Source organism: Actinoplanes sp. NPDC051851, from assembly GCF_040681165.1.
In the GTDB taxonomy this organism is placed as follows: Bacteria; Actinomycetota; Actinomycetes; order Mycobacteriales; family Micromonosporaceae; genus Actinoplanes.
On record NZ_JBFAYF010000060.1, the window covers coordinates 1 to 49,259 of the forward strand.

The following is a 49,259-nucleotide window of genomic DNA, read 5'->3' on the forward strand; positions in this document are numbered from 1 at the left end:
TATCCGATCTAGACACTCAGATGATCACTGATGAGCTGCGAGCCCTCACACTCGGACCGGACTCAGCCGCGAACCCCGCTCAACTTCGAAGAGCCTCGATACCTCGGTCTTCCTGATAGCACAGGAATACCTCTGCGGAGACTGCTGGGACTGCGCAAGGCAACTGAAGGGGAAGCGCCCCTCCCCATCGATCACAAGACATCATGGGTCAGAAAAGACCTACCGAAGTACCTTCGAAAAGACCGGCAAAACTGGCGTTAAAACCCTAGAAAACCGTGAAGCTGATCGATTTACGCTGAGTTTTTCGCGACGATCTTCTTGATGTTGCGGTGGATCCTCGGGAGGTTGAGAATGGTCGATCGCATCGACTGCTTGCAAGCCCGCCTGCGCCTGCTGGAGAGCGCGGGCACAGCCGAGGATATCGGCGAGTGCCTTTCCTTCCTCGAATCTCTGCCTGAAAATCATCCTGAGCAAGGCGACCTGGCGCAGACAATTGTTACTGTGATAATCTGGAAGTTCTTCACTGGAGGCCAGTTTCACTGGCGCGAACTCGACCGTCTGATCGACATCGGCGACAGGTGTCCCGAGAATGAAGAATGGGAATCACTGCGCAGTTCTGCCCGCCTGATCATTGAGGGCGGAGGGACCCTACCGGCTTCACAGAAGGCATTGCAGCCATTGATGGACCACATTCTGGATCATTTTCCGGACGCTGCGGACGATCCGAATGCCCAGGTGAGTCGGCTGTTCCAGGAGTTACAGCAGGCTGATCAGAGCGACGCCGCAATGCTTCTCGGCATCGAAGCACGGATGACAGAAATCGAACGAGAATCCGGGGATGCTCTGAGCGACGCCACAATAAACCTGATCGCTGCGGCGCGGAACTGGTTGTCGACCCGCTTCACTCTGCCGGAATCCGCGTCGGCCATGGAGGCGTTCCGGGACACCATGGGGCGGGCGTTGTCTTCGGCCGGAGCTCCGGAGCAGGTTCGAGAGAGCCTGAACCGAATCCTCGACGAGCCCGGATCCCCGGAATCGCTCGAGCTACTGGGCACGCTGGGTGTTGCGAGCTCGGAACAGGCCGCTGAACTGTTCGGCCCCGAGGATTACACGCATATCGGGCCCGGCTTGGCGGCACTGCGGCTCCACCTCCAGGGTGGTAGCCCGGTCGAGGCCCTCGATGCGGAGATCGACCATCTACGGACGGCGCTGGCGACCGCGGCGGCCAAGCCCGCGTGGCATGCCTCTGAGGATCATGTCTTCGCCCTGCTGAACATGGGCAACCTGTATTGGGAACGATATCGGGTCAGCGGTGAGCGGCGGGATCTCCGAGGAGCGGAGCGGATCCTCCTCGATGCCCGGCGGATGGCCGGCCGGGCTGAGAGCCGGCACTGGCCGGACATCTGCATCGGGCTTTCCCTGGTGCAGTATGCCCTCGGCGCCCGGAGACAGGCGTACCAGTCCCACCTGGACGCGCTACTGCACTACCCGTTGGGCGCACTGCTGCAGTCGGGCGCCCGCGCGATCAGGGCGACGACTCGATCGGCCGCCGAGCATGCGCTGGATGCCGTCCGATGGATTCTGTCCGGAGACGAGGAGAGCGACTCGGTCGCCGCTGAGCGCGCTGTCGCGGCGCTCGAAGCCGGTCGTGCGCTGGTCCTCTTCGAGGCCGTCGCTCTCGGGGACGCCGAGGCTCGGCTCCGCGCGGCCGGGCGGCCGGACCTCGCGGACCAGTGGCACCGGGCCCAGACCGAGAACCCCGACGTGATTCCGACCAGCCTCCGCCGGGAGATCGTCTCCGTCCTTCACCCGGAAGTCGGCGAGGCCCACAGTGGGCACGCCGGCGTGCCGGACGTGCCCGCCATCCAAGCCGCGCTCCGTCGACTGGACATCGACGCGCTGGTCTACCTGATCCCGGCCGGCGACGGGATGCCGGGGAAAGCGGTGACGGTACCGGCACAGGGATCCTGTCACCACATCGACCTGCCTGAACTTGTCATGGAGGAGCCGGCCGGCGCATGGCGCCACCTGTCAGCATGGCAGGCCCGGGGTGAGCGTCCCGCCGATCCGGGCCGGGACCTGGCGGCGGTGAGGGCCGCAACCGACGTCGATCAGATCTGCGGCTGGGCCTGGCGGGCCGCGGTGGGACCACTGCTCGACCAAGCCGTCACGGACCTGCCGCCGCATCCGCCCGGCCGGGTACCGCGGCTGGTTCTGATCCCGACCGGTGCACTGGCGCTGGTGCCGTGGTCCGCCGCGCGGCGGGCCGACGGAGTTCACGCGGTACAGCTTGCCTGTTTCACGCAGATTCCCTCAGCACGGATGCTCTGCCGATCGGCGGAGGCGAGCCGGATGCCCGTACGGCGTACCGGACCCGTTGCCGGCGGTCCAGGATCGGGTGACCCGGGCCTCTCCGCCCTCGTGGTCGGCGATCCGGATACCGGTGAATCCGGCATCGGCCCGCTCGGATTCGCCGGTATCGAGGCGTCGGCCATCGAGTCGGTCTTCTATCCCGGTGCGAGAATCCTCGGCCGGGTTCCCGGATCGGCAGGGCCCGGCACGGCAGCGGACGTTCTCGACTGGATCGATGACCCGGCCCGCAAAGGCGGTGAGACCCTGCACCTGGCCTGCCATGCGATGGTGGGCGGCCCCGACGGGGGTTTGTCCCACCTGGTGCTCGCCGAGCGGCAACGGTTGACCGCCGGTCAGCTGACCACCCACATGATGCGGACCGCCGACCGGCCGCTCGAGTTGGTAGTCCTGGCCGCCTGCAACAGTGGGGTGTCGATCCACGGCTATGACGAGGCTTACAGCCTGGGCACCGCGTTCCTGGCCGGCGGTGTCCGGTCGGTGCTGTCCGCTCAGTGGAGCATCTCCGACCGCTCCACCTCAGTTCTCATGTTCATGTTCCACTACTTCCGGCGCGCCGGAGAAAATCACCCGGGACGAGCGTTACGGCAGGCACAGATGTGGATGCTGGACCCGCTTCGCCGTGTACCGGAGTCGATGCCTCCGGAGCTGAGGAGACCGGCTTCGGACGGTGGCCTCGAACGCGTGGAGGCCTGGGCCGGGTTCACCGCGTGGGGATGTTGACCGGGCGGCAAGGCCCGCGCTCGAACGTCGTCGCGACTCGATGATCCGGTGTTGTGGAAACGGAGAGAGTAGCGTCGATGTCGTGGAGGGATTCTCCCGCGACGGTATGCGGTTCGAGGTGTCGGACGAGGGGCCGGTGGGCGCGGAGACGGTCGTGCTCCTGCACGGGTTCCCGCAGAGCGCACGATCGTGGACCGGCGTCTCCCGGCGGCTGCTCGCGGCGGGTTACCGGGTCATCGCACCGGACCAGCGGGGTTACACCCCGCAGGCCCGGCCCCGGTCCCGGCGGGCGTACCGGCTCCACGAGCTCGTGGCCGACGTCGCGGCCCTCGTCGACGCCACCGGGGCCGAACGGGTTCACCTGGTCGGGCACGACTGGGGCGGTGGGGTCGCGTGGATGGTCGCCGCCACGAGACCGGATCTCCTGCACACCCTCACCGCCGTCTCCGCGCCGCACCCGCGTGCGGTGGTGAGGGCCATGCTGACCAGCCGGCAGTCCTGGCAGGCGTGGCACGTCGGGGCCTTCCAGATACCGTGGTTCCCCGAGGCCGCCATCCGGTCCCGGGACGGCCGGCTCGCGGTGGCGATGCTCGAACGGTCCGGTCTCAGCGCCGACCTGGCGAGGGCGTACACCGACCGGCTCATCAACGACCCCGGCCGCCTCGCCGCCGCGCTGCGCTGGTACCGCGCCATGCCACTCGACACCCTCACCGGACTCCGGACCCCGGCGGTCACCGTCCCGACCACCTACGCCTGGAGCACCGGCGACATCGCCATCGGCCGCCGCGCCGCGGAGCTGACCAGCCGATGGGTGACCGGCCCGTACGACTTCAAGGTCCTCGACGGCGTCTCACACTGGATCCCCGAACAGGCCCCGGAAGAACTGGCCACGTACATCCTGGAACGGATCAAAAGCAACGGTGACGGGCAGCGATGAGAGTTCCGTCCTCGGCAATTTTAACGTACGAATCGGCCAGTAAAGTTGGTATCGTGAGGGCGTGAGCGAGAGGGTTCCGGCGAGCAGCAGGTCCGCGGCGATCGGGGCGCAGATCAGCCTCCGGCGGTCGCAGCGAGGGATGTCGGGGTCGGAGCTGGCGCGGCGGGCGGGGATCAGCAAGACCACGCTCTCCAACCTCGAGGCCGGGATCGGGAACCCCACCGTGGCGACGCTCGACGCGCTCGCGGTCGCGCTGCTCATCCCGATGACCGATCTGCTCGCCGGGGAGACCGGGACCGGGCCGGTCTACGTGCCCGGCACCGAGGGCGACCCCGGGGAGATCACCCGGGAGTTGCTGCGGCGGATGAGCGGCGGGCACTCGCTGGAGATGTGGCGGATGCGGATGCCGGCCGGGCAGACCAGCACCGGGCTGCCGCACGCGACCGGGACCGTCGAGCACCTCTACGTCACGGCCGGGCATGTCACGGCCGGGCCGGCCGACGCTCCCCGGCTGATCGGGCCCGGGGACCTGTTCGCGTTCGCCGGTGATGTGCCGCATCTCTACCGCACCGATGACGAGCCGGTGGATCTGCTCGTCACGTTCGCGGCGCCCGTACCGAATTAGAAGGATCTTGATGGAGACAGTGCTCCGCAGCTATCTCAGTGACAACACGGCAGGCGCCTCGACGGAGATCCTCGACGCTGTCGTGCGCGCCGCCGACGGGCTTGCCGCGCCGTACGGGAACGATGGTCTTTCGAAAGAGATGACCGAGCAGTTCGGGGCGGTGTTCGAGCACGCGGTCGACGTCTTCCCGGTGACGACCGGGTCGGCGGCGAACGGGCTGGCGCTGGCGGCGCTCACCCCACCCTGGGGCAGCATTCTGTGCCATCCGGACGGGCACATCACCACCGACGAGGCCGGCGCGCCGGAGTTCTTCACCGACGGAGCCAAGATCACGCTGGTGGACGGGCCGGGGTCGAAGATCGATCCGGAGCTGCTGCGGGCGGCCGTCGGGCGGCGGCGCGGGGACGTGCACAGCGTGCAGCCGGCGGTGCTGAGCCTGACCCAGGTGACCGAGACGGGCAGCGTGTACACCCTCGATGAGCTGCGAGAACTGTCCGCGATCGCGCACGGCGCCGGACTGCGGGTGCACATGGACGGGGCCCGCTTCGCGAACGCGCTGGTCGCGCTCGGCGTCACGCCCGCGGAGCTGACGTGGCGGCTCGGCGTGGACGTACTGTCGTTCGGGGCGACGAAGAACGGGGCGATGACCGCGGACGCGATCGTCTCGTTCGATCCGGGACTCCGGACCGAGCTCGCCTACCGGCACAAGCGCGGCGGGCAACTCACCGCCAAGATGCGGTTCCAGTCGGCGCAGCTCGCCGCGTACCTGCGGGACGACCTGTGGCTGCGTAACGCCCGGCAGGCGAACGCGATGGCACGGCGGCTGGCCGACGGGTTGCCGGAGAGGGCCGACGCGGCCGCGAACATCCTCTTCTGCCGGTTCCCGGTGGAGCTCTCCCGGGCGCTGAAGGAGCGGGGATTCGCGTTCTACGACGACCGGTGGGAGCCGGGCACGGTCCGGCTGGTCACGTCGTTCGCCCACCGCACCGAGGACATCGACGCCTTCCTGACTGCGGTCCACGAGCTCGCGCCGGTCGTCGCCTGAGGAGCAGGCGGCGAAGCGCCGGTCGGCGTCTGAGGAGCAGGCGGCGAAGCGCCGGTCGTCGCTTGAGGAGCAGGTTCCGCCGGGCGGCGCTTCGCCGCCCGGCGGAATCCGCTGTCAGCTCGCCACGTGGGCCTGGGCGAAGGTCCAGAAGCCCGTGCCGTCGTACCCGGTGTCGAACGGCTCGCCGGCGCCGTAGTCGTCACCCCGGCCGAAGTAGGTGTTCTCCAGCCAGCTGAAACGGTCGCCGGTCTGGCCGCCGTACGCCTGGGCCAGCCGGTAGTGGGCGCCGTCGTATTCCGCATCGGTCGCGTGCCGGTCGGCGAGCGCGGCCTGCGCGTCGGTGACCGCCCGGGTGAAGATGTCGTGGTAGGCCGGGGTGGCCCACATCCGGCCGGCGGCCACGTCGGAGCCGTCGGGGGAGATCGCGACGGTGCCGAGCGCGTGCCGGGCCGTGGTGATCGCCGCGGCGAGCGTGGCCTTGGCGCCGCCGCCGCGGGAGAAGCCGACGGTGACGCCGGGCGTGCCGAACCACTGGACGGCGCGCAGGTTGTTCTCGCCCATCCAGCTCATCGCCCGGAACGGCTGGGTCGGCCGGTTCCAGGGCTCCGAATACTGCAGCGTCAGGCGCGAGTCGGTGTAGGCCGCCCCGTTCACCGTCCCGGTCGCGCCCAGGGTCACCGTCCGGCTCTCCGCCCGCCGCAGGTGCCAGCCCCGGGCGTCCTTCCAGTACAGCAGGATGTCCTGGCCCTGCGGACGGCCGGCGACGTTGGCGTTCGGGAACGCGATCGTGGACGGGTTCGGCTTGTCGGTGCTGCCGTCGCCGTGCCCGACGACGGTGAACGTGGTGGACCGGTGCCCCCTGGTCACCCGGTTCGCGAGGGCGACGTCCGTGATGGTCGCGCGGATCGCGCTGACCAGTCCGCCGGTGAGGGTGAGTTCGTAGTCGATCCCGCGCATCAGCGTCACGGCGTTGACGAAGTCGACCACCGCGGTGGCGTAGGGCAGGTTCGTGCCCTGGAGCAGCACCTGGACGTTGTACGACCAGGTGCCGTCCGCGTTCCTCCACAGGCCGCTGCCGCCGTTGATGTCGAGCCGGTCGCCGGTCGGCGGGGGCACCGGCACGTCGTTGATCCGTACGGCGCCCGCGGCGATCAGGTCCGCCACCCCCTGCGCGGCGTCCCCGCCGGGGAAGAGGTCGCCATGGGAGAGGATGCCGTTCACCCCGTCGGCGTCGATGATCTTCGACTTGAAGAGGGTCTGGGGCGCGCCGAGCACCACGGCCGCTGAGGCCACGACGAAACCACGGCGTGATCGATTCATGGGTGAGACTCCTTCGATAGCGCCTGACGGCGTGCCGACCGGCGCAGGCGCTGCTGCTCCGGGTCGGGCACCGGGGCCGCGGCGATCAGGGCGCGCGTGTACGGATGGCTCGGCTCGACGGCGACCGTCTCGGCCGGACCGTGCTCGACGACCCGGCCGGCGCGCAGGACGACGATCCGGTCGCTGAGGTGGCGCACGACGGCGAGGTCGTGCGAGATGAACAGGTAGCTGAGGCCACGGGATTGCTGCAGCCCGGCCAGCAGGTTGAGCACCTGTGCCTGGACGGAGAGGTCGAGCGCGCTGGTCGGCTCGTCGCAGACGATGAACTCGGGCTCCATCACCAGCGCACGGGCGATCGCCAGGCGCTGCCGTTGCCCGCCGGAGAACTGTGCCGGGTACCGGCCGGCGGTCTCCGGTGGCAGTCCGACGTCGTCCAGCGCCCGGTCGAGGCGTTCCCGGATCTCGTGCCGGTTCAGGCCGAGGTTGTAGCGCAGCGCCTCGGTGACGGTGTCGCCGACGGTCCGTGCGGGGTTCATCGAACCGTACGGATCCTGGAAGACGACCTGCATCCGGCGGGCGAGCTCACGGCGCTCGGCCCGGGAGCAGTGGGTGATGTCCCGCCCGTCGAACTCGACGAGGCCCGCGTGCGGCCGGATGAGCCCGAGCACGGCGGCGCCGATGCTGGACTTGCCGGACCCGGACTCGCCGACCACGCCGACCGTCTCGCCCCGGTGGACGGTGAGGTCGACGCCGTGCACGGCGGTCACCGGGCCGCTCCGGCGACCGGGCCGGCGGTAGCAGACCTCCAGGTCACGGACTCTGAGGAGCACGTCGCCGGTCATATCGCTCCGATCCGGGCGCAGCGGGCGGTCCGGTCGCCCTCGGGCAGCGGCCGGATCGCGATCGGCCGGTCCCGGCACCCGTCGGTCACGCGGGGACAGCGGTTCTGGAAGTGGCAGCCGGTCGGCCGGTCCGCGGGTGCGGGCACGGCACCGGCGAGCACCGGGAGCGGTTCGCCCCGGACGGCGTGGTGCGGGTCGGAGCGGAGCAGCGCCCCGGTGTACGGGTGCACCGGCGCGGCCACCATCGCGGCGACCGGGGCGCGCTCCACGACCTGCCCGGCGTACATGACGACGGCGGTGTCGCACAGGTCGGCGAGCACACCCCAGTCGTGGGTGATCAGCACGATCGCGGTGCCGGCCCGGCGCAGTTCGCGCAGCAGGTCGAGGATCTCGGCCTGCACGGTGACGTCCAGCGCGGTGGTCGGCTCGTCCGCGATGAGCAGCGCGGGGTCGCCGGCGAGCGCCGCGGCGATGCCGACCCGCTGGGCCATGCCCCCGGAGAGCTGGTGCGGGTAGCTGCGGTAGACCCGGGGCGGATCCGTGAGGCGTACCCGTTCGAGCAGGTCGAGGGCCTTGCGCCGGGCCTCGCGCCGGCCGCATCCGGTGTGCAGCCGGACCGCCTCGGCGACCTGCGCTCCGGCGGTGAACGAGGGGTCGAGGCCGGCGATCGGGTCCTGGGAGATCCAGCCGATCGCGCCGCCCCGGATCCGCCGTGCCTGCGCCGCCGAGGCGCGGGTCAGGTCGGTGTCGCGGAAGCGGACGCCGCCCCGGGTGATCGCCGCGCCGGGCGGGAGCAGGCCGAGCAGCGCCGAGGCGGTGACCGTCTTGCCGCAGCCGCTCTCCCCCACGATGCCGAGCGCCTCGCCGGGCCGCAGGTCGAACGAGACGCCGCCGATCACCTCGGTGGGTACGCCGTCGATCGGCAGGGTCACCGTCAGGTCGCGGACCTCGAGCAGGGCGTCCGGCGCCGGCGGGGTGTCGTCCGGGGTGGACGCGGCCGGTGGGGTCCGGGCGGGCCGCCGGGTCCCGGTGGTCACGCCGTTCTGCCGTTCGGCGAGCGCGTCCCGCAGGCCGTCGCCGACCAGGTTGATCGCCAGGATGACGGTGATGATCAGGACGCCGGAGGGGATCAGCAGCCAGGGCAGGGTGCCGAGGTTGCGCGACGCCTCGCCGACGAGGTTGCCCCAGCTCGCCGCGGTGGTGCCGAGTCCGAGGAAGCCGAGCCCGGTCTCCAGCAGCACCGCACCGGCCCCGAACATCGACACCTGCACCAGGATCGTGCCGGTGACCCGGGGCAGCACGTGACGGCGCAGGATGACCGTGTCGCGCAGCCCGGACGCGACCGCGGCCCGGACGTACAGCTCCTCGCGGACGCCGAGGGTCGCCGAGCGGACCACCCGGGCGAGACCGGGCGCGCCGAGCAGCCCGCTCACCGCCATCGCCGCGACCTCGTTGTTCGGGAAGATCGCCAGCACCACCAGCAGCACGATCATGACGGGGATCGCGAACATCAGGTCGGCGCTGGTGAGCACGAACCGGTCGAACCGACCGCCGCGGTAGCCGGCCAGGATCCCGGCCGGCACCCCGGCGAGCGTGAACACCACCATGGTGACCAGGACCGCGAGCAGGGTGGCCCGGCCGCCGTAGATCATCCGGCTGAGCACGTCCCGGCCGAGTTCCCCGGCGCCGAGCAGGTGGGCCCGGCTCGGCCCGGTCAGCGCGGCGCCGAGGTCCTGCCGGTCCGGCGGGTACGGCGCGATCCGGCCGGCGAACAGGGTGACCGCGACGACGAGCAGGAGGTAGCCGAGCGAGACGACCGCGAGCGGTCTGCGGGCGAACCGGGCCGCGACGCCGTTCATGTGCGCACCTTGGGGTTGACCATCGCGTACACCATTTCGATCAGCAGGTTGACGACCATCACGATGACCGTGAAGAGCACGGCGATCGCCTGGATCGTGGGGATGTCGTGAGCCGCGGTGGCGCTGACCGCGAGCCCGCCGAGGCCGGGCACCACGAAGACACTCTCGGCGAGGACCGTGCCGCCGAGCAGGACGACGACCACGATGCCGAGGACCGTGACGACCGGCGCGGCGGCGTTGCGCAGCACGTGTTTCAGGATCACCAGGCGCTCGGGTACGCCCCGGGCCCGGAGCACGTGCACGTAGGGCCGGCCCAGTTCGGTGAGCACGCCGTCGCGGGTCTGCTTGGCGACCGGGGCGGCTGCCGGAATGCCGAGGGTGAGCACCGGCAGGACGAGGGACTCGAACCAGCCGACCGGCGAGTCGGTGAACGGGGTGTAGCCGGTCGCCGGGAAGAGCGGCAGGCGGACCGCGAAGAGCGTGACCAGCACCAGAGCGAACCAGAAGCCGGGTACCGCCATCCCGAGCAGCGCGATCACGTCGACCGCCCGGCCCAGCCAGCCGCCGCGCAGCGCGCTGGCGATGCCGAGCCCGGCGCCGAGCAGACCGGCGAGAAGCACCGCGCCGGCGATCAGCGAGACGGTCGCCGGGAACCGGTCGAGCATCGCCCGGCTGACCGGCTCGCCGGTGAAGATCGAGGTGCCGAGGTCGCCGTGCAGCGCGGCGGCCAGCCAGGAGCCGTACCGCACCGGGAGCGGCCGGTTCAGCCCGAGTTGCTCGGTGAGCGCGGTCACCTGGGCGTCGGTGGCGTTCGCGCCGAGGATCGAGCGGGCCGCGTCGCCGGGGACCAGGTCGGCGAGGACGAAGGTGATCAGGGAGACCAGCAGCAGCACCGGGATCGCCACCGCCAGCCGGCGGAGCACGATTCTGATCATGCGGCGGACCAGTCGGTGGGGCTGGCGAACGGAGCGCCGACGCTGGTGGCGACGCCGCTCACGGTGGTCCGGGCGAAGTACATCACCGGCGTGTACGAGACCGGCGCGTACCAGGCGTTCTCCACCAGGTACTCCTCGATCTGCACGTCCAGGGCGGCCCGCTCGGTGTCGGGAGCGGCGGCGGCCTTCGCCCAGAGCGCGTCGAGCTTCGCGTCCGCCGTACCGAAGCCGTTGAAGGACTTTGATCCGGGGAGGAAGAGGTCCTTACCCTGCAGGTAGATCGGGTACGAGGGGTATCCGAAGACGACGGCCGGGTATTTCCCGTTCGTGGAGTTGTCGATGTAGGACGGCAGGTCGGTCATGGTGTCGACCTTGAGGACGATGCCGACCTGGGCGAGCTGTCCGGCGATCGCCTCGCCCATGTCCTTGAAGCCGGCGAAGACCGCGGCGAGCACCGGCAGTTCGAAGCCGTCCGGGTAGCCGGCCTCGGCGAGCAACTGCTTGGCCTTCGCGGGGTCGTAGGGGTAGCGGTCGGCCAGCTTCGCGGAGTAACCGTCGGCGCCTTCGACCACGGTCTGTTGCGTCGCGGTCCCGTACTCTCCGAGCAGGGCCTTGGTGACCGCGTCCCGGTCGATCGCATAGTTGATCGCCTGGCGGACGCGCAGGTCGGCGAGGGGCTCGGCGATGGTGCCGTCCCGGTCGATCAGGTTGAGACCGTTCATGATCGCCGGGTTGGCGACCACCTGGAGACCGGCGGACCTGGCCTGGGCCGCGAAACTGTAGTCGCCCTTGAAGACGTCGAGCTGGCCGGTCTGCGCGGCGTTCACCGCGGCCTGCTGGTTCTGGATGATCCGGATGACGACCTTCCGGTAGTGCTGCCGGTCCCTGGCGTAGTAGGCCGGGTTCGCGGTGTACGTGTAGTGGTCGCCGGAGACGCTCTGCGCCGGGTCGAAGACGTACGGCCCCGCGCCGTGCGTGGCGTTGGCGAGCGTCAGGTCGGCCGGTTTCGCCAGGCCCTTCGGGCTGATGATCTGGCCGATGCCGTACGCCTGGGTGAGGATCGTCGGCAGCACCGGATCGGGCGTCGCCAGCTTGATCGAGAACGTCGTGTCGCCGGTCTTGACGAACGTCGCCCCGGCCAGCAGGTGCGACTGGTTGCCCTGGCTGTCCCGGCTGTACTCGAGCGAGGCGATCACCGCGTCGGCGTCGACCGGGTCGCCGTCGGAGAAGGTCACCCCGCCGCGCAGCACCACGTCGAGCTGCTTGTTGCCCTCGCCGGCGTACTTCCACGACTCGGCGAGCGCGGGACCGACCGTACCGTCCGGGTTCTGATAGAAGAGCGGCTCGTAGGAGAGCATCGTGAAGTCCACGAAGCCGACGTCGATGCTGCCGGGGTTCAGCGACGGCGGCGCCTGCTGCTCGCCGAAGGTCAGCGTGGTGCTCGTGGCGCTGTCGGCCTTGCGCGTCGCGCCGGTGCAGGCGGAGAGCGCGAGGGCGACGGCGGAGAGGACGCAGGCCACCGTGAACCAGGACCTGCGTGGTGCCATATCAGCAGAATTCATTCGAATCTCCATGAATGACGGAAACTTCGGGCACAGGCGGGTAGGGCTCCGCCCGGAAAGGTCGAAGAAGGGTTTTCGGTACGGGATCGGGCCGCACCGGGACCCGCCGCGCCGCGTCCGGCGGGCAGGTGTCGGCAGAGGTTTCCGGCGCGTTACGCCGAAGAGCCGTGGCGCCCAGGATAGGCACGCCGTGAAGAGGCTCACCCTTACCGCTTCTGCACCCTAAGGTTTCGCGGGGCGCTCGTGAAGCACCCTCAGTGCAGGATGCCGAAGAGCGCCTCCGCCGTCATCCGGACCTGATCGACACGGGCCAGGAACTCCTCCCGGGACTCCAGGAACGTCACGGTCGAGATGCTGACGCCGCCGACGACGGCCCCTCGCGAGTCGCGCACCGGAGCGGCCAGACAGCGCACGTTCTGCTCGTTCTCCTCGTCATCAAGGGCGAAACCCTTCTCCCGTACGCCCGTCAGGTCACCTCGCAGGGCATCGAGATCGGTGATCGTGTTCGCGGTCCGCGCCGGCAGCCCGAGGCGGGTGGTGAGCCCGACCAGCTCGTCGTCGCCGAGCCCTGCGAGCACGCATTTGCCGATCGCGGTGGCGTGCAGCGGCAGGTGTGTCCCGTCGTGCACGGCCAGCCGTACCGCGTGCGACCCCGGGGCGCTGATCAGGCAGGTCACGAAGTCCCCGGTGCGCACGCCGAGCTGGGCGGCGTGCCCGGTGCGCGCGCTGAGCCCCTCGATCTCGTCGCGCATGACCTGGTCCTCGGGGCAGCCGCGGGTCACCTGGGCGGCCAGGGCGCGCAGACGCGGGCCCGGCCCGTAACCGGTGTTGCCGTCGCCGGCCAGGAACGAGTTCTCCACCAGGTTCTGCAGGATGCGGTGCGCGCTGGCCTTGGGCACCGCCGCGTCCTTGACGATCGCGGCGAGCCGGTGCGGGTACCCGGGGGCGGCCGCGGCCTCCAGCAGACGCAGGGCCTTCTCGGTGGCGTTACCCGCGTCCGAGGTTCGTCCCGTCATTGACATCGTCCTTCCACGCTGCTCCACTTGTTCCACTACAACGTACGTCGTTCCACGTAATGGAACAAGCCTAGAGGGCGAGAGATCGTGGCCCAGAAACAGCACGTGGTGAGCACGACCCCCGAGCAGATGGCCGAGATCGAACAGCAGTGGATCGACCCGGTCCGCGACGACCAGGAACTCACCACCTTCGAGCTCTACCCGCAGCCGTCCCGCCGGACCCCCGGCGCCCAGGGCAGCCTGCAGCTCTACCTGCCCCCGCAGTACGCGACCGAGCCGGACCGCCGGTTCCCGGTCGTCTACTGGCTGCACGGCGGCTTCGGCGACTCCCGGCAGGGACATCAGATGGTCGAGCGCATCCACGCGGCGATCACCGCCGAGCGGATGCCGCCGGCGATCGTCGTCCTGCCGCACATCCTGCCGATCGGCTGGTACGTCGACTCCAAGGACGGCGCCCGCCCGCTCGCCCAGATCACCGCGTTCGACCTGGTCGGCCACATCGACGCGACCTACCGGACCATCCCCACCGCCGCCGCGCGTACCGTCGAGGGCTTCTCGATGGGCGGCTTCGGCGCCCTGCACCTGGGCCTGAAGTACCCGAAGATCTTCGGCAGGGTCTCCGCGGTCGGCCCGGCGATCCTGCGCGACCTGAAGGACGAGCCGGAGGACCGGATCGCCAACACCTTCTTCGGCGACCAGGCGTACTACGACGCCCTCGGACCGTGGGGCCTGGTCCTGGCCAACGCCCCCGAGCTGCGGGTGTCCAGCCGGGTCCGGCTGCTCTCCGGCTCCCTCGACACCCGGCTCGCGCCCACCATCCGCGACCTGGACCGGGTCTTCACCGAACTCGGCGTCGACCACGACTTCCACGAGGTCCCGGGCGCCGACCACGAGTACCCGGACATCATGGACGGCTACGGCGACGCGTACTACGCCTGGTGGCGGTGACCGCGGTGTACGAGCTGCCCGACATCCACAAGGTCCTGCGCGACGGCTGCCACCTGATCGACGGCGCGTGGGCACCGGCCCGCTCGGGGGCGACGATCGACGTGCTCGACCCGTCGAACGGCACGCTGCTCGCCCGGGTCGCCCGCGGTGACGCGCCGGACGTGGCCGACGCGGTCACCGCCGCCCAGGCCGCGCTCCCGGCCTGGCGCGACACCAGCCCCGCCGAACGCGGCGAACTGCTCTACCGCTGGGCCGAGCTCACCCTCGAATACGACGAGGTCATCAACGTCCTGCAGGCCGCCGAGGTCGGGCACCCCGTCGGCCCTTCCCCGATCGCGGCCCGGCTCAAGTACCTCGCGGGCAAGGCCGACAAGGTCCTCGGGCGTACGCTGCCCACCCGCTCTCCCGACCTGCTCGGCCTCACCCTGCGGGAACCGTACGGCGTGGTCGGCGCGATCATCCCGTGGAACGTGCCCGGCCCGTTCACCGTCTTCAACACCGCCCCCGCGATGGCGGCCGGCAACACCGTGATCCTCAAACCCGCCGAGGACGCGCCGCTGACCGCGCTCTTCCTCGCCTGGCTCGCCCTCGAGGCCGGGATCCCACCCGGGGTGCTCAACGTGGTCACCGGCTACGGCGCCGAGGCGGGCGCCGCGCTTCCGGCGCATCCGGGCGTCCGCAAGATGGCCTTCACCGGATCGCCGGCCACCGGCGCCGCCGTGATGGCGGCCTGCGCCCGCAACCTGATCCCCCTGCAGTTGGAGCTCGGCGGGAAGTCGCCGCAGATCCTCTTCCCGGATGCCGACCTGAACCGGGCGCTGCCCGCGATCGTCGCGAGCATCACCGCGAACGCCGGGCAGGTCTGCGCCGCCGGATCCCGGCTGCTGGTCCCGGATTCCCTGCACGAGACCGTGGTCGCCGAGATCGCCCGGCGCTTCGCCGCCCTGCGGATCGGCGCCTGGACCACGCCCGCCGACATGGGCCCTCTGATCAACGCCGTCCAGGAACGCCGGGTGCTCGACTACATCGCTGCAGGATCGGCCGAGGGCGCCGACCTGGTCCACGGCGGCCACAAGCTGGAAGGAGACGCGTACGACAGGGGATTCTTCGTCGAGCCCACCCTCTTCGACGGCGTCCGGCCCGGCATGCGGATCGCCCAGGAGGAGATCTTCGGACCGGTGCTGTCGGTGCTGCCCTATCGCGACGGCGACGAGGACAGCGCGATCGACATCGCGAACGGCACGCGGTACGGGCTCACCGCGACCGTCTGGACCCGCGACCTGGGCCGGGCCGTCCGCGTCGCCCGCCGGATCGAGGCGGGCCAGGTAGCGATCAACGTCGTCGGCGACGGCGGGCCACGCGGCGCGATCGGGGCGCCGTTCGGTGGCTACAAGGACAGCGGGTTCGGCCGATCGATGGGGCCGGACTTCGTCGAGGACTGGACCCAGGAGAAGGCCCTCATCATCGACGCGGCCGTCTGACCCCTCACGAAAAGGACTGATCAACGTGCGCCTGACCCCACTGGGTCCCCTGACCGCCTCACAGATCGAACTCCTGGAGACCACCGTCGGTCCCCGGGACGAGCCACCACCGCCGTTCACCGTCTGGGTCCGCAGCCCCGGGCTCGCCTACTGGGTGGAGGGCCTCGGCGCGTACTGCCGGGAGCAGTCGAAGCATCCGCGCCGGCTCCGTGAGCTGAGCGTGCTGATCGTGGCCCGGCACTTCGACAGCCAGTCGGCCTGGAACGCCCACTACGAGGCGGCCGTCGCCGAGGGCGTACCGGCCGCGTGCCTCGACCGGCTGGCCCGGCACGAGGACCCGGCCTTCGAGGCCGAGGACGAACGGCTCTTCTTCCGCTTCGCCGACGAGATGCTCCGGCAGCACTTCGTCTCCCCGGAAACCTTCACCGCCGCGATCGCCCTGTTCGGCGAGGACGGCGTACTCGACCTGATCGGCTGCATCGGCAGCTTCAGCATGTCGGCCATGATGATCAACGCGGTCGAGCTGCCCCTGCGCACCGACCTCGCGCCGCCGTTCGCCGACGTGACCGGCTTCCAGCACGCCATCGGGACGAACGGATGACGCAGCCGATCCAGCGTCTCGTGCTCGGCGGACCGTTCGGCGCCGAGACCCACGAGGAGTCCGCGCTACGGCTCGCGCACTTCGCCGGGCTCGGCGGACGGCAGGTGGAGACCGCCCGCAGCTATCACGGCGGCGCCGCGGAGGCCGCGGTCGGCGCCTGGACCAGGGCGAACCCCGGCGTCCTCGGCATCATCACCAAGGTCGGCCACGACGCGCGGGGCCGGGACATCGCGCTGAGCCGGACCGCGGTCCGCGCCGAGGTCCAGGCCTCCCTCACCTGCCTGGCCACCGACACGATCGACACCCTCCTGCTGCACTGCGACGACCCGGCCCGCGAGGTCGAGGAGATCGCCGAGACGCTGACCGGCCTGATCGACGCCGGCTACACCCGGCAGGTCGGCGCGTCGAACTGGCCCGCCGACCGCCTGGCGGAGCTCGCCACCGCGATCGCCCGGCACGGCCACCGGCTCGTCGCCAGCTACCACTTCAGCCTGGCCGTGCCCGACCCGGTCGCCCTGCGAAGCCTCTCCGCCGACGCGGCCGTCCGCAAGGTCGTCGACACGCACGCCCTGCCGATGCTCAGCTGGTCCGCCCAGGCCCGCGGCTACTTCGCCCACGACACCTCACCCGCCGGAAGCCCGTTCGACACCCTGGAAAGCCGGGCCCGCCGAGACCGCTGCCGGGATCTGGCCGGCGATTTCGGATGTACGCCGGAGGCCGTGGCCCTCGCCTGGGCCCTACACCACCCGCGCGTCCGGGCGTCCGTCGGCCCGCGCACCCCCGAACAGCTGACACGCTCCCTCGACGCCCTGACCCTGTCCCTCTCCCCGGCCCAGATGCGGTGGCTCGAACACGGAATCGGGGAGCGACCGCCCCGGACCGGCACTCGCTGAAGGACCACGAGGTCACCCTTCCCCAGTCAAGGCCCCGCGGTTAAGGGGTTTCGGGTATCGGCACCCCTCGTTCCGGTAGTCGATATCCACCCATTAAGGACTTCGCGTCGGCCGGGTGCTCCGTTCGGAGCGCGGTGGATCTCTCCGGCTGGCGTTCATGGGTGTCTCCGCCGCTCTGAGGGACACCTGAGCGCCAGCTCGTCCGGTTCGGCTGGTCGTGAGGGGTGCCTCGAAGGGCTGGAGACACCCCTCACGACCAGCCGGCCGGAGGAAGGCGCCGAGTCGGCGTCGAGGGCCGCGGCAAGCACTCCTGGTCCAGGCCGAGCGAGAGGGCGCCGGCCGGGAGGGACCGGCCGCCGGCGGCACGGGCCACGGCGGCACGGGCACCGCCCATCACGGCACTAGATCTTCTCCTATCGGCGAGCTAGCATTTCGTTACTAACGGAACGCTAGTAAGGAGGCGCCGTGCTTGCCCGCCTGCCCGAGAACACCAGTCCGCCCTGGCCGGTGATCGTCTTCTGTCATGGGCTCGGCGGCAGCGAACGCGGCTACGGCGGGCTCGGGGATCACCTCGCGGCGCACGGGTACGCCGTGCTGCACCCCCGGTTCGCCGACGCCGGAGCGGCCGATCCCCGGCCGATGCTCTTCGATCCGGCGCACTGGCACGACCGGGTCGAGCGTGTGCGCGCCGTCCTCGACGGGCTACCCGGCGACGAGCGGTTCCGGCCGGACGGTGTGATCGTCGCGGGGCACTCCTTCGGGGCGTACACCGCGCAACTCCACCTCGGCGTCAACCGGCGGCCCGTGCACCCCGCGGTGATCGGCGGCGTGCTCTGCTCGCCGCAGGGCAGCGGCGACCGCGGCCTCACCCCGAACTCCTGGGACGACGTGCGCCTCCCGCTGCTCGTGGTGACCGCGACCGACGATCACGGCCCGCACGGCGAAGGCCTCGCCTGGCGCCGCGAACCCTACGACCGCTCCCCCAGCGCCTGGAAACACCTGGCCGTCCTGCGCGGCGGCGACCACTTCCTGGACGGGATCATGGGAGACCGTCCGAATCTGATCGCCGAGCTGATCACCGCCTTCGCCGACCGCGTCAACGGTGACCGGAACGCCAGCGACTGGCTGGCGAGCGGACCCTTTTCGGACACGTTCGACCACGAGACATCATGATCAAAGTCCAGGGAATCGAGCGGGTCTTCACCGGCGTACACGCGCTCGGGCCGATCGACCTCGCGATCGAACGCGGACAGTTCGTGGCGATCGTCGGGCCCTCCGGCTGCGGCAAGTCCACCCTGCTGCGGATCGCGGCCGGGCTGCTCGCGCCCTCCGCGGGCGAGCTCACCATCGAGCGCGCCGACCCGGCCACTCCACTCTGCTCGATGGTCTTCCAGGACTACGGGATCTTCCCGTGGAAGACCGTCCGCGCCAACGTCCGCTTCCCCCTCGACCTCGCCGGGATCCCCCGCAGACGCGGCGACGTCCTCGCCCGTGAGTGGCTGGAGCGCGTCGGCGTCGCCGGTTTCGAGGACGCCTACCCGGCCACGCTCTCCGGTGGGATGCGCCAGCGGACCGCTCTGGCCAGGGCGTTCGTCGCGAACCCGGAGATCCTGCTGATGGACGAACCGTTCGCCGCGCTCGATGCCCAGCTGCGCTTGGTGTTGCAGTCCGAGCTGCTGCGGGTCTGGGAGGCACACCGCCGCACCGTCCTGTTCGTCACGCACGCCATCGACGAGGCGCTGCTGCTCGCCGACCGGATCGTGGTGATGTCCGCGCGACCGGGCCGCGTCCTCGCCGACATCAGCGTGCCGTTCCCCCGCCCCCGGCACAGGGAGATCCGCGCCGATCCGGGGTTCGGCGTACTCGAGGAAAGGGTCTGGAATCTGTTGAAAGGCGAGGTGGAGGAGCATGCCGCCTGAGACCGTCCGCCGCGCACCCGGACTCGCCGAACTGCACCCCGGCCGCTTCGCCCGGCGCCGCCGGATCGCCACGTTCGCCCTGGCCTGGGGCACGCCGGTGCTGCTGATCGCGCTCTGGGAGAGCAGCGCCCGGGTCGGCCGCCTGGACACCCGCTTCTTCCCCGCGCCGGACACCATCCTGCACGCGGGCATCGACGCGTTCCGCACCGGCGTGATGACCACCGCGATCACCGACACACTTCACAAACTCCTTCTCGGGTACGCCGGAGGAGTCCTCGCCGGGATCACGATCGGTCTCCTGCTCGGCATGTCGTGGATGGCTCGCGCCGCGCTGGAGCACACCCTCGTCGCCCTCTACACGCTGCCGAAGCTGGCGCTGTTCCCGGTGTTCCTGCTCATCTTCGGACTCGGCGGGCTGCCGCAGATCATGCTGGTCGGCGTCACCGTGTTCTTCATCGTGGTGCTCGCCGCGACCACCGCGGTGCTCTCGGTCGAGCAGGGCTACCGGGACGCCGCCGCGGTCTTCGGCGCCCGCCGTGGCCAGATGCTGCGTCACGTGATCATCCCGGCCGCGATGCCCGCCGTCGCCACCGCGATCCGCCTCACCGCGGGCATCGCCATCCTGGTGATCGTCGGCATCGAGATGGTCTCCGGGGACACCGGGCTCGGCTACCTGATCTTCCAGCGCTCCCAGGTGTTCGACCCGGCCACCATGTACGCCGGCGTGATCGTCGCCGGGCTGCTCGGCGTCTCCTTCACCGGTCTGGTCAGCCTCTCCCTGCGCTTCGTCGTCCGTACATGAAAGGAAATCGATGGTGAAAAGGGTTGTGATCCTGCTGTTGGTCGCGACGTTGACCGGTTGCGCCGGCAATCGGGACGCCGGGACCGCCGCCGCCGACGCCAATCAGATGGCCACCCTGCCGAGCGGTGCGGCGCTGACGGCCGGGGCGAATCTGCCCGCGGCCAAGCCGCTGGCCACCAAGACCACGCTCAAGGTCGGCATCCCGTCCAAGCTGGAGGTGGAGATCCCGGCGCTGCTCGCCGACGCGGAGGGCGAGTTCGCCAAGGAGAACCTCAGCGTCACCTTCGTGCACGACACGGTGCCCAATCTGCTCACGCTGTTAGGACAGGACAGAATCGATCTCGCGTACGCCGGAGCCCAGGCCCTGGTCTTCAATTCACTGCGCAGGGGCGTCCCGATCCGATGGGTCTCCGGAGTCTCCGCGGGCTCGCCGGATGCCGGTATCTACATGGCGAACAGATATGGTCCGCTCGCGTCGTGGAACCCGGCCACCTTGAAGGGCAAGAATATCGGCGTCAATCCGGGCGGGCTGGCGGCGCCGTCGGAGTACTCGCTCTACGCCGCGCTGACCACCGCGAACCTGAAGCCCACCGACGTCACGATGACCACGTTCGCCGACCCGGCCTCGATGGCACAGGCGCTGGTCAAGGGCACGATCGACGGCGCGACGCTGGGACCGCCGTACACCGCGACGGTCAAGCCGGACGCGTTCCTGGCCCAGGGCGCGACCTCCGGGCTGCAGATCGCCGGGTACTTCGCCACCACCCGCCTGCTCGGCACCAACCGGGACGCCGGGGTCGCGTTCTTCCGCGCACTGGAGCGCACCGTCAACACCCACCTGACCGGGAACTATCATGCCGACGCCGCCGTGATGGCGAAGATCGCGCAGCTGCTCGGCACCACGACCGCGTCCCTCGGCGCCTCGCCCGCCGTGGTCTTCGACTTCGGCGTGCCCGCCGCGTCGCTGCCGCGCCTGCAGGATATGTACCGGTCGGTGCCGGGCACCCTCCAGTACGAGGACACGGTCGAGGCGTCCGAGCTCATCGACCTGTCCCTGGTCGTCGACGCGGCGCAGGGCAGGTGAGCGCGGCCCTCGGCGGCATCCGGGTCCTCGACGCGGCGACCGTGCTCGCCGGCCCGGTCTCCGCCACCCTGCTCGGGGACTTCGGCGCCGACGTCGTCAAGATCGAGGACCCGCGGGGCGGCGACGTCACCCGCCGCGGCGGCCGCTCGCCCGCGTGGCTGCAGGAGGGCCGCAACAAGAAGTCGGTCTGCCTCGACCTGCGTACCGTCGAGGGCCAGGACCTGCTGCACCGCCTGGTCCCGCACTTCGACGTGGTGATCACCAACTTCCGGGTGCCGACCCTGGCCCGCTACCGGATGCTCCCCGGCGACCTCCGCCCGCTCCACCCGCGCGCGGTCCTGCTCTACCTGACCGGTTACGGACTCGACGGGCCGTACCGGGATCGCGGCGCGTTCGACCGGGTGGCCAGCGCGTACAGCGGCCTGACGTACACGACCGGCGAACCGGACCGTCCGCCGGTGCGCAGCGGGTACGCGGTCATCGACTACATGAGCGCCTACCTGGCCGCGTTCTCCGTGGTCACCGCCCTGTACCACCGCGACGTGGCGGGCGGCTCCGGCCAGGTCATCGACCTCGCCCTCTACGAGGCCGGGCTGCGCGCCAGCGAGGACGCGGTACCGGCGCACGGTCTCACCGGCGCGATCCGGGAGCGGCTCGGCAACCGCAATCCGGTCATCGTGCCCGCCTCCGACTTCGTCGCCCGCGACGGCCGCCGCGTCTCGGTGCACGCCGGCAACGACTCGCTCTTCCGCCGCCTGACCACGGTCATGAACCGGCCCGACCTGGCTCACTCTCCGCTCTTCGCCGACGCCGCCTCCCGGGTACGACACCAGGACGAGCTCTATCGCGTCCTCGGCGCCTGGGTGGGCGCCCACTCCGCCGACGAGGTCGTCCGCGTGTTGAGCGACGCCGGCATCCCCGCCTCCCCGATCATGAACGTGGCCGATCTGGTGACCGATCCGCACTGCATCGCGCGGGGTTCGGTGACCACGGTCCCGGACCCGGAGTTCGGCACGGTGCCGATGGTGGCGCCGCTCCCCCGGATGGACACGACGCCGGGTGAGGTGCGGTGGGCGGGCCGTCCCCTGGGCGCCGACACCGAGGAGGTACTGGGTGACCTGCTCGGGATCGCCGTACCGGAGCTGGAAGCATTGCGGTCCAAGGGCATCTGCTGAGGAGGTTTCGTGGAGGACGTTCCGTCTTCTCCCGTGCAGGCGCGACGGCGCCGTGGCCGGGATCGGGCCCGGACCGAGGCCGATCTGCTCGACGCCACCTACGATCTGCTCCAGCGCGACGGCATCTTCGCCGGCCTCAACCTGCAGGAGGTCGCGGAGCGCGCCTCGGTCAACCGCGGCCAGATCTACCAGCTCTTCGGCGACCGCCGCTCCCTGCTGCGCGCCGCCGTGACCCACCGCGCGCGAGAGTGGACCGCCCGGGCGAAGGGCCACTGGGAGTCCGCTTTCGCCCAGCGCCGCCGCTCGATGTTCCGCGACGCCCTGCAGAACCCCGGCGTCTCCACGATCGAGGCCCTGCTCGCCATCGACCGTGACCCGGAGTACCACGCCCTGCCGGAGATCACCCGCACCCGGGTGGCCCTGACCCGCGACCAGGAGTCCGGCGCCCTGCCCCCGGACGCGGACGCGGAGGCGCTGCACGCCTTCACGGTCGCCGCGACGAAGGGCTACGTCCTGTTCCGCGAGTCCCTGGCCCGCGACCTCGGCGTACCGGTCGAGGACCTCGACACCCGCGTCCAGGCCGTCTACGACCGCATGATCGACGACATGGTCCAGCCCCGATGATCCGCTTCCAGTGACCGCGACCATCCGCCCTCACCGGACGGATCGGCCGGCGCCGGCCTACGGGATCCCCTTCACGCGCGCGGCTTCGGCACGAGCCCGCGCCACGATCTCGGTGGCGGTCGCCTCCGCCTCGGCGATACGGTCGGCGGCCTGCTCCTCGGCCAGCGTGAGAATCCCTTCGACCCGCGAACCGAGCCCCTGCAGCGACGGCCGGTCGCGCGCGGGCTCCCTCCCGGTGTCGCGCCCCACCGCCGTACGATCTGCCGCGGCATCCCCGACGAGGTCACGGGTGCGCGAGCGGGCACTGACGACGAGGAGCAGCAGCCCGGCCACGCCCACGACAAGCCCCGGCAGCATCGCCGCCCCACCCACCTGCCCACCGACCGTCACGCCGGCACCGACCCCGGTAAGGCAGAAGCCCCAGCCCTTCATGGCGGCATCCTATCGAGGGCTCACGAGGGCCACCGCCTCCAGCGCGACACCGTTGAAGCCGGCCACTCACCGCGCGGGTTCGAGGTGGCGAGCCGAGTGCTGGATTCTCGGGCAGCGAACGTGCCCCGACGGTCAGGGCAGCCATCTCCTCAACCGGCGGCGGCGGCGGGAACGTGCCGGTGGGGTCTGCTCGGGGGCCCAGCCGGGGGGTAGTGGCCGGGAGACACCCCGGGGAGGCAGCGCCTGCAGTCGGATCGTGTCTCCCGGGCTTCCGGCCACCACCGGGACGCGGGGGCCGGGCCCGGCCGTCCGCATGCTCGCGGCCGCTGCCGCGCCGAGCGCCACCGCGTGTTTCGGGTGGGCGTCGGTCACGATCGGGCGCCCGATCTCCTCGGTGATCATCTGACCGATCAGCGGGATGCGCGACGATCCACCGACGAGCAGCACCGCGGAGAGCTCGCTGACCTCGAACCGGGCGTTGTTCACCGCCCGGACCAGGGCGCCGACGGTGGACTCGATCGGTGCGCGGATCATGGTCTCGAAATCGCGGCGGGAGAGTTCGGCGTGGAGGAGCCGGCCGAGGCGCGGGACCGCGATGGTGGTCGCCATGTCGGCCGACAGCGCCTCCTTGGCCCGCACGCACTCCTGGCGCAGCGTCGCCACGGTGGCCGACGACTCGGTTTCCGGCAGACCGGGGCCGGCCGGCTCGGCGCCGTACCGGAAATCGATCCAATGGGTTATCGCCTCGTCGAAGTCGATGCCGCCGAGCCGTTCGATGCCGTCCGGTTCGCCCGCGATCTCGATGATGCCCCGGCGTTTGCGCAGCACGGTGGCGTCGAAGGATCCGCCGCCCAGGTCGTAGACCGCGACGATGCCGCCCTCGCCGAGGAAGCGGTGCACGCCGTAGTGGGCGGCCGCCGCCTCCGGCTCGGTCAGCACCACGTGGTTGCGCAGGCCGGCGAGCCGGGGAATCTCCTCGAAGAGCTCCCTCCGGTACGGGCCCCAGCCGGCCGGGTGGGTCAGCGCGACCCGGTCCGGCGGTTCGCCCTCCGCCCTGGTGACGGTGTCGAGCACGTCGCGCAGTTGCCCGGCCAGCAGAGCCGTCGCCGGGTAGGGCACACCGCCGAGTGACGCCGGGGTCGGGTCGCCCAGCCGGCGCTTGACATACCGTGCGCCCCGGTGCGGATCGCTCGACATGCACCTCTCGGCCTCAACCCCGAAGATCAAATTCGAGTCTTCGGTACGGTAGACGACCGCCGGGACGACGGCCTCCCGATCGCCCAGAGTGCACATCTCGACGCGGCCGTCGCGGGCGGTCGCGGCGGCCACGAAGGTCGTACCGAGATCGACGCCAAGGTCGTAGCCCATCGGCGCTCCTACGGTGAGTCAGACGACGGGGTGCCACTGCCGAGGGCCCTGGCCGGCTCACCCCGCACGAACAGTGTTCCGCCGGGGCGACCGAACCGTTGGGCGCGTTCCCGCAGCTCACGGACGGACGCGAGGTCGAGATCGATCTCGCCCAGGGCCTGGTGCAGCCGCTCGCCCTCCCCGGCCGAGCGGCGCGACGCGTCGGCGATCGCGGACAGCCGGCGGGACTGGCTCGTCACCGCCTCGCTGAGCCCGGCGTACATCTGCTGCTCGATGGCGCGGATCCCGTCGCGGGTCCGCTTGCTCACGGCCATCCGGAACGCGTCGATCAGCGACCTCAGCGCGGTGGCGCTCTCACCGTTGCGCAGGCTGCGGTGCCGGTGCCTCTCCCCGGCTAGGGCGGCGCCGCCCAGCCCGGCCGCGCCGGCGACCGCGACGGCCGCCGTCAGCCACAGCGGCATCCCGAGGCCGAGGAACCGGGGGACGATGAGGGCGATCATGATGCCGCTGTAGGCCGGCATGAGCACACCGACCAGGCGGGTGACGACCGCCTGCCGTTCGGACAGTGGCCGTGGGCCGCGGTGGATGTGGGCCACCAGTTCCGACGCCGGCTCGAGGTCCAGCTTCGCCGGTGGTACCGGCTCGCTCAGCCCGAGCGCGGCGGCGACCTGCTCGCCGATCTCGCGGGCCGCCGCGCGCAGCGCCCGGTGCACCGCCTCGGTCTCGGCCACGAGCCGCTGCCGCAGCCAGCGGTCGAGGTCGGCGCCGGTCAGCCCCTGCTTCTCGATCGCCTCGGTGCCCTCGTCGAGCAGGGAGCGCAACCAGTTGTGGACGGCGAACTCGATGTCGGACGAGGCCGCCGCCAGGGCATCGCCGAGCGACCGCGGCCACATGCCGGCGCGGTCCTGGAAGTGGCGCAGGCGAACCTCGTCGTACTGCGCCTCGGCGGCGAGCCGGGCCCGGTGGCCGGGGTCGGCCAGGGCCGCGCGACGGCTGCGGAGGTCGATCTCCAGCGACTGCAGGGCGCGCGTCGCCGCTTCGGCGATCGGCGCTGCCGGGTGCCCGGCGGCCAGGTCGGCGGCGGCCATCCGCATCCGGCGTTCGAGATCGGGGCGCGCGTTGGCGACGGCTCCCTGCAGCACCAGGTGGACGACGTCCCGAAGGTCACCCGGGACGATCAGGTCGCTCGGCACGGTCATCGTGGCCTCCGCTCTGTGCCGGTGCCCGGTTCATGCCGGTGCCGGGCGACGGGCCGGTAGCCCACGGCCGAGACCGCGGGCTACCGGCGTACATGGTCAGTGGCAGATCAGGAACGAGTTGTGCTCGTGACCGATCAGACCGTGGCCGAACAGACCGCGACCGCCGTCGTTGCAGTCGTCGAAGCCGCCGAAGCCGCGGTCGTCGCAGTCCCAGCCACGGCCGCCGCCGTGGTGGCCGAAGCCGCCGAAGTCGTCACAGTCGCGGCCGGGCCTACCGTGCCCGCCGAAGCCTCGCCCGTGGCCCCAGCCGCCGCCGTGGCCACGACCCGGGTCGTCACAGTCGTTGCCGCGGCCGTGGGAGCTGTTCCAGCTGTTCATTGCACTTCCTTGCTATCGGGGATTCCTGACGACCGGAGAAGCTCACTTCCCGGTCCTCAGAGGCAACGACGGAGCAGCCTTCGAGGCACCGAGTACAAACGATCACCAAAATCGCCCGGAAAGGCCCATAACCTTTGCCGTACGGGCCGCGTCGAGCGCGACGCCGACGTGCCGAAAGCCCGCGCGGCCGCAAGCCTCCGCCGCCGGTCAAGCGAGCGGAACCGTCATCGCTCCGGGTGATCTCCCAGGTCACTGCCGGGATCATGCTCAGCTTCGGGTCGGCCCTCACCTCGAGGATCCGGCCGCCCTCAACGTCGCGGACGGTGTCGATGGTCAGCGTGCAGTCGTCGTGGACGGAACGGAACAGCTGGCCAGCCGGGGCCGTCTCGCCGTTCGAGGTGGCAGCGCGGCGAGGTCGACGTCGGCGCCGGTCACCGCAGCTGCGGGAACTGGGCGCGCAGGTCGCCGAAGGCCCGGCGATAGCTGTCGCGGCCGTACACAAAGGCGAGGCAGGCCATCACCTCCAGTACGGCCACCAGGGAGTCCTCCTCGGCCGAATGGAACAGCGCGGTGGTCGCCCAGTCCTGGGGTGACTGCTCGTAGGCGCCGTCGGGCGGTGCCGGCACGCTGGTGCGGGGTGGATTCGCCCGCTTGAGCACGCTCCAGCAGTGGCCGGAGTCGTCGAAGGGCGGCGGTGCCGGCTCGCCACGGCGGAATGCGGCGACGGCCGGGGCGAGCTGCGGCAATCCGATCATGCCGGCCTCCTCCAGGCAGCGCAGCGCCGCCCAGGCCGCCACCTGCCGGTGAGTGCGGTCGTCGACCTCGGCCAGCGCGAACTCGAGATCCACGTCGAGCCGGGAGAGCGTGCCAAGGGCAAGGCCTACCCCGACTTCCGCGGTACGCCGCAGTCGAGCGTTCGGCGTACGGTCGCCCCACCGTTCGCGCGCCAGCCGTTCGTTCCGGTCCGCCCTGGCCTGTGCCTTCTCCCGCCGTTCCGATTCGGTCAGTGTGCGCCGCGCCCGGTGCCAGTCGGCCGCGCTCTCGCCGGTCTGCCTGACGATCCGGCCCGGTGCCGCGGCGCCCGGCCAGAACTGCAGGAGATACGAGTCCTGTTCCTCCTCCTCGAAGTCGCGAGCGCAGTAGCGGACCCGGTAGTCGCCGCGCGGCATGGTGAACCCGTGTGCGTCGCCCATCAGCCCGGTCAGCGACAGCCGTTCGGACAGCGCGGTGAACGAGACCTCCACGACCTCCTCCCAGGACGGGTCGAGGGGTGGCTCGGTGTCGTGCAGCTCCAGGCGGAACGGGATGTCTCCGGTGTGCGTACCAACCTGAAGTCGCAGGTAACCCGGCACACTGGCGCCGCACAGTCCGTTGCTCTCGTCGGCCCACGGCTCGTCCGGCTCGACGTCGATGTCATCCCCGCACGCCAGCGACGCCGACCCGTACGAGAGAAAGACGCCCGGCTCGTCGAGCAATATCGTCACCACGGAACCCCGATGCCTCCCCGCGCCCGGCGGCGCCCGATGTCATGATCGCGCACGTCGGGCGGCGGCTCGGTATCGAAAGCATCTTTTTCGTCGGTGCGAGGTTTGAACGGCCGGGGGCAGTGGGCACAAGGGCGCCGCGGTGGATCACATCGGTCGCCGCACCGTCCTGAAAGGCGTCTGCCCCACCCGGCAGCGAACGCGAGGAGCACCATGACCGCCGTCGCCGTCTCCCCCAGCCGTACCGAGGTCGTACCGGAATCGTCAGCAGCGTCGACGGATCAGGCCAACGAGCTGATCGCGGCGATGGCGGCCCTCCCGGCCGGGCACCCGTCCCGGCCCGGGCTCCGGGACCGGACGATCGAGGCCTGGCTGCCCCTGGCCCGCCACCTGGCCAACCGGTACGCCGGCCGCGGCGAGCCCGCCGACGACCTGCAGCAGGTGGCCGTGATGGGCCTGATCAAGGCGGTCGACCGGTTCGACGCGGAGCGCGGCATCGACTTCGCCGGGTTCGCGATCCCGACGATCATCGGCGAGCTCAAGCGGCACTTCCGGGACCGTACCTGGTCGATCCGGGTGCCCCGCCGCCTCCAGGAGCTGCGGCTGGCGATCACCGCCGCGAACAACGACCTCACCCACAGGCTGGACCGCTCCCCCACCGTCGCGGACATCGCCGGGCACCTCGGCATCAGCGAGGAGGAGGTCCTCGAGGGCCTGGAGGGCGCCCGCGCGTACAACTCGACCAGCCTGTCGGTCCCGGTCGGCGCCGAGGGCGAGACCACGCTCGGCGACACCCTGGGCGAGCAGGACAACGGCTTCGAGCTGGCCGAACTGCGCGCCTCGCTCGGCCCGGCCCTGGCCAGCCTGGACGAACGCGAGCAGAAGATCATCAGCCTGCGCTTCTACGGCAACCTCACGCAGAGCGAGATCGCGGTCCGGGTCGGCATCTCCCAGATGCACGTCTCCCGCCTGCTGACCAAGGCCCTCGCCAAGCTCCGCACCCAGATCGACGACACCGCCCTGGTCTGATCCCGGAAGCCCGAGAACGGCCGCCGACGCGACTCGCACCGGCGGCCGTTCCGCGTTCCCGGCCCCCAACCGCCGAGCTCGCCGCCCACAGGTGGCACCCCGCCGTCAGCCGCGCTCCGTGGCCGACGCTGGCTGCCGCCGCCCGGGTGTGGCCGGCGGATCGACCGGATAGGCGATCGCCGCGGTGTCCAGCCGCTCGATCAGCTCGCGTACCTGATCGGTCTCCCTCATCTGACCACCGATGATGGCATTGCGGATGTCTCGCGCACCGACCGCCAGAATCCCCCGGAAACGCCCCAGATGACGGCCCGCGATAACCTCAAATCCTTTCGTGTACGCGTCGGCGGCGCGTTGGGACTCCCCCGCCGCCAGCCAGTTCAGGCCGATGTCGAACAGCGCGATGGCCCGGTCCGGAATCGCCGAGAGCGCCCGCAGCAGAGCATCGTTGGCCTCCGGATGCCGGCCGAGCCGGTACAGGCACCACCCGATCTCGTGGTCCTGAACGGGATCGGTCCGAGCGAGCCCGCGCAGGTGCTCCAGAACGGCCTCGTACCCGCTCTCCGCCTCCTGACGCCGGCCCAGGACCCACAGCACATCGGCGACGCCGCGCTCGGTCGAGGCCTCCCGCTCCTCCAGCCGGCACGCCTCCCGATAGGCCGAGAGGGCCTGTTCCGAGCACTCCGGCATCTGTTCGAGTGCCCAGCCGAGCACCCGGTGCGCATCGGCGTCGGTGGGGTCGGCCTCGATCGCCGCGCGGGCCGCCTCGACCGATCCCGGCCAGTCGGCCACCTCGGCGAGGATCTCGCTGCGCAGCCGGTACAGGGCGCCGTCGGGGCCGTTGGTCAGGGCACGCTCCAGCGTCGCCAGCGCGTCGGTCACCCGATCGCAGCGGCTCTGCACCCAGGCGAGGTCGGCCAGGGCCACGGTGTCCGTCGATACGGCCACGGCCTGCTGGACGTACTCGATGGCCTGTTCCTCGCGTCCCATCGAGAAGTACGCCCAGCCGAGGATGCGCAGGAGTCCCGCATGATCAGGGTTGGTGCTCAGCGACCGCTCGGCGACGTCGACGGCCTCCTCGTACCGGGAGGTGGCGTTGAGGACGCCGGCGTACACCTCCTGAATCGCCTGGTCGTGCGGGTACCGGGCGGCGTGGGCGGCGATCTCCGTCGCCATCGCCTCGGGCGTCGCGGTCCGTGCGAGGCCGTCCCGGAGCCAGGACAGCGCCCAGGAGTCGCCGGGAGCCAGCTCCAGCGCGTGGCGCAGGTCCCGTACGGCCGGCTCGGGACGGTCCAGCCCCATCAACACCGCCCCACGGTTGCTCAGCGACCAGGCGTCGTCCGGGTTCTCGTCGAGCACCCTGTCGAACTCGGCAAGCGCCTCCTCGAAGCGCGACAGCATCCGGTACCCCTCGGCCAGCGCCGCGTGGGCTTCGGTGTTGTCGGGTTGCCCGGCGACGGCGCTCTCCAGATCGGGCAGGGCCTCCGCGGCCCTGTTGAGGGAGGTCAGGATCCGGCCGCGGATGAGGAGGACCTCCGGTACGTCCGGCAGCGCCCCGGCTGCCTGTACGGCCATCTCCAGGCCTTCGTCGTATTCGCCGAGCCGGTACAGCACCTTGGACAGTTCATGGGCGATCAAGGGTTCGCCGGGATTCAGTTCGTGAGCACGGCGTAGCGACCTGGCGGACTCCGTCAAGGCCGGTGGGTCGGAGTTCGCCAGCAACCAGCAGATGTAGCCGCGCAGACGCCAGCCCGGAGCACCGTCGGGGTTCAGCTTGACGGCCTCGTCCACGTGTTCGAGCGCCTGCTGGGAGTCGGCGATCAGGCTGGGCCCCGAGGCCAGTTCGGCGCGGGAATAGTAGGCGATCGCGGCTTCATGCCGGATCCAGGCCGACTGCGGCGCGAGGTCCACGGCCTGGTCGAGGTCGGCGATGGCGTCGTCCAGGCGGCCATCGCTCTTGCGGACGAGGCCACGCCGGCCCCACGCGTACGCGTTGGTGGGATCGAGCCCGAGTGCGAGGTCGAGCGTGTCCTGCGCGAGCACCGGTTCGTCGCGCAGCCGGTACGCCTCACCGAGCAGGGCCTGTGCCATACCGTGGTCGGGTTCACGATCGACGGCCTCGCGAATCAGCTGCGTCGCCAGGTACAGCCAGTCCTCCACCACCTCCGGGCGGTAGTCCAGCAATACGCCGCCGAAGTCGACCAGCGCGGGCACCAGGTCCGGCGTCAGCCGGGCCTCCATCCGGATCAGCCGGTGCATCACGTCCAGCGTCTCGTCGATGTGCGCCGCCGCGAGGTGACTTCTCGCGAGGGCCAGCAGCAGGCCGTCGTGGTCGCGGGCGTGACCCAGCGCCCGCGTGTACGCGGCGATCGCGCGCTCCGGCAGTCCCATCTCGGTCAGGACCGCCCCGGCTCGTGCCCAGGCCGCCGCGATGGCATCGCTGTCCTCCGAGCGCAGCTCAACGAGGTGGGCCGCGGCCTCGCCGATCTGCCAATCGTGCGGGAACAGCCGTGCGGCGTCCTCGATCACCCGCCGCGCCCGGTGCTGTTCGCCGTGCCGGTCCAGTGCCAGCGCGAAGCATCGCCGGCAGTCGGATGTGGCGACACCGAGTGTCAACGTGCGCCGCAGCACCGGCTCGGCCCGTGTGACGTCGCCGCTGAGCAACAGCGCGCAGCCGAACTCGGTGACGTGATCACGCCGCCCGGACACGCCGGGCCCGGCCCTGTCGAACGCCTCGACCGCACGTATCCAATGGTCGGCGTCATCGATGCCGGTACGCCGGCACCGTGCCAGCCCGGCGAGCGTGATCGCCGACCCGATCACCGCCGCGAGATCGGGCGCCGTGCCCTCGGACAGGTCGGACAGGTCGGCGTGGAGTCGTTCCACCGGCTGGTCGTCACCGGCCAGGTAGGCGAGACGCGCCGCTGCCAGACGTTGCGGCAGGGTGTCCGTGGCACCGGACGCGTGGTCAACCGAGAGTGCCATGGCCGGTCTTCCTGGCTGTCGAGGTTCCCCGGCTGCGGTTGCCGCCACGGCTCGCCACGGCCGAACGCCGGCGCGGCGTCCACATCCGCTTGGCGGCCTGGGCGATCTCGGCGCCCGATGCCGGGTCGCCCGACCGCTCCAACCACACCGCCCAGGCCGCGTTGAGCAGTCCACGCACGGTCGGCCGGATACCGGTCGGGCCCTCGCTCCTGCTCCCGCTGGTCAGCGCGGTGTAAGGCCCGCGGGCTTCCTCTTCCCAGAGCTTCGGGCCGAAGGCCGACGGGGTGGCGAGGTTGCGCAACGAGCCGAGGATGTGGGTGGTGTAGCGGGCCAGGCTGGCCGGGTCAGCGGGCTCGACAGCGCCGTCGCGTTCGCGCACCGCGGCCTGCCAGCACTGGTCGACCACGTCGATGAGCGCACCGTAGGTACCGCCGTCGCTCAGCGACCGCAACACCGTCAGGATCACCTGAACCCGGTCAGCCTCGGGTGCTTCGTCGCCGGTCGGCGCCCGGCCGGCCGGGCGGACCGATGGCGGCGTCCGGCCCCGGGCGCCGTCCGGCTCGGTCGTCGGCCCATCGGCCGGGCGGACCGTACCGGCCGGTGGCCGGACCCGCAGGAGCACGGCGGCACACGCGTACGCCGGTCCCAGCGCGTAGGCCGCATAGGCGTGCGCAACCAGCGAACGGGCGCCGGGTCGTTCGCTCTCGGCGGCCAGCAACTCGCGGGCCGCGGAGGAGGTGTGGCTCCAGTGCACCCCGGCGTCGTAGCCGAGCAGCGGCACATCCCAGATCGCCCACTCGGGGAACCAGAGTTTGACGAGGCTCCCCGGCAGTGGGCGCGTCGCCGCGTCGCTGATGTCGGCGGGACGGGCCGGCACCGCACGCAGGGTGGTGGCGACGTCCAACTCCTTGATCAGGGCATCGGTGAGTTCACTGATCCGGTCGTCGAGACCGTTGTCCCGCAGGGTCAGACCGGCGAGCATGTCGACGTAGTCCACGAAGACGGCGCGGCCGTCCGTGTCGAGCAGCACCTCCATCTCGCTCCAGAGCGTGGCACGCGTCTTCACCCCTTTGAGCAGATCCGTCTGCATCCCTGCGACCAGGCCGTCGATACGGTTACACCGCCCGTTGATCTCCTCGGTGTCCCCCAACGCGATCATGGCTTGGTTCAGGTCGTCGAGGCTCCGGCCCATCGTGATGATGTCCTCGTGCACGTCGGCCAGCAGGCTGGTGAACGCGGCCAGCCAGCGGGGACCGTCCGGGTCCGGCCAGTCCTTCCCGAGGCGTTTCTCCACCGACCGGGGAATCTCGAAACCGTCGAGCGCCTCCGACACCTCGTCGTTGCGACTCATCTCGTCGGCGAGGTCGATGAGCATCTTGCGTGCTCCGGCCAGGCCGGTACTGATGTCGGCGCCCATGTGCAGCAGCTGGCTGACGCGCTGCTGGCGGCGGGCCGCGGTCTCGACGATCTTCGTGACCTGGGCCATGTCCTCACGCAGTTCGTTGAGCCGGATCCGCAGCAGATCAGGTCTCGCCGTCATACGACCCTCCTCAGCCCGTCACCGAGGCGACGGCACGTAGTGCTTGCGCGCCGATCCGCGTCAGCGTCACCGAATCCGTCCCGCCGTGCACGACCCGCCACCGCCAGATCGCGCCGATCACCTCGACCGGTGTCGCCGTCGTCGCCCGGCCCGTGAGCAGGTCACCGATCAGCGCGTCGTGGTTGGCCGCCGCGTCGTAGCGCAGTCTCGGCGGCGCGTTGCGGTCCAGCTGGTCGACGAACGCGGCCGCCTGCCGGGCCGCGGCCCGCTCCATGGACCCGTCCGGTGGTTCGTCCCCGCTCACCGCCGACCAATAGCAGGCGAGCAGCCGGTCGGCGTCGTGGCGATACGCGCCGGCCTCCAACGGGCTCTCCAACCGGTCCGCGATCGCCCGCAGGCTCGCCACCATCGTCCAGATCCGCCGCGACCAGGTCGGATGCGTCGGTGACGGTTCATCGAGGATCCGATCCGGCCGGGCCCGCAGCGTGATCACGGCCAGCGGGTACGCCACACCCAACGCGTACGTGGCGAAGACGTCGGCGAACAACTCTCCGGCATGCCGGTAGGCCTGATCGTGATCACGGCCGCCGGTGGACCGGTCGACCGCGGCCTCCTGAGCCAGGAGGTCGAGCACCGGGCGCAGGTTGCGGTCCCCCGGCCCCGGCAGCGCATCGGCGACGAGGTGGCCCACCTCGTGCACGAGGATGGGTAGACCCCATACGCCGACGTCCGGGAACCGGATCCGGATCAGGCCCACCAACCGTTCGAACCGCTCCGCGCCGGCCATCGACAGCAGGGCGCCGTGATCGATCCCGGTCGTGTCCACCACCGTGTCGAGCAGCCGCTCGGCGGCCGCCGTCACGTCGCGGAACAGGGGATGGCCGCGCAGCAGGCCGCCTTCCAGCACACCGAGCGCAGCGTGCTGGACATCCCTGATCCCTCCCTCGCGAAGCCGCTGCAGTCCCGCCCAGTCCTCCTCTCTGAGCTCCTGCAGCTCACGGACGCGCTCGCGCAGCAGCACCGTGAACGTGTCACGCACACGAGCGCTCGTGGCGCCGAACTGCTCGACGGCCAGCGCCGCGTCCAGGTGCCGCAGCTCGGCGACCTCCTCGCTCACCTGATCGCGGAACCAGCTCTGCGGAGTGGAGGCGATCACGGCGTCTGCGCCACCCTCCGGATGATCGTCCGGACCCCGCGCACCCAGCCCAGCGCCGGCAACGTGTCCATGTAGTCCAGCGCCAGCGCCACCACGAGCGCCCCCAGCGTCAGCTCGGCACCGAGCAGAACGGCACCCAGATGCGGCACCGTCAGCCCGATCATCGTGACCGCGCCGAGTCCGGTGATCGCGGTCTGGGCCAGCGCCACCATCTCCATCGTCCCGGTGAACCCGGCAGCCAACGCCGTCAGCGCGTCCGACGCCGCGTCGAGCCGGGGCACCTCCAGGCCCGGCAGCCCGATGATCGCACCGGTCTCGGTCTTGACCTTCGCCACACCGAGCAGCCCGCCCACCGCGGCCGCCGAGACACCGAGAGCACCCACCCGCCCCGCCAGCTCGGTCAACCGCTGCTGGACCTCGCCGACCCAGTCGCCACGCACCAGACGGTGCAGCGCCCCCAGTGCGGCCGCGACGGCACGCAGACCCACCTGGACCAGCCGGTTACCGACCTGGTCGAGCCGGAGTCGCTCATCGACCTGCTCCCATGCCCGTCGCACGGCCTCCGGCGCGAGTCCCGAGAGACCCTGAAGCGGACGTCCCAATGCATCCGCCGTCCGCTCGGCGATCACCCCGAGGGTCTCGTCGCAGGCCTGGGCGAACGCCGCCACGGCGGTCGCCTGATCCGCCGAATGCCGGCGTTGCGGCGCGAACCCCTGCACCCCGCCGGCACGGCCCGAATCCAGCGTCCCCACTATGACGCTCAGCCCGTCGACCGCCTCGTCGAACCCGTCGACCCGCACCGGCGCGGTCTCACCGGTCATCGCGGCGGCCGCCAACGCGACTTCCCCGATCCTCAGCTGGGCGGCCACCAGCCCGAGGACCTCTGCCGGCCGCTCGGGCCCGGCCGTCACACCCGCGCCCGGTGGTACGAAGCCGCTCACCTCGACGCGGGACAGGTCGGCGAGCCGGTACTCGATCGTCGCGGCGAGCCGGTCGGCGGCCTCCGCCGTCGCCGGGACGTCCCTCCGGGCGTCGCTGAACTCCCGGCTCGCCCGCACCACCGCGATCGCGGACCGGATCACCCGTTCTGTGCTGATCTCACGCACGCTCATGACGGCTCCACCGTGACGAGAAGCTGCCGATCATCCTGTCACCAGCCCCGGACATGCGAAACCGTTGACACTGTCAGATCGAGGTCGCACCTCTCGCCGTCATGAGGGCAGCTCGCCGGTGAGGTAGCGCCGCACCGCCGGGTGGCCCACTCGTTGGTCACCACCGAGCGCCGCAGGGCGTGGGCGGCCGCACCGGCCGGGGAGTCCCCGAGGTCGAGCACGGTCCGGATCAGGCCCACGCCTCCCGGGCCGCGACGAGGATGGCCTCGCGGGTGTCGGGTGTTCCGGGGCGGCGCCCGCTGCGTCCCGCCACGATCGGGCTCAGATGACGTCGCGGCGGCGGAAGCCGGCGAACCCGACGACGGTGAAGAGCACGGTCACCGCGCCGACCCAGGCCAGTCCCGACCAGTCCACGCCGGCGGCGGTGACGGTGGGTACGTGCCAGAGCGGGCTGATGCCGAGGATCCAGTCCCAGAGCTTGAAGAGCGGGCCGAGCAGGGTGAGCGCGAACGTGAGCACCACGCCGAGCCAGCCGATCAGCCGGATCTCGGGGCGAGCGCCGACCGCGGCGAGGGCGAGCGCGATGATCGTCCAGACCGCCGGGATGGTGGCGAGCGCCTGGCGGATCACGTCACCGGGTGCGGCGGCGATCAGGCCGATCACGGTGCCGGCGGTCAGCAGGCCGAGCGCCGGGGCGACGAACGCGAAGATCGCGTTGCTGGCCAGGTACTTCGCGCGGCTCAGGGATCCGGCGAGCAGCGGCTCGACCCGGAAGTCGATCTCCTCGGCGTAGACCCGCATGACGATCTGCACCCCGAAGACGGCGGCGATGATGCCGACCAGCTGCAGGATGGTGACCAGGAAGCCGAAGACCGGGTCGGCTCCGGCGGCGATCAGGGCGCTGGTCGCCGGGTTGCTCGCGAAGACGTCGCCGACCGAGGTGGCCAGGTTCCCGAAGACCAGGCCGAGGGCGGCGAACGCGATCAGCCAGGAGATCAGCGAGGCCCGGTTGATCCGGAACGCGAGACCCCAGGCCGAGGTGACCAGGCCGCCGCGGGCCGGGCCGCGCCGTGGGGCGATCATGCCGAGGCCGAAGTCGCGGCGGGCGTGCAGGGCGAGGGCGACCGCGGCGAGCACGACCGCCAGGCCGACGGCGAGCAGCAGCGGCCCGGCGTTGTTGCCGCTGGCCGGGCGGACCTCCTCCAGCCAGCCGAGCGGGGTCAGCCACCGGGTCCAGGCGGTCGACTCGCTGGCGTCGAGGTAGCCGCGGACGAGGAACGCGACGCCGAGGGTGCCGACCGCGATGCTGTTGGCGGCGCGGGCGTCCGAGCCGATCTGCGCCGCGATGCCGCCCACCCCGGCGAACATCAGCCCGGAGGCGGTGAAGGTGACCGAGAGCGCGAGCGAGTTCGCCCAGCCGCCGCCGCAGGCCACGGTGAGCAGCCAGGAGACCACGCCGAGCGCGATCGAGGCGAGCACCGCCATCATCATCGCCACGGCGAGCCGGGTCTGCCGGCCCATCACGCCGGAGGCGAGCAGTTCGGCCTGGCCGGAGTCCTCGTCGGCGCGACTGTTCCGGATCACGATGAAGATCGCCATCAGGGCCGCGAAGAAGGCTCCCAGAGCACCCGCGCGCCAGGCGTTGAACCCGTCGGCGGTCATCAGATCCCGGGCCGGTCCGAAGATCAGGCTCAGCGCGGGATTGGCACCGAGCGTCGCCGACAATTCCCATCTCTCCGGTACGCCCGGGAAGACCCACGCGTACGCCAGAACCGAAGAGGCTGACAGCGCGCTGATCAGCGCGACCCACGGACCGATGTTGCGGGCGTCCTGCTTGAGAGCGGCGTGCAGCAGCGGCCGCGCGCCGGTGAGGGTCTGGTTCATGCCGCGCCGCCCTCGGTGGCCGTGGTGTACTGCCGCAGGAACAGCTCCTCGAGCGAGGGCGGTGCCACGGTCAGCGAGGTGAGCGGGTAGCGACCGAGTTCGGTCATCGCGGCGCTGAGCTGGCCGGCGTCGACGGTCCCGGTGAACCGGCCGTCCCGCAGGGTGGCGTCGTGGATGGCGGTGAGGCCGTCCAGGGTGGGCGGGGCCTCGGCGAAGACCGCGTGGACCGTGGTGCGGGTGCGCCAGCGCAGCTGGTCGAGGGTGCCGGTCTCGACGATCTTCCCGGACCGGATGATGCTGATCCGGTCGGCGAGCGCCTCGGCCTCGCTCAGGATGTGGCTGGAGAGCAGGACGCTGCGGCCCTTCGCCTTCTCCTTGGCGATCTCCTCCTGGAAGATCGCCTCCATCAGCGGGTCCAGTCCCGAGGTCGGCTCGTCGAGGATCAGCAGGTCGACGTCGGAGGCGAGCGCGGCGACCAGGGCCACCTTCTGCCGGTTGCCCTTGGAGTACTGCCGGCCGCGCTTGGTCGGGTCCAGCTCGAACCGCTCGATCAGCTCCTCGCGGCGGGCCTCGTCCAGGCCGCCGCGCAGCCTGCCGAGCAGGTCGATCGCCTCGCCGCCGGTCATCCCGGGCCAGAGGGTGACGTCGCCGGGGACGTACGCCAAGCGGCGGTGAAGCGTGACGGTGTCCCGCCAGGGATCGCCGCCGAGGATGCGGACCTGCCCGGCGTTCGCCTTGACCAGGCCGAGCAGGACCCGGATGGTGGTCGACTTGCCGGCGCCGTTCGGCCCGAGGAAGCCGTGCACCTCGCCCGCTTCGACATGCAGGTCCAGGCCGTCGAGGGCCCGGAACGAGCCGAACGACTTGACCAGCCCTTCCACTTCGATGACCGCGCTCATGACTAGTGCCCCTTCGAGGGAATTCTACGCTTGATGAGTTCACCCTCACGGTAAATTCCACGGACGTAGAAGTCAACGGGCGATGAGATACCCGACCGGCTTGTTAGGGTCGGGAACCGTGGAACCGGAAAACCGCCGCACCGCGGGCCGCCGCGCCGGCGACAGCGGCACCCGCGCGGCGATCCTGGACGCCGCGCGCGAGCAGTTCGCCGCCAAGGGCTACGACGGCGCGTCCCTGCGGGTGATCGCGGCCTCGGCGGGGGTGGACACCGGCCTGATCCGGCACTTCTACGGCAGCAAGGACGACCTCTTCGACGCCGCCCTGGAGATCCCGCAGGAGTTCACCCAGCAGCTCGCCCGGGCGATCACCGGCGACCCGGAGCACGCGGGCGCACGCCTCGTCGAGACGTACCTGAGCCTCTGGGAGAACCCGGCCAGTTCCGGCGCGCTGCTCGCGATCGTCCGCTCCGCGATCGTCTCCGACCGCGCGGCCGACCGCTTCCAGGCGATGCTGACCGCCCGCTTCCTCGCCGATCTGGCCCCGTATCTCGGCGGCGGCGACGGTCCGGCGCGGGCGGCGATCGCGGGCGCGCACCTGCTCGGGATCGCGATCGCCCGCTACGTGGTGCGCATCGGCCCGATGGCCGAATTCGATCGGGCCACGCTGATCGCCTGGTGCGCCCCGACGATCCAGCGCTACCTCACCGGCCCGCTGGACTGATCAGACGGCCTCCTCGATCAGCGCCCGGATGCGCAGCGGCATCTCCTCGTTCAGCGAGATCACCGTGTTGGTGCGGACCACGCCCGGTACCGCGAGGAAGGCGTTGGTGATGCGGTGCAGATCGGCGGTGTCCCGCGCGACGACCTTGACCAGTAGGTCGGCCTCGCCGGTGGTCGAGTGCATCTCGATCACCTCGGGGACGTCCCGCAGCGCGTCGGTGGCGCCCCGGGCGGTGTCCTGGCTGACCGCGATGGAGACGAAAGCCACCAGGGTACGGCCGAGCAGCGCCGGATCGACCCGGCGACTGAACTCACGGATCACCCCCGACTGCTGCATCCGCTGCAGCCTGGCGTGCAGGGTGTTGCGGGCGATGCCGAGGCGCTGGGCCAGTGCCAGGCTGGTCGCGTCCGGCTGATCGTCCACGGCCAGGAGGATACGGGCGTCGAGGCTGTCCATACTGAGCATCCTGACACCATTGCGATGATCTTGGTTTCACGCTGCTCAGTCGGATCCACTCGTGTTGCGCTCCTGCACGTCACCGATCATCGTTGCCGTCATGTCTGCGAGTTCCACCCTGCCCCGGATCGAGACGCCCACAGCGCCCGCCGCGTCCGCCGCACCCACAGCGCCCGCCGCCCCCGCCGCGCTCGCCGTCAGCGCCGCGTCCGCCGCGCTCGCCGTCAGCGCCGCGTCCGCCGCGCTCGCCGTCAGCGCCGCGCCCGAGAAGCCGATCGCGCCCCGGCACACCGCGACCGAGAACGCGGTCGGCATCGTCGTCGGGGCGTTCATCGCGTCGCTCGGCCTGTTCCTGATCAAGTCCGCGGGCGCGGTGACGGGTGGCACCGCGGGTCTCGTACTGCTGCTCGGCCACCTGGTCCCGTGGCCGTTCGCCGCACTCTTCGCGCTGGTCAACCTGCCGTTCGTGGCGCTGGCCTGGGCACGGCGCGGCTGGCGCTTCGTCGGCGCGTCCCTGCTCGCGGTCGCCCTGCTGTCCGCCGCGTCGCTGATGCACCCCGCGTACCTGCAGGTCTCCGGGGTGAACCCGCTCTACGGCGTCCTGGCCGGCAACCTCGCGGCCGGCATCGGCCTGCTGATCGTCTTCCGCCACCACGCGAGCCTCGGCGGTTTCACGGTGGTCGCCCTGATCTGCCAGGACCGCCTCGGCTGGCGCGCCGGGTACGTCCTGCTGGCCCTGGACACGCTGGTCGTCGGGCTCTCCGCGCTGGTCCTCTCCCCCACGAACGTGCTGCTCTCCGCGGCCGGCGCGGCGGTCCTCAACCTGGTCCTGGTGATGAACCACCGCCCCGGCCGCTACCCCGCAGCGGGCTGACGCACCGGTTCCACACTCGCACTCCCGCCCGACACGAGGCGGTGCGACGCCGGAACGCACCGGTGTATCCCGGGGTCGGTGCCGGGGCCCGGTCGCGTGCTCCGGTATCGGGACACGGTCGCGTGCCAGGGGGCGGTGGCGGACTGGACTCGCCGTCGCGGATCGTCGGCTCCACCGGCCAGCGTTCGATCATGGACCGGCCGGGCGGTACCCCGAGGGCGGCAGGCTGGCGATCCGGGGTGTCTCAGAGCAGTGGGCTGGCGATCCGGGGTGCCTGAGGTGCTCCGATAGACCCGTGACCGCCAGCCGCGCCGGGTGAGCTGGCACTCAGAGGTCACTCAAGCCCGCCGAGACACCCGTGAACGCCAGCCGCGAAGATCACCCCCGCGATTGATCATGAAATGTCGATCAAGCCGGCCAAACAGGGCCCACCCCGACCGGGCGCCCGCCCCGCAACCCCCGCCGGTGACGATCCCGCCGGAATTGACCAGGCGGCGTCAGCGCACCTGGAAAACGGCGAGCGCGGGCCGGCCATGGGCCTGCGACAGACCGCCCAGCCGGCGGGCGCCGCGGTCGCCGAGTACGCGGGACGGGCCTGGTCGGGCCGGGCGCTCGGCATCCAGAACACGGCGCAGAACGCGGTCGGCACCGCCACCCCGCCGGCGATGGGCGCGGTGATCGGCGCGATCGGGTACGGCCCCGCCTTCGCCGCGATCCTGATCTTCCCGCTGCTTGCCGCCGCCGTCATCCCCCGTACTCAAGAATGATCCGGCCGTCAAACGTCACCCGAATAGGGGACACACCGCATGGTTCAAATGAGGTTATATCGGGCATTTGCGGCGGAATTTCCGCTGTTTGCCGAAAGGGCGGTATGACGTGCTGGTATGGGATGACGCGCTGCTGAGAGAGCCGGAGAGACTCGCGGCGGTGGACAGAGCCCGGCGGGTGCTGATGAGCGACGGGCTGCCGCTGGATGAGGTCGCGCGGCTGGCGGCCGACCTGCTCGGGGCGCCGACGGCCACGATCACGCTGATCGGTGACGCGCAGGAACGGGTACTCGGCGCGCACGGTCCGCAGACCGGGGACGGGCCGCTGACCCCGATCGCCGAGACGTTCGGCGGGTACCTGATCGGCGCCGGTCACGCCCTGTACGCCGGTGACACCACGATCGACGGCGACCCGCGGGTGCGCGAGCATCCGCTGACCCGGGCCGGGATCCGCGCCCTGGCCGCCGTGCCGCTGTGCGACGCCGAGAACCGGCCGGTCGGCGCGTTCACCGTGCTCGACACCCGGCCGCGGTACTGGGGCGACCCCGAGGTGACCATGCTGACCTCGGTCGCCGGCCTGGTCACCACGGTGATCAGCCGGGAGATATCGACGGCTGCCACCTTCGACAGCGAGCAGTTGCTCGACAGCGTGCAGGAGGCCTTCCTCGCCGTCGACGTGGACGGCAGGATCCGCGTCTTCAACCGCGCGGCACAGGAGCTGCTCGGGTTCACCAGCGACGAGGTGTACGACCGGCACCTGGACGACACCCTGCAGCCGCACTACGGCGACCAGCCGATCGCCGCGGCCCTGGAACGGCTCTTCACCGCGCGGCCGCGCCGTCCGGTGCAGCGGGCGGTCAGCGTCCGCCGCGTCGACGGGAGCCGCCTGGACACCCGGGCCGCGCTCTCGGTGATCCGCAGCGCCGCCGGGCCGCTCGCCTGCGTACTGCTCACCGACCTGTCCGCCCAGACCGCCGCCGAGGACGCCGCCGACCGGCACCGGAGCTTCCTCACCGCCCTGCTCGACAGCCTGAGCGTCGGAGTGATCGCCTGCGACGACACCGGCCGGCCCATCGTGATCAACCGGGCGCTGCGCGAGGTGCACCATCTTCCCGACGACGACCGCATCCTCGACGACATTCCCGTCACCACCACCGGCGTGCTCTTCGACACCGCGATGCGGCCGCTGAGCTGGGAGGAAACCCCGCTGATGCGGGCCTACCGCGGCGAGCACCTCACCGACGCCGACATCGTGGTCCACACCGGCGACGCACCGACGCGCACGTTCACCACGAATGGGCAGCCGATCATCGGCCGGGACGGGCGGCAGCTGGGTGCGGTGGTCGCCGCCCACGAGGTCACCGCGCTGCGCCGGGCGCAACGGTTCCGGGACTGCCACCGCAGGGTCGAGGAGATCCTGCACGGGGCGCCGTCGATCGGCCAGGGCGCGCCGGAGCTGCTGCGGGCGGTGGCCGGCACCCTCGGCTGGCCGTACGCGGAGCTCTTCGTGGTCGAGAGCGCCACCGGTCAGCTCCGCGCGGTCGGTCACCACTGCGACGGCGACGAGCCGGACGGCTTCTTCGGGCACACCCCGATCCACGGCCTGGGCATCACCGGCACCGTGTGGGAGACCGGGCAACCGCTCTGGGTCGCCGACGTGTCCGAAGGCGAGGACCCCGGCACCGAGTACGAGCGGGAACGCGCCGCGGTCTACGCCCGGCACGGCGTTCGCACGATCCTCGCCGTACCGGTCCGCGACGGCGGCACCCTGCTCGGCGTGCTGACCTGTTACGCCGGATCACCCGAGGTCGGCGAGGACCTGCTGACCGTGCTGCTCGACGGCGTCGCCGCCCAGATCGGCGTCTACCTCGCCCTGCGCCGCGCCGAGGAGTTCGCCCGCCAGCTGGCCCGGGCCCAGGACGACTTCGTGGAACTCATCGGCCACGAATTGCGCACCCCGCTGACCTCGATCAACGCCAACGTGACGATCATCGCCGACGAGGCCGCCGACCTCGACCCCGAGCTCCGGCAGATGCTCGAGACGGTGGCCCGCAACACCGGCGTACTCCAGAAACTGGTCGACACCCTGCTCGACCTCGCCGGGCTGGAGAGCGGCCACGACAAGCTCGACATCACCCGCATCGACCTCGCCGCCGTCGTCAGCGACAGCCTCGCCGCCGCCCGGGCCGCCGCCACCGACCGCGGCGTGCTCCTGCACGCGCACCTCGACGACCAGCTCCTGCTCGACGGCGACGGCCGCAGGCTCCGCCAGCTCGTCGACGACCTGCTCTCCAACGCCGTCAAGTACAGCGCCGCCGGCGGCAGCGTCGACCTCCACCTGCGCCTGCACGGCGCCACCGCCGAGCTGACCATCACCGACCGTGGCATCGGCATCCCCACCGACGAACGGCCCTCGGCCTTCGCCCGCTTCTACCGGGCCAGCAACGTCCGCCACCAGGGCGTCCCCGGCAGCGGCCTGGGCCTGAGCCTCGCCCGCGCCATCGTCGGCCTGCACCACGGCACCCTCACCCTCGACGACAACGAACCCACGGGCACGATCGCCCGCGTACGCCTCCCCCTGCCCGGCTGACCGACCGCCGCTCAGCGCATCGCACGGCCACCGCCGAGCAGTGCGGTGGCCGTGCGAGGGTGCGTCTCCGCCGAGACGGGCGGCCGCTTCAGGCGGCGAGTGACGTCGGCGCGGCGATGCCGGGCTCGTCGTCGACGGCCGGCTGCCGGGACGTCTCCGGGGCGAAGGCGAGCGCCACCAGCGTCAGCAGCAGCGCCGCCGCCACGTAGACCGAGACCGCGAACGCGCTCCCGGTCGACGACACCAGCCGGATCGCGATGATCGGGGCGAGCGCCCCGCCGAAGATCCCGGCGATCTGGTAGCCCATCGACGCCCCGGAGTACCGCAGCCGGGTGGAGAAGAGCTCGGCGACGAAGGCGGCCTGCGGGCCGTACATCGCGGCGTGGGTGGCGAGGGCGACCACCACGGTGAGCACGATGATCGGGGTGCTGGCGGTGTCCAGCAGCGGGAAGAACGCGAAGGACCAGGCCGCGGCGGCGACCGCGCCGGCGGCGTAGACCGGCCGGCGGCCGTAGCGGTCGGAGAGGGCGCCGAAGAACGGGATCAACGCCAGCTGCAGGCCGGAGGCGACCAGCACGCCGGTGAGCGCGGTCGTGCGGGGCAGACCCACGGTGCCGGTGACGTACGTGAGGACGTACAGGGAGAAGGTGTAGAAAGCGACGTCGGTGCCGATGCGAGCGGCCATCGCGACCAGCAGGCCGCGCGGGTGGCGGCGCAGCACCTCGATCAGCGGGAGCCGAGCCGGGCCGTCCGTCGCCACGATCCGCGCAAACGCCGGCGACTCCGTGACCGTGACCCGAATCCAGAGGCCCACCAGCACAAGAGCGCCAGACAGCAGGAACGGGATACGCCATCCCCAGCCGAGAAAGGAGCTCTCCGAGAGGGTCGCGGAGAGTACCCAGAGGACACCGGAGGCGAGCAGGTTCCCGGCCGGTACGCCGACCTGCGGCCAGGACGCGGAGAGCCCGCGGCGCCGCGGGTCGCCGTGTTCGAGCGACATCACCACCGCGCCGCCCCATTCGCCGCCGAGCCCGAGGCCCTGCAGGAAGCGGAGCGTGACCAGCAGCATCGGGGCGGCGGCGCCGATCGTCTCGTGGGTCGGCAGTAGTCCGATCAGGAACGTGGCGCCGCCCATCAGCAACAGCGTGGCGACCAGGACGCTCTTGCGCCCGGTGCGGTCGCCGAAGTGACCGAAGAGGATCCCGCCGAGCGGCCGTGCGACGAAGCCGACCGCATAGGTGGCGAACGCGAGCAGGGTGCCGGTGAGCGGCTCGAACGTGGGGAAGAACAGCTTGCCGAAGACGAGCGCGGCGGCCGAGGCGTAGAGGAAGAAGTCGTACCACTCGAGGGACGTGCCGATCAGGCTGGCCAGGATGACGCGACGACTGGTGGTCATGGCTTGGCTCCTACGGTGGGTGGTCGTGGGATGCGTGGTGCCGTGTGCCACACTCTAGGAATCGTTCAACAATCCGGCAATACCTCAATGTGAAGTCTGTGTAACCCGACAGATGCGGAGAGTCATGCGCATTCGCCCCGCCGGTCCGTCGGCCGTCCTGCTCGAACTCGACGACGCCGAGGCGGTCTCCGGCGCGTATCGCCTGCTCACCACCGCGCGCAACCAGGGCCGGCTGACCGCGCGGGAGATCGTCCCGGCGGCCCGCACCGTGCTCATCGACGGCGTCACCGACCCCGGCCCGCTCACCGCCCTGCTGCGCGAACCCACGTCCACACCGGAGACCGAAAGATCAACACCGACGATCAAGATCCTTGCGACGTACGACGGTGACGACATCGACGACGTCGCGCGGCTCTGGCACACGGACCGGGCGGGCGTGGTCGCGATCCACACCGGCACCGCGTTCCGCGTGGCGTTCTGCGGATTCGCACCGGGCTTCGCGTACCTGACCGGTTTGGATCCGCGCTACCACGTACCGCGCCGCCCGTCGCCGCGCACCCGGGTACCGGCCGGCACGGTCGCGCTCGCCGGCCCGTACAGCGGGGTCTATCCCACGGCGTCACCGGGTGGGTGGCAGTGCATCGGGCGTACCCGGGAAGTGCTCTTCGACCTTGAATCCGACCCTCCCGCGCTGCTCACACCCGGTGCTGTCGTGCGCTTCGCCGAGGCGGCATGAGCGCGGCGCTCGAGGTGTTGCGTGCCGGGGTGCGCACCACCGTGCAGGACCTCGGCCGGGCCGGGCTGGCCCACCTCGGCGTACCGCGATCCGGGGCGGTCGACGCGGGCGCGCTGCGCCTGGCGAACCGGCTGGCCGGCAACCCACCCGAGGCCGCGGGGCTGGAGATCCTGCTCGGCGCCGCGCGGCTGCGGGCGACCCGGGCGGTCACCGTCGCGGTCACCGGCGCCCCCTGCGCGATCACCGCCGGCGGACGGCCCGCGGCTCACGGGCTACCGGTCGGCGTGCTGGCCGGGGAGGTGATCAGCATCGGTCACGCGAGCGCGGGGCTGCGTGTCTATCTGGCGGTCGGCGGCGGGATCGCGGTGCCGCCGGTGCTGGGCAGCCGGTCCACCGACACGCTCTCCGGCCTCGGGCCCGCCCCGGTGCGCGACGGCGACCTGCTCCCGATCGGCCCGGTGACCGGGCCGCCGCCCGCGGTGGACCTGGCGCCCTATCCGCTCCCCCGTCACGACCTGCGGCTGCGGGTCTGGCTCGGCCCGCGCGACGACTGGTTCACCCCGGCCGCGCTCTCCACGTTGTTCAGCGCGGAGTACCGGGTCGCGGCGGAGACCGACCGGGTCGGTGCGCGGCTGACCGGGCCGGCGCTGACCCGGGCCGTCGACGGCGAGCTACCCAGCGAGGGACTCGTGCTCGGGGCGATCCAGGTACCGGCCGACGGCCAGCCCCTGATCTTCCTGGCCGACCATCCGACGACCGGCGGCTACCCGGTCATCGCCGTGGTGGACCCGGCCGATGTCGATCAGCTCGGCCAGGCCCGCCCGGGCACCGCGATCCGCTTCGTTCGTCAGTTTCGTTCTTCTCGTCAGGAGACCAGTGCGCCCGTGGCGGCGTAGGCGGCCAGCAGCTGCCTCTCGGCGTCGTCGAAGTAGCGCTGGAGCGCCGCCTCGGCCGCCGCCGGGTCACCCGCCGCGAGCAGTTCGTAGAGCGCCCGGTTCGCCGCGGTGTAGGGTTCGTGCAGCTGGCGCGGGTCGGCCACCACCAGGAAGACCAGGCGCAGCTCGGCCAGGAGCGCCCGGACCGCCTCGGCCACCCGCCGGCTGCCCGCCAGATCGGCGATCGCCTGATGGAACCGCATGTTCGCGGTACCCACCGCCGCCCAGTCCCCCCGGCCCGCCGCCTCGTCGGCCGCCGCGATCGCCGCGCCGACCCGGTCCACGGCCACCGCCGGGACGGCGGTCAGGTTCCGCAGCGCACCACACTCCAGGATGCGGCGCAGCGCGTACAGATCCTTGATGTCCTCGACGGTGAGCAGCCGGACGAACACACCCCGGTTGAGCTGGTGCTCCAGCAGCCCCTCATGGGCGAGCAGCCGAAACGCCTCCCGCAGCGTGTTCCGGGAGACCCCGAGCGCTTCACGCAGGTGCTCCTCGCTCAGCCGGGTGCCGGGCCGGAACACCCCCTCGGTGATCCGCTGCCGCAGGATGTCGGCCACCCGCTCCGCCGTACTCCCCCGATCGAGCAACGCCCGATCCCCGGCCAGCCGCACACCCCAGTCCTCATCCACGCCCAAATCGTAGAACAATCCCTCGACGGCGCCGTCACCCATCTCGCCTTGCCAGCGGCGTTCCCGCTGAACTGTCCGCCTCCCACGCCGAGGCCTGCGCCCGGTCCCGGCCCTCCAACCACAGGCAGCCGGTGCGGATCGGAACCCGTCACACCCCGGCGCGGAGGGCGGCGAAGAGGCTCTCGAGGCGGGTGCGGTGCTGCTCGGCCGTCGTGGGCGAGCCCGCGATGCTGCGGCGGGCGTTCTCGGTCAGGACCGTGGTGTAGCCGGCGATGAAGAATGCGGCGAGCAGGGTGCTGTCGCCCTCGAAGTGCGGGTCGCGGGCGAGTTCCTCGACCAAGGCGTGCTGCAGCTCGGCGGCGAGCTCTCGGGCCCGCGCGGCAAGGGGTGCGGAGGCGGCCACCGTACGGAAGAAGGGGGTGGATCTGTCGTCGAGGCCGGAGAGGCCGTGCCGGTCGGCGGCCAGCCGGAGTGTCAGGTCGTGCAGTGACGACAGCACGTCGGTGCCGGGCGGGCGGTCGCGGACGGCGGAGCGCAGCAGGAGCACGGCGTCGTCGGCCCGGTCGAGGAGCAGGTCTTCCTTGCGGGGGAAGTGCTTGAAGACCGTCACGCTCGAGACGCCCGCCTCGCGGGCCACGTCGGCGACCGTGACGGCGTCGAAACCCCGTTCCAGGAAGAGCCGGGTCGCTACCTCGGAGATTCGGGCCCGGGTCGTCGGGCCGCCTCGTGCATCCGTCCGTGCCATGTGACTCCCTCTGCCGTCGCGCCGAATCTTAGCTAGGTTGTCTGACTAAGTTTAGTCAGTTAGCCTAGTTGGCATGACAGAGATCGTGATGCCACGCCCACCGTTCGATGCCGAGCTCGACGTCGTGCTCGCCGCCATGCAGGAGAGGGGGCCCTTCGTCCTGACGGCCGAGATGCTGCCGCGGATGCGCATGCTGGAGATCACCGAGGCGGAGCTCGACGAACGCCTGCGCGCCCGGGGGCTGGAGCGCCGCACCGTGACCGTTCCCGGTCATCGGGGCGACCCGATCGATCTGGCGATCATCGGGCGCATCGGGCGCACCGGAACGGCGGCGTGCTTCTACACCGTGCACGGCGGCGGCATGATGTTCGGCCACTACCTGGGCAATCTGGACTCGTACGACGACTGGCTGTCGACCCATGACGTGGTCCTGATCAGCGTCGACTACCGGCTCGCGCCGGAGCACCCCGATCCCTACCCGGTCGAGGACTGCTACGCCGGGCTGGTCTGGACCGCGGCGCACGCGGACGAACTCGGCATCGACCCGGACCGCATCGTGCTCGTCGGGCAGAGCGCCGGCGGTGGCCTCGCCGCGGGGACCGCCCTGCTGGCCCGGGACCGGCGGGGGCCGCGCCCGTACGCGCAGATCCTGATCTCGCCGATGCTCGACGACAGCGACTCCACCGTCTCGACCCGGCAGATCGACGGTGTCGGGGTCGCCGACCGGGCCCTGACCCGCTTCGGGTGGACCGCCTACCTGGGTGACCGGCGCGGCGGGGACGACGTCAGCGTCTACGCGGCACCGGCCCGGGCGACCGACCTCACCGGCCTGCCCCCGACCTACCTCGACTGCGGCAGCGCCGAGGTGTTCCGGGACGAGACGGTGGCCTACGCCAGCCGGCTGTGGGCGGCCGGCGTCCAGGCCGAGCTGCATGTCTGGCCGGGCGCCTTCCACGGCTTCACCAGCATGGCGCCGCACGCGGTGCTCTCCCGGACCGCCGTCTCGGCCCTGGCCGACTGGACCGACCGCCTCCTGGGCGCATGACCGCCCGGGCGCGGCGGGCGAGACCAGCGTGACCGGCCGAACCCGGCGGGCGAGACCAGCGTGACCGGCCGAACCCGGCGGGCGAGACCAGCGTGACCGGCCGAACCCGGCGGGCGAGACCAGCGTGACCGGCCGAAC

The 49,259-nt window shown here is 71.4% G+C and carries 42 protein-coding genes and 2 pseudogenes; 22 read left to right on the forward strand and 22 right to left on the reverse strand.

The genetic code is table 11. The features are described 5' to 3' along the window. Window positions 1-351: 351 nt before the first annotated feature. The 4 genes from AB0M08_RS38000 to AB0M08_RS38015 all read left to right on the forward strand — a co-directional run bounded on the left by AB0M08_RS38000 (window position 352) and on the right by AB0M08_RS38015 (window position 5,700). Window positions 352-3,093 carry a CHAT domain-containing protein gene (locus AB0M08_RS38000; RefSeq protein ID WP_364504596.1) on the forward strand — a complete coding sequence of 914 codons (2,742 nt, stop codon included), beginning with the start codon at window positions 352-354 and terminating at the stop codon, window positions 3,091-3,093. Between the two features lie 82 nt (window positions 3,094-3,175). Then, complete coding sequence (locus AB0M08_RS38005; protein ID WP_364504598.1) at window positions 3,176-4,030, forward strand: alpha/beta fold hydrolase; 855 nt, start codon at window positions 3,176-3,178, stop codon at window positions 4,028-4,030. A 61-nt stretch (window positions 4,031-4,091) separates the two neighbouring features. Then, the gene (locus AB0M08_RS38010; RefSeq protein WP_364504600.1) at window positions 4,092-4,655 is read left to right on the forward strand and encodes an XRE family transcriptional regulator; all 564 of its coding nucleotides are present in this window, start codon (window positions 4,092-4,094) and stop codon (window positions 4,653-4,655) included. A gap of 10 nt (window positions 4,656-4,665) precedes the next feature. Continuing rightward, window positions 4,666-5,700: a beta-eliminating lyase-related protein gene (locus AB0M08_RS38015; protein WP_364504602.1), complete on the forward strand. Its 1,035-nt coding sequence runs from the start codon at window positions 4,666-4,668 to the stop codon at window positions 5,698-5,700. 114 nt (window positions 5,701-5,814) lie between these two features. Here AB0M08_RS38015 and AB0M08_RS38020 read toward each other — a convergent pair whose 3' ends face one another. The 6 genes from AB0M08_RS38020 to AB0M08_RS38045 all read right to left on the reverse strand — a co-directional run bounded on the left by AB0M08_RS38020 (window position 5,815) and on the right by AB0M08_RS38045 (window position 13,234). After that, a complete protein-coding gene (locus tag AB0M08_RS38020) occupies window positions 5,815-7,020 on the reverse strand; it encodes a hypothetical protein (RefSeq protein WP_364504604.1) in 1,206 nt (401 codons plus the stop codon). Then, the gene (locus AB0M08_RS38025) at window positions 7,017-7,850 is read right to left on the reverse strand and encodes an ATP-binding cassette domain-containing protein (protein ID WP_364504606.1); all 834 of its coding nucleotides are present in this window, start codon (window positions 7,848-7,850) and stop codon (window positions 7,017-7,019) included. Before AB0M08_RS38025 ends, AB0M08_RS38020 begins: the two co-directional genes overlap by 4 nt. An 8-nt stretch (window positions 7,851-7,858) precedes the next feature. Beyond that, window positions 7,859-9,721, reverse strand: coding sequence for a dipeptide/oligopeptide/nickel ABC transporter permease/ATP-binding protein (locus tag AB0M08_RS38030; protein WP_364504608.1), 1,863 nt, complete (start codon window positions 9,719-9,721; stop codon window positions 7,859-7,861). Then, the gene (locus AB0M08_RS38035) at window positions 9,718-10,656 is read right to left on the reverse strand and encodes an ABC transporter permease (RefSeq protein WP_364504610.1); all 939 of its coding nucleotides are present in this window, start codon (window positions 10,654-10,656) and stop codon (window positions 9,718-9,720) included. The genes AB0M08_RS38030 and AB0M08_RS38035 overlap by 4 nt, the downstream gene beginning before the upstream one ends. After that, window positions 10,653-12,203, reverse strand: coding sequence for an ABC transporter substrate-binding protein (locus AB0M08_RS38040; protein WP_364504612.1), 1,551 nt, complete (start codon window positions 12,201-12,203; stop codon window positions 10,653-10,655). Before AB0M08_RS38040 ends, AB0M08_RS38035 begins: the two co-directional genes overlap by 4 nt. Window positions 12,204-12,472: 269 nt before the next feature. Further along, window positions 12,473-13,234 carry an IclR family transcriptional regulator gene (locus AB0M08_RS38045; RefSeq protein WP_364504614.1) on the reverse strand — a complete coding sequence of 254 codons (762 nt, stop codon included), beginning with the start codon at window positions 13,232-13,234 and terminating at the stop codon, window positions 12,473-12,475. Between the two features lie 87 nt (window positions 13,235-13,321). Between AB0M08_RS38045 and AB0M08_RS38050 the strand changes: the two genes are divergently transcribed. The 10 genes from AB0M08_RS38050 (at window position 13,322) to AB0M08_RS38095 (ending at window position 22,761) form a co-directional block, all read left to right on the forward strand. After that, window positions 13,322-14,182: an alpha/beta hydrolase-fold protein gene (locus tag AB0M08_RS38050; protein WP_364504616.1), complete on the forward strand. Its 861-nt coding sequence runs from the start codon at window positions 13,322-13,324 to the stop codon at window positions 14,180-14,182. Next, window positions 14,173-15,663: an aldehyde dehydrogenase family protein gene (locus AB0M08_RS38055; protein WP_364504618.1), complete on the forward strand. Its 1,491-nt coding sequence runs from the start codon at window positions 14,173-14,175 to the stop codon at window positions 15,661-15,663. The genes AB0M08_RS38050 and AB0M08_RS38055 overlap by 10 nt, the downstream gene beginning before the upstream one ends. A 25-nt stretch (window positions 15,664-15,688) precedes the next feature. Next, window positions 15,689-16,264, forward strand: a complete 576-nt coding sequence (locus tag AB0M08_RS38060) for a carboxymuconolactone decarboxylase family protein (protein ID WP_364504620.1) — start codon at window positions 15,689-15,691, stop codon at window positions 16,262-16,264. Then, window positions 16,261-17,157, forward strand: coding sequence for an aldo/keto reductase (locus AB0M08_RS38065; RefSeq protein ID WP_364504622.1), 897 nt, complete (start codon window positions 16,261-16,263; stop codon window positions 17,155-17,157). Before AB0M08_RS38060 ends, AB0M08_RS38065 begins: the two co-directional genes overlap by 4 nt. A 465-nt stretch (window positions 17,158-17,622) precedes the next feature. Then, on the forward strand, window positions 17,623-18,330 hold the full coding sequence (locus AB0M08_RS38070; protein ID WP_364504624.1) for an alpha/beta fold hydrolase: 708 nt from the start codon (window positions 17,623-17,625) through the stop codon (window positions 18,328-18,330). Continuing rightward, the gene (locus AB0M08_RS38075) at window positions 18,327-19,076 is read left to right on the forward strand and encodes an ABC transporter ATP-binding protein (RefSeq protein WP_364504626.1); all 750 of its coding nucleotides are present in this window, start codon (window positions 18,327-18,329) and stop codon (window positions 19,074-19,076) included. Before AB0M08_RS38070 ends, AB0M08_RS38075 begins: the two co-directional genes overlap by 4 nt. Then, window positions 19,066-19,878 carry an ABC transporter permease gene (locus AB0M08_RS38080; protein WP_364504628.1) on the forward strand — a complete coding sequence of 271 codons (813 nt, stop codon included), beginning with the start codon at window positions 19,066-19,068 and terminating at the stop codon, window positions 19,876-19,878. Before AB0M08_RS38075 ends, AB0M08_RS38080 begins: the two co-directional genes overlap by 11 nt. A gap of 10 nt (window positions 19,879-19,888) precedes the next feature. Beyond that, complete coding sequence (locus AB0M08_RS38085) at window positions 19,889-20,962, forward strand: hypothetical protein (protein WP_364504630.1); 1,074 nt, start codon at window positions 19,889-19,891, stop codon at window positions 20,960-20,962. Continuing rightward, entirely contained in the window at window positions 20,959-22,137 is a 1,179-nt protein-coding gene (locus AB0M08_RS38090) for a CoA transferase (protein ID WP_364504632.1), read from the forward strand. Before AB0M08_RS38085 ends, AB0M08_RS38090 begins: the two co-directional genes overlap by 4 nt. A gap of 9 nt (window positions 22,138-22,146) precedes the next feature. Beyond that, complete coding sequence (locus AB0M08_RS38095) at window positions 22,147-22,761, forward strand: TetR/AcrR family transcriptional regulator (protein ID WP_364504634.1); 615 nt, start codon at window positions 22,147-22,149, stop codon at window positions 22,759-22,761. 75 nt (window positions 22,762-22,836) lie between these two features. On the opposite strand, the pseudogene AB0M08_RS38100 reads toward AB0M08_RS38095, so the two are convergent. The 5 genes and pseudogenes from AB0M08_RS38100 to AB0M08_RS38120 all read right to left on the reverse strand — a co-directional run. Next, window positions 22,837-22,977: pseudogene (locus tag AB0M08_RS38100) on the reverse strand (cell division protein DivIVA); the annotation flags it as partial. 348 nt (window positions 22,978-23,325) lie between these two features. Then, window positions 23,326-24,561, reverse strand: a complete 1,236-nt coding sequence (locus tag AB0M08_RS38105; RefSeq protein ID WP_364504636.1) for an Hsp70 family protein — start codon at window positions 24,559-24,561, stop codon at window positions 23,326-23,328. Between the two features lie 8 nt (window positions 24,562-24,569). Continuing rightward, the gene (locus AB0M08_RS38110) at window positions 24,570-25,760 is read right to left on the reverse strand and encodes a hypothetical protein (RefSeq protein ID WP_364504638.1); all 1,191 of its coding nucleotides are present in this window, start codon (window positions 25,758-25,760) and stop codon (window positions 24,570-24,572) included. 96 nt (window positions 25,761-25,856) lie between these two features. Then, the gene (locus AB0M08_RS38115; RefSeq protein WP_364504640.1) at window positions 25,857-26,138 is read right to left on the reverse strand and encodes a hypothetical protein; all 282 of its coding nucleotides are present in this window, start codon (window positions 26,136-26,138) and stop codon (window positions 25,857-25,859) included. Between the two features lie 431 nt (window positions 26,139-26,569). Beyond that, the gene (locus AB0M08_RS38120; RefSeq protein WP_364504642.1) at window positions 26,570-27,622 is read right to left on the reverse strand and encodes a hypothetical protein; all 1,053 of its coding nucleotides are present in this window, start codon (window positions 27,620-27,622) and stop codon (window positions 26,570-26,572) included. 213 nt (window positions 27,623-27,835) lie between these two features. Between AB0M08_RS38120 and AB0M08_RS38125 the strand changes: the two genes are divergently transcribed. Further along, window positions 27,836-28,651, forward strand: coding sequence for a SigB/SigF/SigG family RNA polymerase sigma factor (locus AB0M08_RS38125; protein ID WP_364504644.1), 816 nt, complete (start codon window positions 27,836-27,838; stop codon window positions 28,649-28,651). Between the two features lie 105 nt (window positions 28,652-28,756). Here the strand turns inward: AB0M08_RS38125 and AB0M08_RS38130 are convergent, their stop codons facing one another. The 7 genes and pseudogenes from AB0M08_RS38130 to AB0M08_RS38160 all read right to left on the reverse strand — a co-directional run bounded on the left by AB0M08_RS38130 (window position 28,757) and on the right by AB0M08_RS38160 (window position 38,224). Next, window positions 28,757-31,633: a tetratricopeptide repeat protein gene (locus tag AB0M08_RS38130; protein WP_364504646.1), complete on the reverse strand. Its 2,877-nt coding sequence runs from the start codon at window positions 31,631-31,633 to the stop codon at window positions 28,757-28,759. Next, window positions 31,617-33,173 (reverse strand): hypothetical protein, encoded by a 1,557-nt coding sequence (locus tag AB0M08_RS38135; protein WP_364504648.1) that lies wholly within the window; start codon window positions 33,171-33,173, stop codon window positions 31,617-31,619. Before AB0M08_RS38135 ends, AB0M08_RS38130 begins: the two co-directional genes overlap by 17 nt. A 10-nt stretch (window positions 33,174-33,183) precedes the next feature. Beyond that, window positions 33,184-34,329: a hypothetical protein gene (locus AB0M08_RS38140; RefSeq protein ID WP_364504649.1), complete on the reverse strand. Its 1,146-nt coding sequence runs from the start codon at window positions 34,327-34,329 to the stop codon at window positions 33,184-33,186. Continuing rightward, on the reverse strand, window positions 34,326-35,441 hold the full coding sequence (locus tag AB0M08_RS38145; protein WP_364504651.1) for a hypothetical protein: 1,116 nt from the start codon (window positions 35,439-35,441) through the stop codon (window positions 34,326-34,328). The genes AB0M08_RS38140 and AB0M08_RS38145 overlap by 4 nt, the downstream gene beginning before the upstream one ends. A gap of 232 nt (window positions 35,442-35,673) precedes the next feature. Next, window positions 35,674-35,754: pseudogene (locus AB0M08_RS38150) on the reverse strand (TetR/AcrR family transcriptional regulator); the annotation flags it as partial. Between the two features lie 8 nt (window positions 35,755-35,762). Continuing rightward, complete coding sequence (locus tag AB0M08_RS38155; RefSeq protein ID WP_364504653.1) at window positions 35,763-37,325, reverse strand: multidrug ABC transporter permease; 1,563 nt, start codon at window positions 37,323-37,325, stop codon at window positions 35,763-35,765. Next, the gene (locus tag AB0M08_RS38160; protein ID WP_364504655.1) at window positions 37,322-38,224 is read right to left on the reverse strand and encodes an ABC transporter ATP-binding protein; all 903 of its coding nucleotides are present in this window, start codon (window positions 38,222-38,224) and stop codon (window positions 37,322-37,324) included. The genes AB0M08_RS38155 and AB0M08_RS38160 overlap by 4 nt, the downstream gene beginning before the upstream one ends. A gap of 118 nt (window positions 38,225-38,342) precedes the next feature. Here AB0M08_RS38160 and AB0M08_RS38165 point away from each other — a divergent pair, with 118 nt between their 5' ends. Continuing rightward, window positions 38,343-38,945, forward strand: coding sequence for a TetR family transcriptional regulator (locus tag AB0M08_RS38165; protein ID WP_364504657.1), 603 nt, complete (start codon window positions 38,343-38,345; stop codon window positions 38,943-38,945). On the opposite strand, the gene AB0M08_RS38170 is transcribed toward AB0M08_RS38165, so the two are convergent. Beyond that, the gene (locus AB0M08_RS38170; RefSeq protein ID WP_364504659.1) at window positions 38,946-39,410 is read right to left on the reverse strand and encodes an Lrp/AsnC family transcriptional regulator; all 465 of its coding nucleotides are present in this window, start codon (window positions 39,408-39,410) and stop codon (window positions 38,946-38,948) included. 91 nt (window positions 39,411-39,501) lie between these two features. Between AB0M08_RS38170 and AB0M08_RS38175 the strand changes: the two genes are divergently transcribed. The 3 genes from AB0M08_RS38175 (at window position 39,502) to AB0M08_RS38185 (ending at window position 43,632) form a co-directional block, all read left to right on the forward strand. Then, window positions 39,502-40,275, forward strand: coding sequence for a YitT family protein (locus tag AB0M08_RS38175; RefSeq protein WP_364504661.1), 774 nt, complete (start codon window positions 39,502-39,504; stop codon window positions 40,273-40,275). Window positions 40,276-40,808: 533 nt separating this feature from the next. Next, window positions 40,809-41,042: a hypothetical protein gene (locus AB0M08_RS38180; RefSeq protein WP_364504663.1), complete on the forward strand. Its 234-nt coding sequence runs from the start codon at window positions 40,809-40,811 to the stop codon at window positions 41,040-41,042. Between the two features lie 160 nt (window positions 41,043-41,202). After that, complete coding sequence (locus tag AB0M08_RS38185) at window positions 41,203-43,632, forward strand: ATP-binding protein (RefSeq protein WP_364504665.1); 2,430 nt, start codon at window positions 41,203-41,205, stop codon at window positions 43,630-43,632. Between the two features lie 88 nt (window positions 43,633-43,720). On the opposite strand, the gene AB0M08_RS38190 is transcribed toward AB0M08_RS38185, so the two are convergent. Then, window positions 43,721-45,028 carry an MFS transporter gene (locus AB0M08_RS38190; RefSeq protein WP_364504667.1) on the reverse strand — a complete coding sequence of 436 codons (1,308 nt, stop codon included), beginning with the start codon at window positions 45,026-45,028 and terminating at the stop codon, window positions 43,721-43,723. 124 nt (window positions 45,029-45,152) lie between these two features. On the opposite strand from AB0M08_RS38190, the gene AB0M08_RS38195 reads away from it, so the two are divergent. Both AB0M08_RS38195 and AB0M08_RS38200 read left to right on the forward strand, forming a co-directional pair. Continuing rightward, the gene (locus tag AB0M08_RS38195) at window positions 45,153-45,764 is read left to right on the forward strand and encodes an allophanate hydrolase subunit 1 (protein WP_364504669.1); all 612 of its coding nucleotides are present in this window, start codon (window positions 45,153-45,155) and stop codon (window positions 45,762-45,764) included. Continuing rightward, on the forward strand, window positions 45,761-46,660 hold the full coding sequence (locus tag AB0M08_RS38200) for a biotin-dependent carboxyltransferase family protein (protein ID WP_364504671.1): 900 nt from the start codon (window positions 45,761-45,763) through the stop codon (window positions 46,658-46,660). The genes AB0M08_RS38195 and AB0M08_RS38200 overlap by 4 nt, the downstream gene beginning before the upstream one ends. Here the strand turns inward: AB0M08_RS38200 and AB0M08_RS38205 are convergent. Further along, complete coding sequence (locus AB0M08_RS38205) at window positions 46,630-47,331, reverse strand: GntR family transcriptional regulator (protein ID WP_364504673.1); 702 nt, start codon at window positions 47,329-47,331, stop codon at window positions 46,630-46,632. The genes AB0M08_RS38200 and AB0M08_RS38205 overlap by 31 nt on opposite strands. Window positions 47,332-47,479: 148 nt before the next feature. Beyond that, on the reverse strand, window positions 47,480-48,076 hold the full coding sequence (locus AB0M08_RS38210) for a helix-turn-helix domain-containing protein (RefSeq protein ID WP_364504675.1): 597 nt from the start codon (window positions 48,074-48,076) through the stop codon (window positions 47,480-47,482). A gap of 73 nt (window positions 48,077-48,149) precedes the next feature. Here AB0M08_RS38210 and AB0M08_RS38215 point away from each other — a divergent pair, with 73 nt between their 5' ends. After that, the gene (locus AB0M08_RS38215; RefSeq protein ID WP_364504677.1) at window positions 48,150-49,121 is read left to right on the forward strand and encodes an alpha/beta hydrolase; all 972 of its coding nucleotides are present in this window, start codon (window positions 48,150-48,152) and stop codon (window positions 49,119-49,121) included. The last annotated feature ends 138 nt before the right edge of the window (window positions 49,122-49,259 follow it).

Coding starts and splice junctions, on each gene's coding strand:
- AB0M08_RS38000 (WP_364504596.1), top strand. CDS start 352: ATGGTCGATCGCATCGACTGCTTGCAAGCCCGCCTGCGCCTGCTGGAG.
- AB0M08_RS38015 (WP_364504602.1), top strand. CDS start 4,666: ATGGAGACAGTGCTCCGCAGCTATCTCAGTGACAACACGGCAGGCGCC.
- AB0M08_RS38020 (WP_364504604.1), bottom strand. CDS start 7,020: ATGAATCGATCACGCCGTGGTTTCGTCGTGGCCTCAGCGGCCGTGGTG.
- AB0M08_RS38030 (WP_364504608.1), bottom strand. CDS start 9,721: ATGAACGGCGTCGCGGCCCGGTTCGCCCGCAGACCGCTCGCGGTCGTC.
- AB0M08_RS38035 (WP_364504610.1), bottom strand. CDS start 10,656: ATGATCAGAATCGTGCTCCGCCGGCTGGCGGTGGCGATCCCGGTGCTG.
- AB0M08_RS38040 (WP_364504612.1), bottom strand. CDS start 12,203: ATGGCACCACGCAGGTCCTGGTTCACGGTGGCCTGCGTCCTCTCCGCC.
- AB0M08_RS38045 (WP_364504614.1), bottom strand. CDS start 13,234: ATGACGGGACGAACCTCGGACGCGGGTAACGCCACCGAGAAGGCCCTG.
- AB0M08_RS38065 (WP_364504622.1), top strand. CDS start 16,261: ATGACGCAGCCGATCCAGCGTCTCGTGCTCGGCGGACCGTTCGGCGCC.
- AB0M08_RS38075 (WP_364504626.1), top strand. CDS start 18,327: ATGATCAAAGTCCAGGGAATCGAGCGGGTCTTCACCGGCGTACACGCG.
- AB0M08_RS38080 (WP_364504628.1), top strand. CDS start 19,066: ATGCCGCCTGAGACCGTCCGCCGCGCACCCGGACTCGCCGAACTGCAC.
- AB0M08_RS38085 (WP_364504630.1), top strand. CDS start 19,889: ATGGTGAAAAGGGTTGTGATCCTGCTGTTGGTCGCGACGTTGACCGGT.
- AB0M08_RS38105 (WP_364504636.1), bottom strand. CDS start 24,561: ATGGGCTACGACCTTGGCGTCGATCTCGGTACGACCTTCGTGGCCGCC.
- AB0M08_RS38110 (WP_364504638.1), bottom strand. CDS start 25,760: ATGACCGTGCCGAGCGACCTGATCGTCCCGGGTGACCTTCGGGACGTC.
- AB0M08_RS38115 (WP_364504640.1), bottom strand. CDS start 26,138: ATGAACAGCTGGAACAGCTCCCACGGCCGCGGCAACGACTGTGACGAC.
- AB0M08_RS38125 (WP_364504644.1), top strand. CDS start 27,836: ATGACCGCCGTCGCCGTCTCCCCCAGCCGTACCGAGGTCGTACCGGAA.
- AB0M08_RS38130 (WP_364504646.1), bottom strand. CDS start 31,633: ATGGCACTCTCGGTTGACCACGCGTCCGGTGCCACGGACACCCTGCCG.
- AB0M08_RS38135 (WP_364504648.1), bottom strand. CDS start 33,173: ATGACGGCGAGACCTGATCTGCTGCGGATCCGGCTCAACGAACTGCGT.
- AB0M08_RS38145 (WP_364504651.1), bottom strand. CDS start 35,441: ATGAGCGTGCGTGAGATCAGCACAGAACGGGTGATCCGGTCCGCGATC.
- AB0M08_RS38155 (WP_364504653.1), bottom strand. CDS start 37,325: ATGAACCAGACCCTCACCGGCGCGCGGCCGCTGCTGCACGCCGCTCTC.
- AB0M08_RS38160 (WP_364504655.1), bottom strand. CDS start 38,224: ATGAGCGCGGTCATCGAAGTGGAAGGGCTGGTCAAGTCGTTCGGCTCG.
- AB0M08_RS38170 (WP_364504659.1), bottom strand. CDS start 39,410: ATGCTCAGTATGGACAGCCTCGACGCCCGTATCCTCCTGGCCGTGGAC.
- AB0M08_RS38175 (WP_364504661.1), top strand. CDS start 39,502: ATGTCTGCGAGTTCCACCCTGCCCCGGATCGAGACGCCCACAGCGCCC.
- AB0M08_RS38180 (WP_364504663.1), top strand. CDS start 40,809: ATGGGCCTGCGACAGACCGCCCAGCCGGCGGGCGCCGCGGTCGCCGAG.
- AB0M08_RS38190 (WP_364504667.1), bottom strand. CDS start 45,028: ATGACCACCAGTCGTCGCGTCATCCTGGCCAGCCTGATCGGCACGTCC.
- AB0M08_RS38195 (WP_364504669.1), top strand. CDS start 45,153: ATGCGCATTCGCCCCGCCGGTCCGTCGGCCGTCCTGCTCGAACTCGAC.
- AB0M08_RS38200 (WP_364504671.1), top strand. CDS start 45,761: ATGAGCGCGGCGCTCGAGGTGTTGCGTGCCGGGGTGCGCACCACCGTG.
- AB0M08_RS38210 (WP_364504675.1), bottom strand. CDS start 48,076: ATGGCACGGACGGATGCACGAGGCGGCCCGACGACCCGGGCCCGAATC.
- AB0M08_RS38215 (WP_364504677.1), top strand. CDS start 48,150: ATGACAGAGATCGTGATGCCACGCCCACCGTTCGATGCCGAGCTCGAC.